Raw genomic sequence first — 57,671 nt, 5'->3', positions numbered from 1 at the left:
TAAACGCGAACTATCACGCTTTTCTAGAGGGGTTTGGGCAATTAATTCTTCTGGCAAATCGAAATCAAAATCTTCTGTAGTTAACATAGCTTCTCCTCTTTTCCTCGGCTATTCTATCATGGGAAGCATACAAAGAAAAGTCTGTTGCTGTTCATTCAAGCTTGCCATCAAATTAAAAAAGTTCTCATTTTTAGGAAAATTTTCCTGTGAATCTATAAAATCGTTTTTTTAATTCTTCTATTTCTACCACTACATGTAAAATTAGGTGATAAAAGATTAATATAAAAGTTATTTTATCCTCCTTAAAAAGGAGCATACTTTTTTTGAAAATGACTACAAACGAGCGACTCATTTGCTTTTTAAACTCTTCTTGTAGCATACTAAAATTATAAGTCTGTTAAATTTTTTACATTTAAGATACCAAAATCCCACTTAAATGATGAATTTCGTGAATTCATACTATGGATATCGACTTTTTTGAGTGAATGACCGTCCGTCCAGCTTTCGCGTTAGTAAAATTTGACAGACAAAACAGGAATAGGAGTGCAAAAAATGATTGAGTTTGACCACGTTTCTAAGATTTATAATGGAAACAAAGTAGCAGTTGAAGACATCAACCTCTCTTTTGATAAAGGAGAATTCATTTGTTTGATTGGTACCAGCGGCAGCGGAAAAACAACGACCATGCGAATGATCAATCGAATGATCGATCCGACAAAGGGAACGATCAAGATCAACGGTGAAGACATCCAAAAGAAAAATCCCGTTGAATTACGTCGTCAGATTGGTTACGTCATTCAAAATATCGGACTAATGCCACATATGACGATCCGCGATAACATTACTCTTGTACAGCGTTTGCTAAAAATAGACAAAGAAGAACAAAACAAAACGGCAGAAAAAATGATCGATTTAGTCGAGCTGCCGCGCGATATGCTGGATCGTTATCCTCATGAATTATCAGGTGGACAACAGCAGCGAATCGGTGTCGTTCGTGCACTTGCTGCTGACCAAGATGTCATTTTGATGGATGAACCTTTTGGTGCTCTTGATCCAATCACCCGTGACTCTTTGCAGGATCTTGTGAAAGACTTACAAGAACGTTTAGGCAAAACCATCGTTTTCGTTACTCATGACATGGACGAAGCGCTGAAATTAGCTAACCGAATCGCTATCATGGACAATGGGAAAGTGATTCAATTTGATACACCAGAAAATATCTTACAGCATCCAGCAAATGAGTTTGTAGAAGAACTTTTAGGCGAAGATCGTTTGCTGCAGGCAAAACCGGATACAACAACGGTTGGCGAAATCATGATGCATACTGCCGTTTCAATTACACCGGAAAAGAGCTTGCAAAACGCAATTCGCTTGATGCGGGAAAAACGGGTAGATACATTATTAGTAGTAGATGAGGACAATGTCTTAAAAGGCTTTGTAGATGTTGAAACGATTGATCGTGAGCGTCGGCGTGGGAAAGCTACCAGCATCGGTGATATTATCAATCCGAAAGTCTTCTATGTAAAAGAGGCTGCTTTAGTACGTGATAGTTTGCAGCGGATTCTAAAACGCGGAGTAAAATATGTCCCTGTAGTAGATGACAGCAATCATCTTGTCGGTATCTTAACGAGAGTGTCACTAGTGGATATCATCTATGATGTGCTTTGGGGCGAGGAAGATACTTTCGGAGATGCAGCTGAGAGCATAACCAGTGAGGAGGCGTAATCATGCAAGCATTCATCAATGAATATGGTGGGCAAATGCTGACAAAGAGCGCTGAACATTTATATATATCTGCCATTGCTTTAGGTCTTGGGATTTTAGTCGCCGTTCCTTTAGGCATCGTCCTAACGCGACTGCCGAAAATCGCAAACTTCGTGATTGGAATTGCCAGCGTTTTACAAACAGTTCCTTCACTAGCATTATTGGCCTTAATGATCCCTTTCTTTGGAGTAGGAAAATTTCCTGCGATTATTGCCCTGTTCATTTATTCACTATTACCAATTCTGCGAAATACTTTTATCGGAATGAAGAATGTCGATCGGAATTATCGTGACGTCGCTAAAGGAATGGGAATGACTAATCTGCAATCAATCTTTACTGTCGAATTGCCAATCGCCATTCCAACGATCATGGCTGGGATTCGTTTGGCTGCTGTATATGTTATCGCATGGGCAACTCTAGCTTCCTACATTGGAGCAGGCGGCCTAGGTGATTTAATTTTCAGTGGATTAAACAACTTCCAACCGCCTTTGATTCTTGCTGGAACTGTGCCTGTCATCTTAATGGCGTTGATTGTTGACCTATTATTAGGTTTCTTAGAAGACCGTATGACTCCAGCAGCACTAAGGGGGGAGGAGTAAAGCATGAAAAAAATAAAAATGCTCGCCTTACTCGGCCTGTCGCTTCTATTTTTGAGCAGCTGTTCTTTTCCTGGTCTAGCTTCTAACGATAGTGAAAATACAATCGGGATCACCGGAGGAATTACTTCTGAGACACAAATTTTGGCAAACATTGTTTCAGGAATGGTCAAGCATTACACAGACCTAGATACGACAATTATCAATAATCTGGCAACTACGACCATCAATCATCAAGCTATGATGAACCAGGATGCGTCAATTTCGGCTGCCCGTTATACCGGAACGGATTTAACGACTACTTTGGGGCTGCCAGCAGAAAAAGACCCTAAAAAGGCTTTTGATACAGTTAAAACAGAATTTGAAAAACGATATCATCAAACCTGGTTTTCTTCCTATGGCTTTGATAACACCTATGTTTTTCTAGTTCGTAAAGACACTGCTGAAAAATACAACTTGAAAAAGGTCAGTGATTTGAAAAAGCATGCCGGCGAATTAAAAGCAGGTGTTGATACTGCTTGGATCACGCGCGAAGGTGATGGCTATGATGGGTTTAAAGAGACCTATGGATTTGAATTCTCATCGATCCTACCAATGCAGATCGGCCTGGTATATGATGCCGTTGATGCGGGAAAAATGGATATTGTTCTAGGGTATTCGACCGATGGACGGATTGCCAGCTATGATCTTGTCATGTTAGAAGATGATCTACATTTCTTTCCGCCTTATGATGCCGCAGCCATTGCCTCTGATGAGGTCTTGAAGAAGAATCCTAAGATCCGTACAGCTTTGAAACGGTTAGAAGGAACCATTACTACGAAAGAAATGCAGAAACTGAACTATCGTGCCGATAATGATTTAGTAGAGCCTTCTGTTATTGCCGAAGAATTTCTAAAACAACACAATTATTTCGAAAAGGAGTGAGCCGAAAATGGAAAACATGAATACGTTCCAACAATTTATTGATTATTTCCAAACAAATGGTGCCTATGTTTTCAGTCAATTTGTGCGTCACTTCCTGATTTCGATCTATGGGGTGCTGTTTGCAGCAATCGTGGGGATTCCAATCGGTATCTTCATTTCAAAACATTATAAATTGGCTAACTGGGTGATTCGAATTGCTAACGTTATTCAAACAATTCCTTCCCTAGCTATGATCTCGATTTTAATGATCGGTTTGGGATTAGGTGTCAATGTTGTCATTTTAACAGTCTTTCTGTATTCATTATTGCCAATCATCAAAAATACCTATACTGGGATGCGTCAGGTTGACAAAAATGCCTTAGACGTTGGTACCGGAATGGGAATGACGTCATGGCAGCGCCTATATATGATTGAGCTGCCACTTTCCGTATCAGTCATCATGGCTGGTATTCGAAATGCCTTAGTAGTTGCTATTGGTATTACAGCAATTGGGGCATTTGTTGGTGCAGGCGGTTTAGGCGATATCATTATCCGCGGAACCAACGCAACAGACGGCACTTCCTTGATTTTAGCTGGAGCATTACCTACAGCTTTAATGGCGATTATGACTGACTGGATTTTAGGAATCGTAGAACGTAAATTAGATCCAGCTACTAAAACAAGTAAATAAAAAAAATCTTCAAATCATCTAACCATGATTTGAAGATTTTTTCGTTTATTTAAACACGGCTATATCATCAATGAACAATTTCCGTTCATCAATTAACGAGCGATACCAAAATGCTGATTTTTTTAACGATCGTGTTCGCTGCTTATCTAATTCAATCCGAACTAATCCATAGCGATTTTTAAAAGCGTTCATTGGGGAAACGCAATCGGTAAACGCCCACAGCATGTATCCTTCACATGTCGAGCCATCTTCAATGCCTCGCAGCAAATGATAAAGATGCTGTGAAATGAAGTCGATCCGATAATCGTCCTGTACGATACCTTCCTTATTTTTGTATAATTCCTCCTGCTCTCGTCCCATTCCATTTTCCGTAATCAGCCACGGTATTGCCCGATAATTATTTTTTAGATACATCGACATATCGTACATAATCTCCGGATAAATTTCCCAGCCACGTGAGTTATTCATTCGCTTTCCAGGTAGATCGAATGATTCATAATATTTTTCTGGATGGAACGGAGTTTGATCATTCCATTTATATCTAGGCGCTCGCACTCGTTTAGGATAATATTGATTGATCCCAAGGAAATCAACAGGATTGTTCTTAATGACCGCAAGTTCCTCAGCGGTCGGATCAAAATAAATTCCATGCTCTTTACAGATATCAATCAATTCTTCAGAATATTCTCCATTGATCATTGGATCAAAAAAAATTCGATTAAAAAATAAATCATACATTTTTGCCGCATTCTGATCTTCTGGGGAACTGGAGCGTGGATAAACCATTTCCGGATTCAAGATACACCCGATCCGTCCGTCGTTTTGTTTTTTATGATAAAGGTCAACTGCTCTAGCAGTCGCCAAAGCTTTATGATAATTCCACAGCATCCATTTTTTGGTATTCTGCTCATGCGGCCAGCGAACAGCATCTAAGTAGCATCTCGTCTGTACAACGATTGGTTCATTAAATGTAAACCAATTTTTTACTCGATTACCATAGCGCTCAAAAGCGATTTGTGCGTATTGGACATAAAGCTCTAAAACATGCTTAGAAGACCAGCCGTCATATTTATCCATCAAGTATTTTGGCACTTCATAATGTTCCAAACAGATCATTGGCTCAACTCCTGCTTCAATCTGTTGATCAATAACCGTGTCAATGTGTTTTGCATATTCCTCATCTACGATTAAATTCTCGTAATCCGTAAAAAATCGTGACCAGTTAATTGACGTTCTGTAATGGGTTAAGTGAATTTCTTTCATCAAGGCAATATCTTTATCATAATTTTCTATGAAATTTGTCGCTACCCCCGGACCGTACCCTTCATGCCATACAAATCGTTCATTTTTATACCAGCTATCAATAAAGGAATCTTGCCCTTCCCTCTTGCCTTTCCAGCCTTCTGTTTGCCATGCAGATGATGCTGCTCCAATCACAAAATCTTTCGGTATTGAAATTTCCATTATTTTCCCTCCTGCTATTAGGCGGCCTCTGAAGCTGCTCTATTTGATATTTTTACAAATGGTAAATAGATCAAAATCGATACGATAATACAAATAATTTGCGTTATTACGGCCCCAATATCACCAGCGGTTGCAAGGTAGGCGTTCACGATCGGCGGCATGGGCCAAGGAACCATGACTACTGCCTTCGCAGCAAACCCCAATGATGTCGCAATATAGCCGATTGTTCCCGTTATTAAAGGCGTCGCAATAAAAGGAATTGCTAAAATAGGATTTAACATAATAGGCATGCCGAATATAACTGGCTCATTTATATTGAAAAGCCCTGGAGCGAAGGACAGCTTCGTGATTTCTCGCATGTCATCACGTTTGCCTACAAGAAAAATCGCAATCAAGAGACCGATCGTTACTCCTGATCCTCCCATACTCATGTACATGTCCCAGAATGGCATGGTAATAATATTGGGAATCTCCTTACCTGCTTCAAAAGCCTCTGTATTCACAGCAATCGCGGCCAGCAGCAAAGGTTCTCGGACTGGTTTCACCATTTGATTTCCGTGTATTCCGATTACCCAAAATACTTGAGCGATAAACATCAACAGCAGGATTCCCGGTAATCCTTGGACGATTCCTTCTAACGGTCGCTGAACGATATTATAAATAATGTCATAGGCATACATGCCCGTCACAGCTTTTATGGCAAATCCTATTGTCGCAATACCTGATACCGTTAATATTGTAGGAAACAACGCTGAAAAACTTTCCGACACATTTCCCGGTACCGTATCCGGCATCTTTAATTTAAGACGTTCCTGTCGACCTAACCAGCAATACAGCTCTATCGAAGCAATGGCTACAAACATTCCCAGAAAAAGACCTTTAGTATCTGTATATTGTTTTGCCAGAACATTCTCTGCTATAACATTGATATTATCTGCATTTACAAATTCATATACGAAAGGATTGACGGATAGATAACTCATTACCGCAATCACTCCTGGAAAAACACCTCTCACATTGTTTAGCTTAGCTAATTCAATGCCGATAAGAAAAACTGCATAAATTGTTAAAAAACTTAATGTAACATAGCTAACAGCGGATGATATGGGCTTTAATTCTGCTAAAAAGCCCAATGCGCTGATTTTTGCCAATCCATTCTCATTATCAAAAATCATTGCTGAAAATAAGGTGCCGAATGCCCCAGTTATGATGACAGGAATCAATGAAGCAAAAGCATTCTTGATTACCATGATGTAGCGAAGCGAATTTACTTTCGTTGCAAAATTTCCAAGGACCTCAGTCAGTTTCCCCATAAAACCATTTTCCATAATACTCCTCCTCGCGAATGTCGCTCTCTTTCCTTAGTGGTTTTCAACTATGATATACTCTTCTTACAACTTACGATAAAAGTTGTGGATCAGAGCAATTTAATGCATTTGCAATCGATTACATTGCTAATCTAATACAGCTTTATAGATTTGTAAACTCAAACTCATTTTTTCGAAAAAGTTGTAAACCTCTATCTTTTCAAATCATATTTTTATCTTTTTAAGGAGAAGAAAATGGCATTTTATCAAGATATCGCGGTTGATTTACGGAAAAAAATTATTGATGGTGTTTATCCAAAAGAATCCAGACTGCCGAATCAAGCAGAATTGGCAAAACTTTATCAGACGAGCCGAGTAACGATTCAAAAATCCTTGAAAATTTTGCAACTAGAAGGGTTGATAGAAGGTAAACAAGGTTCTGGTTCTTTTGTAAAAGGTCCTGAATCTGTTTATGATTATGACGCTAGTATTTATGGCGGCATGACAAAAAAGCTCGGCCATTTAGGTCAGCTAGACAGCAAAATTATCTCATTCGATGTGACCTTTCCAAGTGAAAAGGAACAAGAAAAATTGAAGATCAGTAAAAATGATCCAGTCTATGATATTATTCGTCTACGCATGCTTGATGGTGAACCCTTAGCCATTGAATACACCGTTATGCCGGTACTGCTGATTCCCGGGATAACCGAAGAAATCTTAAAAAAATCGATCTACCAATACATTCAAGAAAACTTGCATTTAACATTCGGTCAATCTCATCGCAGGATCAAAGCAGACAAACCGGATCACTATGACATTGAGTATCTTCATTGCCAAAGCGATGATCCAGTTCTAGAAATCGAACAAACCGTCTACTTAGCAAACGACACCCCCTTTGAATATTCACAGACAAGACATCGGTATGACAAAGGAGACATCACCATCGTAAACCAATCAAGCAGACACAATTATCAGTTGTAAAGTTTTTATTTAACAAATTTATCTCAATAAATAAAACCCTTTTTCTTCAATTTAAAGAAAAAGGGTTTTAACTATTCTGGATATTTTATGAAACAATATAGCGGTCATTTTCCCACGATTACGGACACACTCTAATTAATACTAGCTGCTCAGCAATTCATAGCCAACTTCTTCATCACAGATCAGAACATTAATCAATTTTCCATTAATCGCCCCTAATGTTGCCGTTGCTCGTTTCTTCGAACAAACTGCTCCGATACTGATTGGCGCTAAGCGTAACGAGTCCAAGCCGCTAGAAATCGGAAATTGATTGCGGTATTGGATTTCTTTTCCTTCAATATCAAAGGCCCGGCCAATCATCGTTCCTACAGCACCTTCAGCAACCAAATCGTTGAGATCGCGGTTATCTAAAATGCCTGAGGAAACTAAAGTATTGCGTGTTGTTTCAATATTTCCAATTCCGCTAAATGCTACATCGATTTTTCGACCAAGCGAAATATTCAAATCAATTTGCGGCTGTGCCAATAATTCTTCTTGCAGTTTCCGCGAATTAACAAAAGCAGGTGCATTAAAAAATTCATGCCGACCATCTAACTTCTGCGCCAATCGAAAAACCAATTCATTTCCATCCATGACAGTCCGGTTGGGTCCCAAGCTTCCAGTCAATTGGACCACATGAACATTTTTTAACTCATGATCCGGGAAATTCTTCACCATTTTTTCAACGGTTGCTCCCCATGAGATCCCAAGTATTTTCTCATTGGCCAATACACCGTTGATATAATCTGCAGAAGCCTTTCCCACGTTGTCTAAATCATAGTCATATTCGCCTAATCCTTTCACAACGATGACTTCCAACAGATCAAACTTTTCTTTTAACTGCATCATCAGTGTGTTATTGCGCTCGAAAGGTGCTTCGATCGAGATTTTGACAATCTGTTTTTCTCGTGCTTCCTCCAGCATTCTGGAAATGGATGGACGTGATACCCCAATTATTTTCGCAATATCATTTTGGTTCATCCTATCTAAATAATACAGTTCTGCTACTTTTAATAATGTAGAAATATCATTCGCCATTTTTTCCTCCTAGTTCAAATACTGGTCAGACATCCTATAGTCATGTAATAAAATTATCGATAATCTCCAACGCCTTTACTACGCCGTCTTCATCATTCGTTGGGCAGTGCCACCGAGCCGCCTGCTTTAATTCGGTTGTGGCATTTCCCATAGCGATCGATTGTGAAAATCGTTTAAACGACGAGAGATCATTTCCATTATCGCCAACAACAAACACCTGTTTATCAGAAATACCATAATAGTTAGCCAGTTCAGCTAAAGCATTCCCCTTGCTAACATTTTTCTTAGCAAATTCAATCATGGTCGGGTATCCTTGAACACATGAATAATGCTGAGAAAAACGCTGCTCTATCTTCCTTTTATTCTGTTTAATTATATCGGGGTTATCACAAATAAGCAATTTGGAATATTTATCTATTGGATCAAGTTCGCTAATTGGACAAACTCGCAGTTGATTATTGGTTAAAAAACAAAATTCCAATGTGCCAAGATTTATAACTGGAAATGCAGTGGTCGCTCCGCAGTCATTCACCGCAATGCAGGTTAATCCATTTTTACGGCAATAATCTGTCAGCTCTCGATACACTTCAACATCAAGCAGTTCCTCCGTAAGCTTCTGTCCGCGGCCATTTTGAATAACCGCACCATTCGACGTAATATGATAATCATCCGCGATACCTGTGCTTTGAGCATGGGGCAATACCCCTGACATTGGACGGCCAGAACAAAAAGCAAATCGATACCCTGCACATTCTGTTCTTTGTCGAATCGCCTCCATAACCTTTTCCGTTAGCTTTCCGTTAGAATCGAGTGCTGTACCATCAAGATCTAAAGCAATTAAAATCATCAGGATTTCCTTTCAAAAAAAGACTGGACATTCCTATCCAGCCTTCCAAAATATTATTTTCCCATCTCTTTTAAGGCCTTCAGTGCTGCTTCTAAAAATGTCTCTTCGTCTAAACCTGTCAGTAACCCAACAGAATTTATTTGTGGTATCCCTTCAGCATCTGCCGGATCAATCGGACTAGTAAAAGCGACTAAATCAATATCTCCATTCGCAACTGCTCCTTTAACCATTCCAGGATTCACCTCTTGAATCTCTACCTCATACCCATGCTCCTCGAGCAATTCTACAATCCGCTCGCCAACCATGGCAGAACTAACCGTGCCAGAGCCGCACACAGATAAAACTTTAATCTCTGTCATCTCTAAACCTCCTATTTTCAGTTATTACTTTCTATTATAGTATAACGCTTACATCAAATACTGCTTTTTAAAATTTAATTTTGCTCGTTACCGCTAAGACCTCATCTGGTGTCTTAGCCAAGCTGATCGCATCCAAGTCTTCTCTAGTTTTAAAGACACTCATTAATTGACGCAACAAAGCCAACTGCTTCTTCGGGTGCTCCATCGCTAATGGGAAAAAGATCCTACTTTGTAGTTTGATATCTGGGCTTCCCATCATAGAAACTTCAATCGGTTCTTTCGTAATAACCACTCCCATCCCCGGTCGTAAAACATGTTCAGGATCGGTATGAGGAATTGCGATGTTATGACCATCCGCAGCTAAGCCCGTCGGAAACGTTTTTTCTCTGGCTATCACTGCGTCAACATATGATGGTTTGACAATCTGTGCTTTTTCGAACTCCACACCAATCAATTGAATGACTTCTTCAAATGAATGGACATCTTGATCGAGTAAAATACAATTTCTTTCAACGAGATTTTTTTCTTCCATCGCTATCCCTCACCTTATTGTTTGTTCGGCTGTAAAACTACCTTGATTTCATTACCTGCCATCACTTGCTCTATCGCTTCTTCCCATTTGTCTAATGGATAGATTTTCGTGATCAAGCGCTCAGCATCTATTTTGCCTTCTCTCATCAACTCTAACGTTAAATGCCAAGTAGACGGTTTTTGCGATCGAGACCCAATCACATTCATCTCTCTTTGCACAATTGAATTCATGTCCAATTCATTTAAATTTTTAGAAAAGACACCCATTTGCACTAATGTTCCTTTTTGTTTTAAATAATCAAAAACGTTCTTGATCGCCGGTGCTGCACCGGAGCATTCAAAGCAGTAATCTGCTCCCTTTCCACCAGTGACCTCTTTAATGACTGCTGCTGCATCTTCTTTCAACGAATCAATCACACGATCTGCACCTAGTTCCTTCGCTGTTTTCAAACGCTCTGTATCTTGAGTGATTCCTATGACGATCACTTTTGCTCCCACACTCTTTAGTACCTGACTTAAGCATAACCCAATTGGACCAGGTCCTACAATAACTGCTACGTCATTTTTTTCAACCTGAGCTTTTTCTAGACTGGCATGAACCCCACAGGCAATTGGTTCAGTGATTGACGCCGCCAATAAACTGATTCTTTCATCTAATATATGAACACTTTCCTCACGCGTCAGCACGTATTCAGCAAAACTGCCGTTCACTTGACTGCCCAGTCCTTTTCGATTCAAACAAAGATTGTATTCCTTATTTGCACATGATTCACATTCCCCACAAGTATCAAAAGTCGTTTCGCTGGTAACCAAATCACCAACCTGTACGTTTGTCACCTCTTCACCAATCGCGTCGACTATACCTGAAAACTCATGACCTAATACCAAAGGAGTTTTCAATCGGTCATATTCTCCTTTGAACCCATGGATATCTGTTCCGCAGATTCCGGTGTAGCTTACTTTGATTAAAACTTCTTTTCCTTTAGGGACAGGCTTTTCGATCTCTAACAACTGCATTTTGTTGTAGCCCGGCTCCGTTTTGACTAACGCCTTCATGCAACCACCTTTTCTTTAGGAGTGTCGTTCTTTTCACCTTCCAAGAAGCTCCAAACAGCTTGTTTGTTTTTCTTGAACAATACGTACATTGCTAAATAAAGGACAATAACGATTCCCATCCATAAAAAGTTTCCTGACAAGAACGCTAAGAAAATCAAAGCCATCACTGGATTATATAAAATCCCAAAACTAGTAATCATCATCGCCCCTTCTGGAATGTTGACTCCAACTTGAGCTGCAACCTCCGTAAAATAAGGAGCTGTTAGGGTACAAACATAAAGTCCAATTGTAAACCAGATAATCCCTGAAATAACGCCCTTAAAAATATTTCCTTTCGAAATACAAATAATCATTTCCACCATGTATGGCAAAGCAATCAAATCAACTAACGGCAATGCTTCATTGCCAGGTAAAACCATAGCCAGCAAGACCATGATAGGGATCAAAATCAACCCCGTCATCAATGTTGCCGGTTCGCCATATCCTACGGCATCATTCACTGACAGCATCCATTCGCGGTTCTTCCCGCTGCCTTTTGCCGTTTTCTTACTAGCATTTGTCAAGCTGGTAAATGCTGAGGCGAAGATACTCGCAACCCGTGGGAAGACTGCCATCACAGCTGATACCGCTAATCCCATGGTAAAAACACTGCCCCAACCATCTAAAGTATTTAGCGTGTTCAAATTCCCCATGATCCCGATCAACAGCCCAAGAAACAGTCCTAAAGTGATGGGTTCCCCTAGAAATCCTAATTTTTTCTTCAATGTTGCCGGATCCCAATTGATTTTACCAGCACCTAGTTTATCCAATATCCAGTTCATTACAATCGCATATGGCACGGAAGTCACATGATGCGGTGCAGTTAAGGTCGTCCCTGGCAAATTGTAATAATTCGCCCATCGTTTCGCGATGACTTCCCCGAGCAGCATCACATACAAGTTCTGAACGATCATGCAGGCCATTGCCAGTGCCATGTTGTCAGTAATCAGATAAATCATTGAACCCCAAACCATGAAAGAATAATTATTCCACATATCACTCGGCATAAATACATCGGTCCATTTTACTAAGAATAATGCCACTTGCAAGACCAATCCTACTACTAAGAAGATCACACCCACTTGAGTAGAGTAAGCAATAACGGAAGTCGCTTGCCAGCCTGTATCAAACACTGGCAATTTAACACCTGTTTGCTCAACCATATTATTGATAACGGGCGTAACAATTGGAACAAATGAATTGACGATCAAATTGAATCCTGTCAATCCAATACCAGCATTCAAAGCCGACTGAAAGGCCTTCTTAGGTTTGACCTTTAAAAATAAGGCCACAATGAACAACATCACTGGTACAACAACCGCCGCACCAAATGAACTTAAGATATTTTGTAACAACTCCACAATAATTCCTCCTTTATTGAACTTTTTTTCACTTGTTAGAACTTATGAAAAGTATCGCATGGGTTTTTATATCTGTCAATACTTTTTTGGAAACGATTACACCAGTTAAAAACTAACTTATTCAGTTACATTGAAAAAAATAGGGTTATTGGTATATTGACAATTGTTCTTATAGATGAAATAATGTAAAAAACAATATTGGAGGTATCGTTATGCTTGAACAATTGAAAGAGTCTGTTTGCAAAGATAATAAAGCGCTTCCTAAAAATGGATTGGTTTTATGGACGAGCGGGAATGTCAGCGCAAAAGATCCAGAAACTGAATATGTGGTCATCAAACCAAGCGGTATTCATTTTGATGATTTAACTCCGAATGACATGATTGTTGTAGATTTAGCCGGCAATGTGATTGAAGGTGAGTTGGCACCGTCAGTCGATACTGAATCTCATTTGTATGTATACAATCATTGTCCGGAAATTTTGGGGATTACTCATACACATTCCCCATATGCTACTGCTTTTTCAATCGCTGGAGAACCACTGCCAATCTATACAACAACTTCTGCCGCTGTTTTCGGCAGAGAAATTCCTTTGTCTGAAATCGCCGCTGTTGGCGAGAAAGCCATTGGTGCTGAAATCGTACGATGCTACAAAGAAACAAAATGCCCAGCGATTCTATTAAGAAACCATGGCGTCTTTACCGTGGGAAAATCTGCTACGAACTCACTTAAAAATGCTGTCATCCTTGAAGAAACCGCTCAAAGCGTCTATTACGCACGAACACTAAATGCAGCACTTAAACCATTAGAACCCTCATATACTTCAGAGGTATATGATTTTTATCAAAATAATTACGGTCAAAAATAACTATATTAATATGAAAAAGGAGTTTTATTATGGCAAACAATTATACGATCGCTGATGTAGAAAAAGCCGCAAAGAACATTCGTAAACACGTATTAAAACTGACGATTGAAAGAAATGGCTGTTATCTATCACAGGCATGTTCTTCGGCAGAACTTTTCGCTACTCTTTACTTGCGTGTGCTTAATTTAAGCGAGAGCAAAGCACCTCGCCTACCGGAAAAATTTCCAGGGACCCCTTCCAAGGAGAATATGGATTATATTCAAGGGGCAGAATACCATGGCTCATTAAAAGCACCCTATGACCGTTTCTTTATTTCACCTGCACATTATGCGGCACCTGTCTATGCGGCTTTGATCGAAGCGAACCGTTTAGACGAAAAAGCCTTAGAAATGTTTAATCGGGACGGCTATTCAATGGAGATGATCGGAGCCAATCACACCCCAGGCTTTGAAAACGCAGCGGGAACATTGGATCAAGCAATCAGTGTCGCTGGCGGAACGGCACATGCACGAAAACTGCGCGGCGAAGAAGGACGCGTATTCGTTATGATGTCCGATGGTGAGATGCAAGAGGGCCAATTATGGGAAGCCATTCAAGCTGCTGCTTTTTATGAATTGGACAATCTAGTTTTATTGGTTGATATCAACGGTCAGCAAGTCGAAGGAGAAACCAAGAAGGTCATGAACATCGAGCCTTTAGAAAATCGCTTCACTGCTTTTGGTGCAAAAGCGGTCTCTGTAAACGGCCACGACATCCAGGCTATCGAGGAAGCCGCCAAACAAGGAGAAAAGAACAAGCCTTTAGTGATTCTTTGCTACACTGACCCGACTCAAGGTATCCCATACTTAAATGAAAGAAAACCAATCCTGCATTTTGTTCGTTTAAAACAAGGGGAAGAAATCGATAAATATACCAAGTTCTACAATGAAATGTAGGCAAAACTAGAAAGGAGTTTTATTATGAAAATCGAATCAGATGTTCATTCAAAAAATATGATTAAATTCGCTCAAGAAAACGAGGATGTTTTAGTTTTATCTGCCGATCTAGGGACCTCCTGCGAGGTAAAGGAATTTCCAAAAGTTTTCCCTGAAAAATATCTATCTATGGGGATTGCTGAACAAAATATGCTGAGCTGGGCTGCTGGATTAGCTAGAGAAGGTTTTCGACCATTTTTACACACTTTCGCGGTGTTTCTTTATCGCAGACCGTTAGATCAATTAGAAATGTCGATCGCTTATCCTAATCTCCCTGTTTCACTTTTAGGCTTTGTACCTGGTATCACTACTCCTGGTGGTGTTACCCATCAATCCATTGAAGATGTAGGTATTTTGCGAACTATTCCAAATATGACCATTTTTGATTGTGGGGACGCGACTGATGTTGAATCCGCATTGAATATCTGTAAAGAGGTCAATGGACCGATTTATGTCAGAATGCTTCGCGGACAAATGCCGCGTCTGTTCTCTCCTGACAAACCCACTGAGTTCAATAAAGGCCGCGTCATTTCAGAGGGTGAAGATATCGCCTTGTTCTCAAGCAGTATCTGTACTGAAGAAGCGATGCGAGCAACGCAATGGCTGGAAAAACATGGCGTTTCTGTTCAACATGTTCATATCACAACACTGAAACCATTTACTGACCCCTTAGTAGTGGAATCCATTGAAAAAGTAAAACATGGAGTAGTTACCATGGAAAACCATGTGACTATCGGCGGTCTTGGCACTGCAGTCGGTGAAGTAATGCTAGAGCATCAGCTCCATAAACAATTAATAAAAGTTGGAATCAATGACGAGTGGACTCATGGTGCGTCAAAACCATACCTACTGAAAAAATATGGACTAGATGCCGCTTCTCTAATCAGAGCAGTAGAAAAAATCTTAGACAAAGACCTTGGCTTCAACGAAGAAGAATTGGAAGAAATTCGCTTAGAAGATTACGACCGTGTGTAAGAAAAGCATGTTGCCGATAAAACGAATTCACTAAAGCGTCATTTTGCAAAAATGATATACTTTTAATGAAGCAATCCAAAAAAGCGCCCCTGAGAACTAATTTCTCAGGAGCGCTTTTTTAGATGATAAATTCACTTTTCCCCGTTTTTAAATACTCTTTTACCGTTCGTGCCAACAAAAAAGGGGAGTTGGGAATCGCGTCTACAGTATCTCCAGCAATATGTGAGGTAATAACTAAATTATCCAACTCGAGTAAAGGATCATCCGGATGAATCGGTTCCTCCCACACCACATCGATCGCCGCCCCAGTAATTTCTCGTTTCCGCAACGCTGCAACAAAGGCCTCTTTATCAAGAATCCCTGGCCGGGCAGTATTGATTAAATAAGCACTGGGCTTCATCAGTGCCAACAATTCTTTATTCACCAAATTCTCCGTCGCTGGCGTTACCCGCATATGCAAAGAAACAATATCTGCTTCTGCAAACAGTTCATTTAAAGAAACAAATTGCACATTCAGTCCCGATTCCAAAAGCGTTTCTTGATCAATAAACGGATCATAGGCAAGTACTTTAACACCAAGTTTTATCAAACGCTGTGCAACCATTTTCCCGATATGCCCCAAGCCTACCAGCCCCACTGTTTGTGCAGAAAGCGTTGTTCGAGAGGCATCATTGGGAAAACTTTTAGGCCACTTTCCTTGCATGACTGCCGCATGAGAAAGAGCAATATTTCTAGTCACCGTGTACATCAATCCAATCGCATAGTCTGCAACTGGTTCGGCGTTTCGAATAACATGAATAATCGGAATGTTTTTATCCTTCGCCAAGCTTACATTGATATGTTCTACCCCACCGCGACATGTCCCTATCATTTTTAACTTCTTTGCCATATTCAGCAGCTCACCTGATATGGGTGCTACATGGACAAATAAGTACTCCGCGTCTGGCAGTTCCTCCATCATTCCTTCTGGAAGTTCAACTCCTTCCGGACCGTTCTCCTCAATCAGCTTTAACTTTCTTTGGAATTCCTCTGGTGAATCCGTTGTATGCCATTCTAAGGCAACGATCTCTAACGGCTCTGGCAATCCCATCGTCTCAACCGCCCTTTTCAATGTGTCTGACGAAACAAATGTATCACCAACAACAATTATTTTGCTCATTTTTCTGCTCCTCTCTCACTATCAAAATCAACTCATTGCCCATAATTTGGAAATTGCTCATGTACCCTTGCCATGTCTGCTTTATCTAATATCACTGGTTTTCCTAATAATGAAGCTCCTACGTGCAGCCCTGCCAACCGTTCAATCTCAGTCGCCACCGAAAAAGCCTCCTTTAGTGTGGGCCCACAAGTCAACAAACCATGATTTGCTAAAAAGCACGCATAACGATCCTGCATCGCTTCAAATGCATACTCAGCCAACTTCTCCGTTCCAAAAGTTGCATATTTGGAACAACGTACATCATCGCCTCCTGCAACCGCTATCATATAATTGCTTGCCGGTAAATCTCTACGACAAGTTGCAAGGATCGAACTAAAAGTTGAATGGGCATGTACAACTGCACGAATCTCATCTCCACGCATTTGATAATTAATCAAATGCATCTGCCATTCACTTGAAGGCTTGCGATTTCCTTCAATGACTTCTCCTTCAAGATTCAGTAAAACAATATCTGCCTCAGTCATCTCAAAATAATCGATCCCACTTGGTGTAATAGCAATCAGCTGTTTTTTGGGATCATATAAACTGAGATTCCCACCAGTGCCAGCTGTTAAACCTGTTGAAATCAGCTTCTTTCCGTATTCAACTAGCAGCTTCTTTTCTTCCTCTAGCATGTAACACAACTCCTTTTTGAAATTTTGTTCTAAAACAAGAAATTATTCTCTATTAAAAACCTATCATTTTATCTATAAATAGTCAATCTAGAACAAACTTAACTATAACAGAAATTATGTTCCGAACATCCAGCTGCTCAGCTCATAATCTTCCAGTCAATAATTCAATCTCTCCCTTTCTCCTAGGTTTGCCCCATGGTATCATTTATTAAAGTTATTCAATGGATAACTTGTGCGAAATAAAAACTTAGGGTAGGGAGAAAAATGAAGGGGTTAGTTTGTAAGTATTGCGGAGGAAACCGCTTTAACAAAGCCAGAGAAGGCTATGAATGCACGTATTGTCATACTGTTTATGAACTTGAAAGTGAGGATGAGCTTGGGCAGAATACTGCTCTTCGTAAGAAACCGCCTATCATACGGATTACTTTGCTGGTTATTTTCATTCTTTTTTTAACCAGCAGCATTCTCATATCTGCCTCAAGGGAGAAAGCGTCAGTAAAAAAGAATCCTTCTTTCAACATTACCAAAAACAATAGCTCAAAAAAAGCTGGTTATTCAGCTGGCCAATTGAGCAATCCAGAAAGAAATATTCGAATTGCGGAACTTTCTTTAAATCAGAAAGCAATCGAACAGGCCAAAGCATCTATCAAAGAGTATGGTGGAGAAAATACAAAAGAATTCGAGGCGCGATTGATCAAGGCCCAAACAGAACACGATTCTGCAAAAAACAATAGAACTAAAACACCGCCTAAAGCGGATATGATTATCGAAAATCCCAATTCAGAATTCGCGGTAACAACCTATTACCGCGAGGCAGGGTTTCTAACTGCTTTCGGACCAGATTTCAATCAATACTCCGCTTCAGATATTATACGGATTTGGGGACAACCAGATGAAATCATTACTGACTCTGAACAAATCCGGAAAAATCTGGCACTTGAATTTGATAAAGAGGATAATCCAGTAAACCATGAGGCCAAGATGCTGAGGGAACAATGGCTGCAGGGGCAGCTAACTTGGAGGGAAGTCAGAACTTTTATTGCGATAAATCAAGATAGCACCTATGGAGATTACTCGAAGCAATTCGTCTACGAGAAACAGGGAAAACCGAACGTCTATTTCTCAAATAATCAAATAGAATATGTAACACCAATCGTGCGCTATGTTTCCTTTACGCGACTGCCTGAAAAATACCCGCGGGCAGGTTTAGGAAAGTACCCAGATGACTTCCCTGAAAACTATGGATCGGATGGACTTTATCATGAAAAATAAAGAGTGTATAAATTGTGGAAGTACTAAATTCCATCAAGTTGAAAATGACTGGAAATGTGATTATTGCGGCACGCTTTATCTGACTCCGAAGAAAAATACCGTACCACCATCAAACAAGGAACAGTCTGGAACTCAAAAAAATAGAAGGCGGCTCCTACTGGGTATGGTGCTTGCAGTCATCTTCTTTGCTGCACCATTAGGTTATCTAAAAGTCAAACTTACCCGTGCGGTTAAAACTTCCTACGAACCAATCAAACCCGGCACGGTGAGTTCGTCAGCGGAAAATGCGTTTCCTGGCGAATGGACCCAAAGTGTGTATGAATCAGTAAAAGTCGCAACAAAAAATTATGACGATGACAATGAAAGCTATTCTTTCACAGGCGGCTCGAGCTATGAAGAATTAGAAAAACTTGTCGGCGTTCCCGATACAGTAATTAGTTGGGAAAAAGAAAATTATGGCATGCCACCAAGAGCGATGGCGACTTGGAATAGAACTAAGGATGGGGACTACATGCCACATTCGGTCACTGTTACTTACGAAAAGAAAAGCAAGATGATCACTGATAAAGATCATCACTAACAAAAAGAAGAGGATCGGACATCTTAAAAAGATGCCTGATCCTCTTCTTTTTATTCTGGTAGTTCTTCAAATTGTGAGTTATACAGTGCCGCGTAAAGTCCATTTTGAGCCAATAATTCTTCGTGGCTTCCTTGCTCTTTGATATCTCCGCCTTGCATATAAAGAATCTTATCTGCGTCTTTGATTGTTGATAATCGGTGAGCGATAACAAAGGATGTCCGTCCAGCCATCAAATTGTTCATAGCTTCTTGAATCAAACCTTCCGTCCGCGTATCAACAGATGACGTTGCTTCATCTAGAATCAAAATTGGTTTGTCCGCTAAAATCGCACGAGCGATCGTCAACAATTGTTTTTGTCCTTGTGAGATATTAGAAGACTCTTCATTTAATTCCATATCATAGCCGCCAGGCAATGTTTTAATGAAGTGATCTACATGGGCGGCTTTCGCAGCTGCGTAAACTTCTTCATCTGTAGCATCTAAACGTCCATAGCGCAAGTTATCCATAATCGAGCCTTTAAATAGCCATGTATCTTGCAAGACCATCCCAATATTTTTACGCAAATCAGCACGATTGAAGTCTTTGATATTATGACCATCAATCTTGATCGCACCGGAATTAACATCGTAAAAACGCATCAACAATTTAACCATTGTCGTTTTCCCTGCACCAGTTGGTCCAACAATCGCAACGGTCTGACCCGGATCAACATGAGAGGTAAAGTCTTGAATGACGATCTTGTCTGGTGTGTAGCCAAATTGAACGTGATCAAAATCAACCATCCCTTTAGCTTTATCGATTTGAACAGGATTTTCAGCCATTTGGTCTTCTTCGTCTTCCGCTAAGAATTCAAAGACCCGTTCAGCCGCTGCAGCCATTGATTGCAGCATATTTGATACTTGGGCAAGTTGGGCGATTGGTTGGGTTAAGTTACGAACGTATTGGATGAACGCTTGAATATCCCCAACAGTGATCGCGCCATTATATGCCATGACCCCACCAGCAATTGCTACTCCAACGTAGCCTAAGTTACCAACAAAGTTCATAATCGGCTGCATCAATCCAGATAAAAATTGTGATTTCCAAGCTGATTTAAAGAGAACATCATTTTGTTCTTTGAAGTCCTTCAATGAGTTTTCTTCATCATTGAATAAGCGAACGATCGTATAACCACCGATCGTTTCCTCCACTTTACCATTGATCACCCCAAGATATTCTTGTTGTGTCTTGAAGTATTTTTGTGAGTTCTTCACAACGATCATAATCAGCAGTAATGAGATCGGCACGATCAAAATCGCGATTCCCGTCATTTTCACTGAGATCGAAAGCATCATGACGATAACACCAATAATTGTAAAGGTTGAAGTGATCAATTGAGTCAAACTTTGATTCAAGGATTGTCCTAAAGTATCCACGTCATTAGTGATTCGTGACAAGACCTCACCAGTCGTGCGGCTTTCAAAATAGTTCATCGGCATGCGATCGATTTTTTCAGAAATCTCTTTACGCATCCGATAAGTGATTTTTTGTGAAATCGTCGACATGATCCAGCCCTGGATGATCCCGAATAAGGAAGCAACCACATAAAGACCTAACATGAAGAGCAGGATACCGCCGATTTTTTCAAAATTGATATCGCCAGTTCCTTGATACTTCTTAATCAATCCATTAAATAATTCAGTAATCGCTTTTGATAGAATTTTTGGTCCCCAAATATTGAAAATCGTTGAGGCCATCGCAAAAATCATTACAAAGAAAACCGCGATTTTATATGCGCCAAGATACGATACTAACTTTTTGATCGTACCTTTAAAGTCTTTGGCTTTTTCTACTGGCGCAGCCATATGTCCAGGTCCGCCACCACGAGGGCGATTTTGTTTTTGTTCTGCCATTCTTCTCGCTCCTCCTTAATCCGCTTCTTCTATGCCTAATTCAGCATTGCTTAATTGTGACTGAGCAATTTCTTGATAGACAGCTGATGATTCCATCAATTCCTCATGGCGTCCTTGAGCAACGACCCGACCTTCATCCAACACGATGATATTATCCGCGTGCAGAATCGTTGAGATCTTTTGTGCCACGATGATTTGGGTTACATCCTTGACATTTTCTGCTAAGGCTTTCCGCAAGGCCACATCCGTCTTGTTATCCAACGCTGAGAAGGAATCATCAAAAATCAAGATCTTCGGATTTTTCGCTAATGCTCGGGCGATTGATAATCGTTGCTTTTGTCCGCCAGAGACATTCGTCCCCCCTTGGGAAATTGTACGTTCAAAGCCTTTTTCATTCGCATTGATGAACTCATTCGCTTGTGCGATCTCAGCAGCTTTTTTCATTTGTTCATCCGAGATATTTGCATCACCAAACTTAATATTTGAAGCAATATCACCTGAGAACAGGACTCCTTTTTGTGGTACAAAGCCCATGATTTCATGGAGTTTATGCATGCTCATCTCACGTATGTCGATACCGTCGATCGTGATTCGTCCACCAGTCACATCGAATAACCGTGGAATCAGGTTGACGATCGTCGACTTACCAGAACCGGTCGAACCAATCAAGGCCGTCGTTTCACCTGGCTTAGCTACAAAATTGATATGGTGTAAAACATCTGCATCCGCATCGCCATAACGGAATTGGACACCCTCAAATTTTACTTCGCCTTTAAAGTTATGGTCGTCTTTTGGCTGCTCTGGATCTTTGATCGAAGGTTCCGTGTTCAATACTTCATCCACACGTCCAGCAGCGACATTTGCTCGCGGTAAAATAATTGATACCATCGACAACATCATAAAGGCCATAACAATTTGCATCGTGTACGTAATGAAGGCCATCATGTCCCCGACTTGCAATTGACCATTATCCATATTATGTCCGCCGACCCAAACGATCAAGACAGAGATACCATTCATCAACAGCATCATGATCGGCATCATCAGAGACATCGCACGGTTCACAAACATTTGTGTTTTCATCAAGTTCGTATTGGCCACATCGAAACGTTCTTCTTCATATTTTTCACGAGAGAACGCACGAATAACTGGCAGCCCCGTGATGATTTCACGAGAAACCAAGTTCACACGGTCAACTAAGTTTTGTAGAGCTTTAAATTTCGGCATTGTTGTAACCAGCAAGGTCAAGACTAAAACTAAAACGGCGGCTACAGCTACACCGACGATCCAGCCCATCCCTGTGCCTGTTTTATATACTCTATAAACACCGCCAATACCTAGGATCGGAGCGTATAAAACGATTCGCATGATCATAACGATCCCCATTTGGATTTGTTGGATGTCATTTGTATTCCGAGTAATCAATGAAGCCGGTGAGAATTTCTCCATTTCATTGTTTGAAAATTCCAAGGTCCGTTCATACTGTCCGACCCGCAAGTTCTTACCAACTGTCGCAGCAACTAACGAAGCAATCAAGCCAACGATGATGGCAGCTACTGCAGATAGTAGTGTCAAACCGATCATTTTCGCTCCTGTTTGGATCATATAATCTGTTTGGATCTTCTTTGTATTCACATTTAGTGCTTTGTATTCAGCTAAGGTCAATTGAATTCCCACTGTTTTCAATGAGTCTTCACCGAGATCGCCTAAGCTTTCCTTCGTAGCCTTCCGAGCTGCTTTAACTTTTTCCGGCATGGCATCGTTCTTAGCCTTAATCGAATCCCCGATTTTTTGAGCTTCCGCACCTTTGGCCTGTGCCTCTGCAGCTAATCTTTGGGCTTCTGCCCCTTTGGCCGCAGCAGTAGCTCCATCCGTTGCGGTCGCCGCCTCTTGTCCAGCTGCTTGAGCCTGCTCGCCTAATGTTTTCGCTTCTTGTCCCAAGGCTTGAGCTCTGGCAGCATCCTTCGAGATTGCTGTATAATCATTGATAACCTCTTTTGCTTCTTTCGCATTATTAGAATCTTTTGAGCGAGTAGAAGCAATCATCATCATTGGCAGATTGAAGATTTTTGCTAGCTCATCTTTCGTCATGCCTTCTTGAAGATCTAATTTATAAATATCAACTTTTTTACCATCAACGGTTTGAGTTGCTTCCTTATAGTTATCTTTGATGGTTTGCTTCTCTTTGTCGGTCATGAATATTTCAATTCCTTGAAGCGTTGATTTTCTGATTTTATCTGGAGTCGACTGTTCAAGCCCTCCTTGTTGAATACCGATATCAACGATATCCGATGTTAAACTCGGCAAGCTCAGGTCACTAGACGCTTGCACAAATAAAAGTAAAAATACGGCGATGATCGCATACCAGTATTTACCAAGATATTTAAAAATCTTCACTATTGATCACCTTCCCCTTCCATGGATAATTTTTGAGAATAGTCGACAAACTTAGCAGTTAATTCGAGGTATTTTTTGGTGTCTTCTTCTCCCATAAGTTCAAATACTCGAATAATTTTATTTCGCATCTCCAGCTTTTCAGCCTTCGCTGCTTTTTTTCCGCATTCTGTTAAACTGACATTAATTCGGCGTCGATCATCAGGGTCCATTGTCCGGCTAATTAATCCACGTTTTTCTAAATTCCCTAAAACAGCGGCAATTCGAGCGGTTGATAAATTTAGAGTATCGGCCAAATGCTTTGGATTAGTAGGCTCACCTAAGCGATCAAGTACCTTAATAACGATATTAGCTCCCTTACTGCTTTTTTCCATCCTGCTGAATGCCCCGTGGCGATTTTGAACCATCAGCTGCATCAGTTCACGTTCAGCCTCTTCTGCAAATGTCATCAGACTTCTCCTCCTTTCAAAAAATAACTTCCGTTTCATTAATACCTAATAGTGTTAGTAATTAATGCTGTTTGATATTACCTCTAATAGGAATGAAAATCAACCCTTTTTGCTCAAAAAACAAATGAATACGTTTTAACTATTACTTCCTTTGACTTTTTTTAAAAAAAGTCCCAAAGACATAAAAAAGAGCGTACCTGACTAGCAGTACACTCCTATAAAAAAACTTATTTTTTCAAATGATAATTGTAAGTACTAATGATAATATCATCGCGATAGGATAACCGGAAACGCAATCGCAAAGCTGTCTGGTTATGCAAGGATCGTTTCCATGTTCTGTTAGGAACAAATTCCGGAATCAGAACCGTCGTCGTATAGTTATGCTGTTTAGCATTTTTACTTACACGATCCACATACCGACTGACCGGGTTAACGATTGAGCGATATGGCGAGCGAACGACTGAAAAGCGCACATCTGGAAATTTTTCACGAAACTCATGCCTAATCTCCCGTTCCTTCTCTTCATTTTCCTCTAAAGAAACATGCATCGCAATCACGTAATCGCCAATCGAACGCGCATAATTGATCGCCCCGATATTTACTTGCGTCACATTTCCCACTAGTACAATAACTGTATTTCCAGCATAATCATGTAATTCCACATCATCCGCCAAACGTAGCTGCTCTGCAACGTTTTTATAATGAGTGTGGACTTTATAGAAAGCAAAGATCAAAATCGGCATAATAATGAAGAAGGGCCAAATATCCGGCAAACGATAAATAAACAGGATTAAAACAATGGAGAAGGAAATCAATGCACCAATAATATTTGCAATAGATTTTCTGATCCAATGGTGCCCCTCTTTGTGCCATTTCAAAACCATACCTGTTTGCGATAAGGTAAATGGGATGAAGACACCAACTGAATATAATGGAATCAAACGTTCTGTTGAACCCTGAAAGATCAATAGTAAGACAATCGAGCCCAAAGCTAAGGTGATAATCCCGTTAGAGTAACCTAAACGATCCCCGCGATCTTGATAACGATGAGGCAAGAATTTATCTTTAGCCAAGTTATACGCCAAAACAGGAAAGGCTGAAAAACCTGTATTAGCCGCTACTGCTAAAATCAGAGCCGTTACGAACTGCAGGAGATAATACATGATTCCTTTACCAAAAACTGCTTCGCCAACCTGTGACAAGACAGTCACTTCCGCTGTTGGAACGATTCCGAACCAATAGTTTAAGAATGTGATTCCTGTAAAGAAGAAACCGAGAATCAAGCCCATCATCGCTAATGTACCAGCCGCATTTTTTGCTCGCGGTTTTTTAAAGAAAGGCACAGCATTACTTATAGCTTCTACCCCCGTCAACGAAGAGGAGCCCGATGAAAATGCACGTAGCAGCAATGCAATGGAAATGCCAGGTACTACTGCTCCCACTTGAGCTGTTGCATGCATAGGGACTGCTCCGGAGATGATTTTCACCAAACCAACAATAATTAAGATCGTGATAACAGCAATAAAACTGTAGACCGGTACCATCAATAATCCAGCACTTTCACGCAGGCCGCGTAAATTCATCAGCATCAATAATAAAACAATAATGACAGAAATCAGGACGCGATGATGATACAGGGCCGGAATCGCTGATGCAATAGCCTCAGCTCCAGCTGATACAGACACAGCAACAGTCAGCATATAATCCACCAGAAGCGAGCCTCCAGCGACCAAGCCAGCATTCTTCCCTAAATTCTCACTGCTGACGACATAGGCGCCGCCTCCATGAGGGTAGGCATGAATAATTTGACGATAAGATAAAATCAATGACGCTAATAAAATCAATACTACGAATGCGATTGGCAACGAATACCAAATCGCTGCTGCCGATAAGGTGACCAAAACGACTACGATCTGTTCTGTTCCATAGGCAACAGAGGATAACGCATCTGAAGAAAGCATCGCCAAAGCCGCAAAGCGTGACAAGTTTTGATCATCATTTTCAGACGATTTCAACGGCCGACCAACCAGCAAGCGTTTAAGATAATCCACTAGACTCACTCCTTGTTCTTATTAATAAGTAGCCTTTAAAAAATACAAACAAGCGAAATATTACTCGCACTCCATGCAAATGTCAATGATTTTTTCAACGACTTTTTACCTCCTCAGTAAAACACGAAAACAGGCAAAACAACAGTAATACGCTGTTGTCTTGCCTGTCCTATTTTACAAATTTTGCATTTAGCAATTAATTGGCGTTGAGCCCAATTTTAAAGTCTATCAGATTTACGTTGCAAAGTGGCTGGAAAAATCGTATGGAGACTAACGCTCAAAACCATTCTCACACTTTTCGAAAAATGACTCCTTAACAAACGAGGTAGCTTAATGGAAAATTTTGCTTTCGTGAGCAACTTTTGTAAGTTTCGTCAAATGAGGCTGTAAAACTGGATATGCCCAAGTACCTAAGATCCCAAATACAACAAAAAGTACGATCATAATAATGATATCCCCTGTTGCGTTTGGCCAATAAATTCCACCAGCACTTTCACGCAGTAAGTTAACCGCATGGGTAAATGGCAGCCATGGATTCACTGCTTGGAAGAATTTCCCAGAAACTTGGATCGGATAGTTCCCACCACCGCCGGAGATAGACAGTACGAGAATAATAATCGCTATCCCTTTTCCGACAGTTCCAAACAGCGCTACAAGCGTGTAAACGATCATCATAAAGGCTAATGCCACCAAGACAGCGAAAAGTACGCTGTAGACTGGATTTTTCACATAAACACCTAATAAAAAGATATTTCCAAGCGTTACAATCAATGCTTGACCAATACTTACGACTAGGTAAGTAAGCATCCGTGCACCGAATTGTTCACGTTTAGTGTATTTACCGCGATCTTTCTTATCCAAGAAAAATTCTGTCGTTGTAACACTCGAGAATAATACGGCCCCTACCCACAGACACAAGGCTGTATAGAATGGCGTGCTAGCTGAGCCATTATTGGCTATTGGATACATCGTATTGGTTTGCAAGTCAACTGGGGTTGTGAAGAAATCACTTTCCTTTTGCGCGTCCAGCTTCAATAATTTCAGGACTTGACCGAAGTCAATCGTCTTATCACCTTGCTGAATAGCATTCGCTGCTTTTTGAATCCCGCTGCGCAATGACGGATAATCATTTTGAATTAAATCAGTCGCAAGATCCAATGCCTTTTCAACTTCTGGCATTTTATCGTTCGCCATTTTCAGACTGCCTGTCAAATCTTTTTTCACACCAGGCCAATCATTTTGCATAAAGTCTGCAGCTAAACCCAACTTTTGTTCAACAACGGGCAGCTCATTATTGTAAAGATCAGCACCCGTATTGATACCATTGACAATGTCATTCATGTGACCATTTAATAGGACATTGGCATCATGAACTTCTTGACCGATCGCCGGCATTTGTTTTTGATATTTTTCTAAGAAGGTGATCGCGGTACTGACAGTCCCTTCTGTCGAGTTTAATAATGAAGCAAAATCAATTTGCTGTGCTTGATTCAAGACACCCTGAGCAGTAGTAATCGTATTGATCAATTGATCGAGGATTGTGCTGACGGTTTGACTAATTTGCTGTGTATTAATGTTTTCAATAATTGAAGAAACATTTGTTGCAGCAGCTTGAACTTCGGACAACAACCTTTTTATTGCATCAACATTACCATCTCTAACTAAATCATCTAAATTTGTTAAACGTTCATTTAAAACATCCAAAGCACTTCTTGCATTAGATAGTACTTGTAAGATATTAGCTAATCTTTGACTAGCATCAGCATCACCATTTTTATCTGCCAAATCTTTCATATTTTGAATTAGTTTAGATACTGAATCAATTGCAGTCTGTTGATCTTTATTTCCCTGTATGAAGCTATTAATTACTTTGCTTAAGGTAGCTCTTTCTTCAGGTGATAACTCATTATCTTCTATGGCTGTTTCAATCGAATCAGCTAAGGAATTGGTCGTATTCGCCACTTGCCCAATTGATTCCAACGTAATTTGAACACTATTTGAAATACTTGGTACAGCGGATTTCAATTGTTCAGCGCCGTTTTTAGTCGTCGCAGCAAAATCAGACGCTTGATTTCCAAGCTTTTGAATATCTGGTAAGATCGTTTGGACTTGATGAATAATATTCAGACCTTGCTTAGCTTCAGCAATACCATCATTCATAGTTTTCTCAATTTGAGCAAAATCGCTGTCGACTTGTGCAATTTGATTTCCTGCTTGCTGGATTTCTGGGATTTTTTGCTGCAAGGTCAAAATGACGCTCGCTTGTTTTTTGATCTCCGGCATTTTCTGATTTAAGGTGATCAACTTTTGACCCATTTCATCAACTTGCGGCAGGTAGGCTTGTATTTCATTTGCCTTCGCCAATTTTTCCTTCAGCTCAGGCAATTTCCCGTGAACTTCTACGACCTCTTGTGTGTACTTATCAATATCATCTAAATGATCATTCGTCGTTAAAATAAGATTTTTGACCTTATTAATGCTGACTAAATTCTCATCAATGTTGTAACCAATCTCGTTAAATATCTTCAATAATGTCGAGCTGGCCGTTTTAATGAATTCTTGGCTGATCTCCTGTTGGATCGACCCAGCACCTTTATCCGTTATTTTCGGTGCGATTGCATTAATTTTTTGATTCAAATAATATTCGATCTTTGGCTTTTGAATATCACCAGAAGTAAAACTCAATAGATCCTTTGAGAATTCTTTCGGTAAATAGATCCCTGCATAATATTTACCTGACTTCACCCCTTCGACAACTTGCTTCTTTGAATCAACAAAACGCCAGCCTAGCTGTTTATTCTTATGCAGATTTTTGATTACTTCATTTCCGATTTCAACATCCTTATCTTGAAATTTCGCACCTGTATCGGCACTGTATACAGCAATCGGCAATTCACCTGTATTTGAATATGGATCCCACAATGCCTTGATATTGAACCAAGCATAAAGGGATGGGATGATGACTAATGCTGCCATCAGAAAAATGGCGATCGGATTTTTGAAAATTCGACGCCAATCTAATTTGAAAAGACTCCATGTGTGTTTAAGAGATTGAAAAACTTTCATTGATTTCACCTACTATTTTTTCTCGCTGAACTACTGTAGCACGGAATTTCGGCCAATTTCAATTCTTGCGAGTGTCTGAAATCACCTTTTTTGACATTCCTAGCAATTTGTCACAATTGTATCCCTTTTCACCTATGAAATACTAAAGAAATGCTTAAAGACTAAGGTTTTTTATCCTTATAAAGCGATCCAAGAGCTGATCTGTCAACTCCTCAAGTTTATCGGGGGCATCGTCTTTCGATAAATTTAAAATAGGCGTTACTTCTAAATCTCGCAGGCGAAGCGGCTGAACTTGTTGCTTTTCTTGCCTAAGAGTCACTTCCGGGTGCGGATTTTTATCACCGCACGGTCCAGCTACTAAATAGGCAATTTGATAGCCGCCCTCAATTTCACGCAAACGATAGTACCCATCCGCTAAGTCTTCAGTTCCATCAAAATTCTTCTTTACTAATAACCATTTTTGCTGATCCATTCTATCGCTCCTTTTTAATAATGATTTTTCCAGCAGCAGGGTGTCCCTCTAATTTTTCGTGTCCGGCAATGACACTGGCTAACGTAAATGGCAATACCTCTGCAATCGTTAAGTGAATAGTATCTGCCAATTCCGTCAAAGCAGTCAATGCATCAAAATCAGAGTAATCTTTTGACGGCCCGAAAGATAGATAATTGCCTGGCTTTTTTTGTTCACTCGGCAAATCATTCAACGCTACAAAGTTACCGCCTGCTTTCATAATTTCCATCCCTGCTTCACCAGCACGACCGCCCTTGGTCGCATCAATCACTGAGTCTGCCTGATCAGCGAATATTTTCCCCGCATCTTCTTCATCGTAAGCAACGAACTGATCCGCACCGAGTTGTCGAACCAATGTTTCATTGCGTTTAGAGGCAGAAGCTAAGACTGTTTTCCCTTGTTTCTTTAGAAATTGAACGAGCAGCGAACCAACTGCCCCTGAAGCACCTTGAACCATAACTGTGCCTCCAATCGTATCACCTAACAAATGTGTCACCAAGTTATATGCTGTCAGCCAAGGTGTCACTGCGCCTGCCGCAACCTCCCATGACATAGATACTGGTTTTCTTACGATTTTCTTTCCAGGAACAACAACTTCTTCTCCATAAGTACCGCCAACTGCATGAACGATTACTTCATCGCCAACTTTTACATGCGTGATTTTACTGCCAACTTCTGTAACGATTCCTGCACCGTCGTTACCTAATACATAAGGAAATTTTAGTGTCCGAAAATCACGCATCGCTCCTTGACGCAAAGCGACATCATATGGATTGATCGCAAACGCGGTGAGCTCCACTCTTACATGTGTATCATCCATCAAACGCGGCTCTGCCTCAATTTCGATCAATACATCACTGGCTGGTCCATAATCCTTTATTGCAAATCGTTTCATCTTTATTCATCCTCTCTGCTAAATATCATTGGCTGAAACCGGATCCCCGAGACCGTCTCTTCTTTTCCATTAAGCTGAAACCCTAATTTTTCATACACTGATACAGCATAAGGAGAAGAATTGACTGTCACTTGCTTCAGTGATAACTCTGACAGCATCTCTTGGTACATTTTCTTTGCGATGCCCTGACGATGATAAGCCGAATCGACAAAAAGCAGCGCGACATGGTCAGGCAGACGAACAGCTAATATACCTACGATTTGCTGATCCTGTTTTCCACACCAAAGCTGTACCTGTTTCGCTGAAAGCTCCTTTTCAAGTTCCTCATTCAAATAGGTCAAAAAATGGGCAACGCCTTCATCAGAATAATCGGGTGCCTCAAACGTCATAAAAACTTTTTTGATCATTTTTTTAGCTTGGGGTAATTCTGATAAATTCAGCCGTGAAATTTTAATCGTCATAGCTTTTCACCCTCTCCAAAAGTCTTTATTTTATTGTAGCGATTATCTTGAACTTGTTCCAATTAAACGGCTGAAACTTCAACTAAAAGATGATTTTCTCAAATCGTTCCTTTTATTTTTATAAAAAAATAGTTGATTTTTTGTTTCAGAACGGTTTTCAACTGGTAGTTGATTCTTTGCAAGGCAGTAAAAAAGGTGTGCCACGACATCGGGCACACCTTCAATACGTTTATTAATCTAACTCAACTTTTCCAGTATATAGTTGATAGTACATTCCATGTTCAGCTAGTAGGCTTTCGTGGTCTCCTCGTTCAATGATTCGACCATGATCCATCACCATAATGACATCAGAATTTTGAATCGTTGACAATCGATGGGCAATCACAAATACTGTACGTCCTTCCATCAAACGATCCATCCCTGTTTGCACGATACTTTCAGTTCGAGTATCGATACTCGAGGTTGCTTCATCCATGATCATAACAGGAGGATCAGCGATCGCTGCCCGAGCAATCGCAAGCAACTGGCGCTGTCCCTGTGACAAGCCTTCACCATCACCAGTAATTACTGTATCGTATTTTTCTGGTAGATGCTGAATAAAAGTATCCGCATTTGATAATTTTGCGGCTTGATAAACCTCTTCATCCGTTGCACTTAAGTTGCCGTAACGAATATTCTCTTTGACCGTTCCCGTAAATAAATGCGTGTCTTGCAAAACAATCCCTAAAGACGAACGAAGAGAAGCCTTTTTAATTTTTTTGACATTGACTCCATCATAACGAATCTTGCCTTCTTGAATATCATAGAAGCGATTGATTAAATTTGTAATCGTTGTTTTCCCGGCACCAGTTGCACCAACAAATGCTACTTTTTGGCCTGGCTCAGCATATAAGTTAATATCATGCAGGACTAGTTGCTCATCGTTGTAGCCAAAATTGACGTCTTCAAAACGAACATCTCCAGTTAATTGAACATAGGAGGTAGTTCCATCTTCATGAGGATGTTTCCATGCCCAGATGCCCGTCCGCTCTTTAGTTTCAATCAGTTTTCCATCCACTTCTTTGACATTCACTAAAGTCACGTAGCCATCATCCACTTCAGATTCTTCATCCAATAGTTGGAAGATACGATCAGCACCAGCTAATGCCATAATAACAAAATTGATTTGTTGGGAAATTTGACTGATAGGTCCATTCAAGGAACGACTCAATTGCAAGAAGGATGCGATCATCCCTACTGTCAAAGCGGAAACACCGTAAACAGCAAATAACCCTCCAATAATCGCTACTAGAACGTATTGAATATTTAACAGATTCATCATGATCGGCATCAAGGTATTTGCCGTAGCATTGGCTTTCGTAGCACTTTCCTGCAGCTGATCATTGATTACATCGAATTCCTTCATTGCTGTTTCTTCATGGTTGAAGACCTTCACTACTTTCTGGCCATGCATCATTTCTTCGATGTAGCCATTGACCTTCCCGAGAGAACGCTGCTGCTCCCCAAAATAGCGCCCGCTGCGGTTAGTAATAAAGCGGAGCATCACGAGCATCAATGAGACCGAAACGATGACGAAGCAAGTCAAAGGGACGCTCAATGAGAACATCGCGATAAAAACTGAGACAAAAGTCACCAATGCCATCATCAAGTTTGGTATACTCTGTGAAATCATTTGACGCAGCGTATCCGTGTCATTCGTAAAATGACTCATGATGTCCCCGTCTGCATTTGAATCAAAATAACGAAGCGGCAATGTCTCTAAATGATTAAACATCTGATCGCGAATTTTCTTCTGTGTCCCCTCAGATACCTTCACCATGATCAAATTATAAGAAAGTGTCCCAATAATTCCGACAACATAGATCAATGCCATCGTTACGATCGCTTTTAACAAACCAGTAAAATTCGGATTGCTTTGTCCAATCAGCGGTGTGATGTAATCATCGATCACAACTTGCAAGAACAGCGATCCTCGTACATTTGCAAAAGCACTAATCAGGATCATGAAAAAGACGATTACCAATTGAACTTTATGTTCTTTCGCCATGATTTTCAATAAGCGCTTGATGGTTTTCATTGGGTTGGATTTGGCTGCAGGCATTTTATTCATCATGATCACCAAATCCTTTCTGTTGAGAATCAAAAACTTCTTGATAAATCAAATTATTTGCTAACAACTCATCATGTGTTCCGATTCCATTTATTTTTCCGTCATCTAATACAATAATACGGTCCGCATCTTGGATGGAACTGATCCGCTGCGAGATGATAAAGGTCGTTGTTCCAGGAATCTCATTAGTCAGCCCTTCGCGGATTGCTCGATCTGTTTTCGTATCCACAGCACTAGTCGAATCATCCAAAATCAAAATCTTCGGCTTCTTCAATAACGCACGAGCAATCGTCAATCGTTGTTTCTGTCCGCCAGAAACATTATTCCCGCCTTCAGAAATCATCGTGTCATATTTATTAGGGAACTCTTGAATAAAGGAATCTGCCTGTGCAATCGTTGCAGCATGAATAACTTCTTCTTCCGTTGCTTTTTCATCGCCCCACCGAAGATTTTCTGTGATTGTTCCACTGAATAAAACATTATTTTGTAAAACCATCCCAACTTGATCACGTAATGCTTCCAAGTCATAGCTTCGCACATCGTGACCGCCAACTTTGATTTCGCCATGAGTCACATCATACAATCTAGGAATCAGCTGCACCAGACTAGATTTTGAACTTCCGGTCCCACCGACGATTCCAATCACTTCGCCTGAAGCAATTTTCAAATCGATATTTTCCAGTACTAATTTGTCCATATCATCTTTGTAGCTGAAGCAGACATTTTGAAATTCTACCGAACCATCTGGTACTTCCGTCAATGGATTCTCGCCATTTTTCAAATCACTTTCTTCATTAAGCACTTCTGTGATTCGCTCAGCGGATGTACGAGCGATCATCAATTGGACAAAGGTCATCGACATCATCATCAAGCTCATCAAAATCTGCATCGTATAATTGAACATACTGACTAGTTCACCCGTCGTCAGATTTCCTTTATTTACGATCAACTCTGCGCCTAACCAAGAAAGCAGCAGCATACACGCATAAACTGCGACCTGCAGAAGCGGCATATTGAAAGCAACAATTCTCTGCGCTTTCGTAAAATTATCAAAAACCATTTTTGATACGCGGCTGAATTTTTCTTCTTCATGCTCTTCCCGCACATAGGATTTCACCACACGAATTCCCTGCAGGTTTTCGTGTACAACATTGTTCAGACGATCATATGTCCGGAATACTTTTTCGAACAATGGGTGGGCAAACCGAATGATCAGGCCAAGACCCACGATCATAATCGGTACGATCACTAAATAAATCATTGATAGTTCCCGATTGATATGAAATGTCATCACTAAAGAAAAGATCAAGATCAATGGCGACCGCACCAAAATCCGGATCACCATTTGATAAGCATTCTGCACGTTCGTCACATCTGTTGTTAAACGGGTAATCAGACTCGAACTTGAAAAGCGGTCAATATTCGAGAAAGAAAAACTCTGAATCCGTTCAAATAGGTTATGACGTAAATTTTTTGCAAAGCCTGCCGAAGCAATTGCTGCCGTCCGTCCCCCTAAAGTTCCCATAGCAAGTGCAAACAATGCACACAAAAATAGTAGGCCGCCATAACGCAAAATCGTATTCGTATCACTTTTTTCGATCCCTTGGTCGATCAAGCCTGCCATGATTAAGGGCATGATCACATCCATTAGTACCTCTCCCATTGTAAATAACGGGGTCTGTAAACTCTGCTTCTTATATTCACCGACATTTGCCAGTAATTGTTTTAACATGTACTCACGTCCTTCCATTCTTTCATTAATGATTGCTTACTATAGTATAGAGATTTTTTCGCAAAAGTTCTAATAAATTCACCCCTTTTTCATAAAAAAGAAGACTCAGAGCGAGTCTTCTAATGAATATTTTTGATAAAGGAGCCGATCGATGATAAATCACTCTCCGTCAAAAAATCATCGACAATTTTTAAATTCCCATAAGAATAATCTTTTATCGGATAGTTAGCAATCACCAGATCGTACTTTTTAAAACTCTCGTCAGGAGAAAAATCCAATATCGATCCCTGATGCGCCTCGATCCCCACAAGATAATAAAAACGGTTTCTAATCAATTCCGCGAGCATCTCTGCATGACTTATCCCCGAATCACTCACTACTAAAATCTGTACCTTAGCAGAATGAACATCCAGTGAATGTGCCAGCCCTTCCCATTCTTTAAATAAAATCGTCAAAACAGCAAAATAAAACTGACTAAACCAAGGATCACTATGCGTTCGTTCCATACGTAATAGTAATTGATGAACATACTTCGTAAAGTGGGGATATTGTTGTTTTGCATTTCTTGAAAAATATGCTGCCGAATCGAATAGAATTGAGCGTGGATACGGACATACTTGGTAAGCGGCCTGAAGCTGCAGTAATTTTTGTAGAATCTTTTTCCTTCGTTCCTCTGTCAATGTCAGCTCATGAACCAGTTCCAACTCCCTTAAAAAACTTTCTAAATATCTCAAAGTGATCTGACAGCTAGGTTCAAAGCGTGTAATGAAACAAGAACAAAATAAACTATTCGCCACTTCGTAATACCATTGATTTGTCACATTATATTGGGTACCGTAAACTATTCGATCTGCTGCTGGCCGCAGAGTCAAAATTTTATCAATCAACGCTTGATTTAGATTCATTTTCTCATTTTCAGTTAAAACAAACCCTTGAGAGGTCCGAACAATAATCACTGCCAGTAAATAGCTGCTTTCCAAAATTTCCCGATCATTATAAACAATGTCAAAAGAGCGATTCGCATTTCTTATAAAATCGATCACTCGTTCATGTTCGAGATCAAAAGGCCATTCATTTAAGCCATATTTCTCTAGCAATAATTGAACATAAAAGACACGCACCCAGCGTTCATTTTTAGCGGTAATCCGAAAAGGCCTGCGTTCTAAAACCAAACCTTTTTCTTTTAAGACCTTATCAATCTGCTTAATCATTCGATAAAAAGTAGCCTCGCTAATATACAACTCATTGATCCAATAATCCATGTCTTCATTCGGTTGAAAGAAAATCCGCTCTAAAAATGTAAATGCTTCAGATTCTTCCATTAAATTCCGTGCCAATTGCCGTGTTTTGTTGTGAAGCGCATCGTTCAACCGCAAACCATTTGTACGGGAATACTCTACACCGACGTGCTCGCCCCAATGTTCATTGATTGCTTCTACATCAGATAGGATTGTTTTCATCGAACAATCTAACAGATCTGCAATCATTTCTGGATTCTGCCATCCAATCAAATCTCGTAAAACGCCAATAATGGCTAATCGTCGTTGTGTTGTATTTTTTAATAGTCTCCGCACAAAAGTATCCTCCTAAGCCAGTTGTCACTAATCTTCAAATCCGATAATAAATTTTAAGTTTTTGGATTATAACATTACTTGGTCATTATATCATAAAATAACTCTATGAAAACGGAAAAATATTGATATTTATTTAACTAAAATTCACAAATAACATTCGCATTTAACAATTACGTTATTTTTATTCCCCATTATTGTTTCCTACTTTATCCTTTAGACAAATAAGAAAAAGGAGGGATTTTCTTGAAACCATCAAGAAGAAAAAAAATCTTACTTTCCCTTGTTATTGTAAGTCTCCTATTATTATTTGGTCCGCTCATTTTTTCTTCTATCTCTAATGCCCAAGCTGAAAAGGAGGAAAGCTACGAAAAACAAGTAAAAATCTATGGTGATGACGAAATCACGATTACCGCGAATGATTCATTTCATCCAAAACAGTATTACAAAGCTGTGGCTGATGATTTTCAACCTGTTCAGATGAACTACACTACTATCAATACAAGTAAGCCAGGTCGCCACTCCTTGGTTTTGACCGCCAAAAATAAAAAAGATCATGACAAACGAACCGTTTGGATTATCGTTGAAAAAGAAAAAAAGAATAAAGTTGCAAAAGCAGAAAGTAAAACTTCTCTCAACCAGCCACCTGTCTCCTCGACTTCAGAAGAAACTCTAGCAGAACAACCTAAGCAATCAGCTACTCAAGAATCCATTTCCTCCACAGAAGCACAACAAGCACCAATAGAAAATACACAAGAATCCATGACACAACAAGAAACCCCACAACCTGTTCCAGAAGAACCACAACCCGCAGCTGCTCCTCCTATTCAGCAACAGCCAGCATTACAACCCAATCAGATTTCTTTCCATGGCCAATCTTTACCTTACCAAAATGCTGGGCAAGGTAGTGGGCAAGGAATCATCAATAGCGGCGCAATTGCTGCAACTTGGGGAGGTAATCCGACACAATCCGGCACAGACAATCAAAATACCCATTTCATTGGGCACAACCCCGGGATTTTTTCACCAATCTTATCGCTTAGCGGAGGCGATGCCATTACAGTTACTGATAGCGCAGGTAATGCAACAACCTATATAGTGACTGGCTTGACTCAAGTTGACGACAGCGGGAGAGATATTGCTTCTGGCTTAGATAATTGGGACCAAATTACATCTGCTGGCGGCGGAGAACGAATCACTTTGCAAACTTGTCTTGGCGATACAGTCAATCTAATCGTTTATGCTCAGGCATAAAAATAGGCTGGCACCTTTTGTGTCAGCCTATTTTGTGTTTAACCGCTTCAAACCATAGCGAATAATATGAGCGATGATCATTGTGGAGAAAATAATACCGGTACTGATTTTCAACCACATTGGAATATATCCTGGAGGTGCCCCTATACCAACCAATCCGCTAATTGCCAGTAAACAAACTCCACCTAAATTATACGTAATCAAAAGCAGCTTATTGATCTTATGGATTCTTTCCATAACTCTTTTCTCCTTTCGTAGTAGGCACTCCATATTGATTTCTAAAATTCTGCGAGTCTGCTAGATAATCTAAAAGACTAGGTTTGGCCTGACCCAAAAGAGCATCAATACTTTTTCGATATATTTTACTAAGAGCGATCAGCTGATCATAATCAGGCGCGCTCTTATTCAGTTCCCACTTGGAAATAGTTTGTGGGGTAATGTGCAGAAGTTCGGCAATTTGTTTTTGACTCATTCCTTTTCTTTGTCGAAAATATCTAAGCTGTTCACCAATCTCAACCATCGTTCCCCCACCTTCATCTTGCTGTTTTTCTTTATCTATATTATACAATAGAAAAATTCTGGTTTACTACGGATTGTAGATGGACAATTCGTTGAAGTGAAAAAAAAAGGACGCAACGAATCGTTGCGTCCTTGATAACTCGCTAAATTTTATTTCTAGTAAAAAACCAACAAAACAAATTGCTTGATAGTATCTTTCAACTTTCTACGTTTCCTCTTATGACGAAAAATATTAAAAAAACCTCTAATGAGCGATGCTGTTTTATGAAACTGATAAATCAACAGTACTGATTTTTATGTAAGATTCGATGTGACAGCAGACATCGTTTCGATTCCGACACTGATTCGTAAAGCAGCATCAACTTCTGCCATCAAACAGCGATCTAAGTGGCAGACTTTTTCCTTCAAACGTGATTTGTCGATCGTACGAATCTGCTCTAATAAAATGACTGAATCCCGCTCGATTCCGGTACCATTTGACTTGATCCCTATATGTGTGGGTAATTTGGGCTTAGCCATTTTTGCTGTGATCGCAGCAATAATGATTGTTGGACTAAAATGATTGCCCAAATTATTTTGGATCACCAATACCGGACGAATCCCTCCCTGTTCAGAACCAATGACTGGCGATAAATCCGCGAAATAGATATCACCACGTTTAACCATAATAATCTCCTTACTCCTTTTAATGTAGTCATTTCTCCATTGAAAAATGCCCCGATGTTCATGCCATATATCACTTCTCTAAACACTTCTTGCCTTGATTCAAAATATCTCATGATGTTTGTTCAATAAAAATCTATTTCAAAAGAGACTAAACGCCTTGTAAAAATCCAGAAATCTCTTTATTCATAGTTACTCTTGATAAATTCTTGGCACACGTTCCGAAAGCATACAACAAACTTCATAATGAATCGTTCCTAAATGATCCGCCACATCTTGCATCGTAATCTCTTGTCCATTATTCTTACCAATCAATGTGACTTTTGTTCCAACCTTAAATTCACGCGGCAGACGAATCATCAATTGATCCATACAGACACGACCGACAATTTCACAGAACTCCCCTTCGACTAACAATGAAAAACCCTGCATCTTCCGCAACCAGCCATCTGCATAACCGATTGGAATAGTACCAATCCATTCTTTTTCTGGCGTATCATAGGTTTTCCCGTAACCTACACCTTCACCAGCTGCCAGTTCTTTGACTTGAATCAACTCAGAAACTAACTCCATTGCCGGTTTTAATGGGTACACTTCTGGCAATTCATGACCTGAAGGGTTCAATCCATACATTCCAACTCCGTAACGAATCATATTGCCCGGCATTTCTTTATCATGCCACAATGCTGTTGCGCTATTGCTTGAATGAATATAACGAGGCAAACGATCCAACACAGCGATCATCTCGTTGAATCGATCCGCTTGCTTAGACCAGTAAGAAGCATCCTTTTCATCTGCCGTTGCAAAATGAGTAAATAAACCTTCCCAAATCATATTTGGAGAAGCTTCAATAATCTCCGCTGCTTCTTTGACCTCTTCTGGAGTTAGAAAACCAATGCGTCCCATGCCAGTATCTGCTTTAATGTGTACTTTTATCGGCGCTGTTGTCTCTTCTAAATCCCTCAGTACTTCCTGCGCTTCTATTAGCCATTCTTTTGTGGCTACAGTGATAGATAGATCATAATCTACCACAAGTGACAGATAGCTCGGGAAGACCACACTCAGTACCAATATCGGTTCGGTGATTCCTGCCTCTCGCAATTCAATCGCTTCGTCTAATGTTGCTACACAAAAACCAGCAGCCCCCACAGATAAAGCCATTTGTGCAGCAGCAATCGCCCCATGACCATAACCATCTGCTTTAACTACAGCAAATAATTCAGTTCCTTCCGGCAATCGTTCAATTTCATTTTTAATATTCTCTCTCAATGCTTTCCTATGTATAATCGCGCGCGTAGGTCGATGATAAGTTACAACCATAAACTAAGTGTCCTTCTTTCTATTCCTCTAGCAAGACCTGTGCGATCGCTAGTTCCTCTGTGTGGGTCAAGCTAACAAAAACTTTTCCCTGATGAGGTGATTTTGTAAAGGCGGGTGCACCATTATCATCTCGTAAAATCTCTAAATCCTGAAAACTGACTTTTCCGATACCGGTTCCCCAGGCCTTAGAAAAAGCTTCTTTGCATGCATACCGTCCTGCTAGAAATTCTACCTGACGATGAGGAGAATGGCTAGCAAAAAGGGTCTGTTCCGCCGGAGTCAGTATTCGTTCCACAAAATGCGGACGACGCTCAATGATTTTTGCGACTCGTTCAAGCTCAGTCGCATCGATCCCGATTCCTTTTATCATCCTCTCAACCCTTTCAAGTAACATCTTTATTTTACCAAAGACTTATTTAAATGCTACGATTTTTTTTTAATAATCGAAGCAAACTTCTTTATATCAAGAAAAAAGCCATCAATCAAAAAGATCAATGGCCTTGATAGTTATGCGCGAACTAGTCGTTTGTATTTGTGCGAATGACAAATCCGCGTTTTTTGTCGTTATTCCGATTGGTATTTTTGTTGTTACTGCGTTGTTTGTTGCCGCCGTAATTTTTGTTTTTATTATTGTTGCGATCACGATCTTTACGGTAGTTATCTTTACCACGACCGCCGCCACGGTTGTTTCCACCGCCGCGTTTACCGCCGCCACGATTGAAGCCGCCTTTTTTATTTGAAGGCAATGGACGTTCTGGTGTGATTTTCACAGGAACAGCATCTGAAGGGTCTTTAGCTGTTGTCTTCAACAACAACGCCGCAAGCTCCTCTGGTGAATAGGCAGCTAATAATTCTTGAGCTGCTTCCTTGTATTTTTCCAAGCTATCAGAATTCTCTTCCATTTCGCTTTGGATTTGTTCCATCGCCGCACCTAATTGACCTTTGAAAGCTTCCTTTTCGGTTGGCGGACGCATTGGATTCATACGTTTTTTCGTCAAGTTTTCGATGACATGTAAATAGCCCATTTCGTTTGGAGTAACGAAGGTCACTGACATACCACCTTTACCAGCACGGCCAGTACGACCGATACGGTGAACATAGCTTTCTGGATCTTGCGGAATATCGTAGTTGTAAACGTGCGTAACACCTGAAATATCTAATCCACGAGCAGCAACGTCTGTCGCTACCAAGATGTCAAGATCACCTTTTTTGAATGAACGTAATACGCTCATCCGTTTTTGTTGTGAGAGATCGCCATGGATGCCTTCAGCTTTGTAGCCGCGAGCTTCTAATCCACGCGCTAATTCATCAACACGACGTTTTGTACGTCCAAAGACAATCGCCAAATCTGGTGTTTGTACATCGAATAGACGTGTCATCACATCAAATTTTTCGTAATCTTTTGCCCGTACATAGTATTGATCAATCAAATCAGCCGTCATTTCTTTGGCTTTGATCTTCACATGTTCAGGTTCTTTCATAAATTTCACGCCGATTTTTTTGATTGCATCGGGCATCGTTGCTGAGAACAACAATGTCTGGCGTTCTGCAGGGACTTTACTGATGATTTTTTCGATATCTTCCAAGAATCCCATGTTCAACATTTCGTCTGCTTCATCTAAGACAAGTGTCTCCACAGTTTCTAATTTCAATGTGTGGCGGTTGATATGATCCAGCATCCGTCCTGGTGTTCCTACGACGATATGCGGACGATCTTTCAAACCACGAATTTGACGGCCAATATCTGCGCCCCCATATACGGCCTGCACACGAATTTTCTTGTCGCGGCCTAAGCGGTATAATTCTTCCTGCGTTTGGATCGCCAGTTCACGTGTTGGCGCAATGACTAGTCCTTGTAAAACATTTTTCGTTGTATCGATCTTATTTAGCATCGGTAAGCCGAATGCGGCAGTTTTACCAGTACCCGTTTGTGCTTGTCCAATTACGTCTTTTCCGGCTAATGCCAAAGGAATAGTTTGTTCTTGGATCGGTGTTGCTTCTTCAAAACCTGAGCGTTCGATCGCTACTAATAGTTCTGGTGATAATTTTAACTCTTTGAATTTCAAATGATATCCTCCTAATGTCTGTTGACCTTATCATTTAGAGCGTATGGTTTGGTATCGGCGTTCGGACTGCAACTGTCCCTCTAGTTGCCATCCTTGGCGATACTACCGAAAAACCGCTCCGCGAAGTCAGGCGGAAGGATCATCTCTCACAAAGAGTGGTTGAGACATTGTTCAACTGAAAAATGCCCCAACCGCTTCTCAAAAATAATTGGTAAGCCAGCGAGTATTCACTAGCGAATCTTTAATTTATTGGATGACTCATTCAATCATTACTTCATTTCTCGGCAATGGCTCATTTTAGCACATCATTTCATTTTCTGCAAGTTTTCACTATTTCTGCAATCCTTCAACGACATCAATCAACCCCATACCGTTGCTGCCTTTCAAAACAATGCTGTCATTTGCTTGCAAACTATTCTTGACTGCCTCTATCATTTGCTGCTTATCATTTTTACTAAAATAATGAACCGCCAATGACGGGTAACGATCGGCTAAAGCAACCTTCAGACCTTTTATTTCATCGCCATATAAATAAATTTCTTGAAAGTCATGATCATTAATATGTTCTACCATATTCGCATGAAGAGCGTATGACTCCGCCCCCAATTCCAGCATATCTGCCAAAACTGCCACACGACGTCCTTCTGTCGGTAATTTTGCAAAAGTATCTAATACCAAACCCATCGCCGTGGGATTAGCATTGTAGACATCACTCAAAATATCCGCACCATTTCCAGCCTTCAACCATTGTGTCCGATTTTGTGTGACCTGGACATAAGCCAAACCTTGAAAAATTTCATCAATACTTACATCGAACCACCGACCGATTGCCATCGCAATCAGTGCGTTTTGCACATTGTAGCTGCCAGGCAGAGGGATTTGGTAGCCATTATCATCAACAGAGAAAACTGTCGCCCCTTTATTCTCGTTTAAAATGGTAGCAGACAGATCACCTTGTTTAATGCCAAATGTTTCCACAGTTTGTGATAATGAGTTTGTACGTTCTTCTAGTAGAGGTTCATCCGCAGGGATAATCAGCAAGCCATCCGACGCTAAACCAGTCGTAATTTCCATCTTAGCGTCCGCGATTTTTTCTCGTGAACCTAAGTTTTCAATGTGCGCTTCTCCGATGATCGTGATCGCTGCGACGTCAGGTTCGGCCAGCTCTGATAAAATACTGATTTCTCCTGCATGGTCCATCCCCATTTCCAGAATCAATTTTTCCGTTCCTTCTGGCATGTGTAAAATTGTATAAGGCAAACCAATATCATTATTATAGTTGCCTTGTGTTTTATACGTCCGAAACTTTTGGCTAAGGACCGATTCAGTCATATCCTTTGTCGTGGTTTTCCCATTCGAGCCTGTAATAGCTATCACATCTGGATTTTCCTCTAATAGGTAGTAGCTTGCTAGCGCTTGAAAAGCTAACAATGTGTTTTTAACTAAAATCACTGCAATACCTTCTGGCGCAGTCGCTGGATCATTACTCCAAAGCGTTGCAGTTGCTCCATTTTCGATTGCTTTCGCTACAAACTCATGGCCATCATTTGTTCCTTGTAATGGGACAAACAAATCGCCGGCTTCAATTTTTCGTGAATCGAATTCGACACCAGTAACGGTCACCTCATTTTCCGCCAATACTTCACCTTGAACGGCCTTGCTGATGATTGTCGTTGTAAAATTCATGGTGTTCCTCCCAAATTTTTGTTTCTGACTACAGTAAAATACACTCATCCATCGTCTGATTGATGATCATTTGATATGCCGGACGTTAAAAGGAACTTGAGACATCCTCCGTAGAGAATCATGTCTCAAGCCCTGCTGCTCGTTTGCTAAACAGAGGCCCTCTATTTAAAAGCCGCTTGCTGTTCGTAACGCTTCGTACCTAATTGAATCAATTCTTCAATTAAATCACCATACTTCAAGCCCATATTTTCCCATAATAAAGGATACATACTAAACTCAGTGAAGCCAGGCATCGTATTCAATTCATTCAAGAACAATTCATTTTTATTCGTCAAGAAAAAGTCGATTCGACTAAGTCCTGAACCGCCCAACATCGTATATGCAGACTTAGCGTAGTCTCGAGCTTTTTGCATCACTTCTTCAGGAATGTCTGCTGGGATCGCCATCTGAATCGTATTGTCGATATACTTAGCATTGTAATCATAGAAAGCCTCTTCTTTTACGATTTCACCAGGCAGAGTTGTCCGCACATCATCGTTACCTAAAACAGCAACTTCAATTTCACGAGCATCGATTCCTTGTTCAACCAAAGCGCGTGAATCATAACGATACGCTTCTTGAAGGGCATTTTGTAATTCTTCCCGATTTTCTGCTCGTGTGATTCCGACACTTGAGCCCATATTAGCTGGCTTGATAAACATCGGATACAATAATGTACCTTCGCATTTATCAAAGATTTGCTTTGGATTTTCTTTCCATTGGTTCTTTAAAACTGGAACATATGGAACTTGCGGAATTCCGGCTGCCTGCAGGATGTATTTAGTCATAATTTTGTCCATCGCGCATGCACTTGTCATTACGCCTGCACCCACATATGGCATATCCAATGTTTCTAAAAAGCCTTGGATCGTTCCGTCTTCTCCATTTGGTCCGTGCAGGACTGGAAATACAATCGCATTGTCTTCTTTGATATCGCCAGGAGCAATCACTTTTCCGCTGAACCCTTCAACTTCATGTCCAGCCGTATCCCAAGTTAGACGCAACGTTTCATCTGTTTCTGGTGCTTCCGTTAACAATGGACCTTTTACCCATTGACCGGTTTTATCAATGTAAATAAGTTGTACTTGATAATAGTCAAAATATACCGCAGAAATAACTGAAAAAGCCGATAAAATTGCTACATCGTGTTCTGGACTTTTCCCACCATAAAGTAAAATAATTTTCAACTGAGTATCCTCCATTACTTTCTGATCCCTAACATTTTAGCACAAAAATCAAAATCCCCAAAAAGAAATTTTACAATTATTACAATGCATGTTGTTTCAGATTACATCAAAGACTATGGAATCAGGCTTTCCAACACGTCCTTAAAATGTGCACGATCTTCATTCGTAAAAGGCTTCGGGCCTTTCGTACGCTGTTTTGCCTGACGCATCTTACTACCGATAAAACGTTGAGTCAACAACGCGTCAATATTCATCTGTGTATATTCCATACCCGTTTGATGTAAAACATGTGCCGCTTTGGCTAATGTCAAAGAAGCCAAACCATAATCCTGTGTGATCAAAATATCCTCTGATTGAATGACTGAAACAATTTTAAAATCAGCTGAATCTGCACCACGATCAACATAGATAAATTCCACAAAATCCGGGTACTCCTTTTTTGAATAATGATCGATACTCGTTACGATTACCACTGGTATCCCATGTTCTTCTGCGACTGCAATCGCTGTGTCCTTTACCGGCGAGCCATCGCCATCAATGATTAAACGCATGTTTTCCTATCCTTCCAATCAACCAAAGCCCAATTAATAGAATAATGATTGAGATAAATTTAACTATGTCCATTGTTGCAAGGATTTCTGCTGTGTGCAAGCTGCGCAATAAAAAAATATCTTTGACTGGTAAATTTTTTAACTGTAATGTGACGAGCAGCAAAAACATCAAAATAAATTGATGCGTGATACTTCCCTTATTGGATGTCGAATACTTTGCAGTGAGACGCTGCTGCGCTTCGATGCTCTCTGTTTGATAATACAAACGGTTCAGCCATGCACTGGTTCCTTTTTGGAAGAAAGTCAAAACAAAAATCGCAAATGGGAACAGTGGTCGGATACTTAACAATAATAACCCGACAGCTAATCCAACAAGTTGAACAATCAAATCATTCTTAAAGGATTGACGAAGCTTGCCCGCTAAAACTAACGAACTAATTACTCCCAATAGGTAAGGCAAAAATAAATACATTCCTTGAGAAGCAGCACCTTTATAGACTGCAACATAAAAAGCACCAAAAAGGAAAATAAAATTTCCCAGCATTCCATTAAGGAAGGTCAAAGCATTTTGCCAAGCAGGCAGCTTCCAATGATTTTTTACTTGGTTAACCACAACGATAGCCGCCATGAAAATACCTGTGAATAAGAGAATCGCGTTATTCAGCAAAGATTCACTGAACAGTAGTCGCCCGCTTCGCAATAAAAAGAGTGCGATAAAAAACAAAATAAACCAAACCAATTCCGAGATAGAAAAAACATGCTTCGTTAACTCCTTGAAGTCCATTTCGTAATGCGGATAATGCTTGACGGTATGATACCCACAAACAAAATAAAGTGTGATGATGCTTGGCACAATCACGACTTGAACTGGAAAAGTCAGTGTCGTTCCAAAAAATAGTGGAAATAAAACGAGTAAGGCCACTAAATATTGCCGACTGCTCATCGTTTGAAAGCCTTTAGACTTTTCAAAAAAGTTCACGCTCGTATTTGCTGGAGGCAGCCAAGCAGCACTTAGTCCTAAAAAGATACTGCCGAATAAATAAAATGTAAAATGTAAAGCTCCGATCAAGGTCAGAAATGAACCGATGCCACCAACTAATAATGAAACCATCAACAACGTATATTGATCGATGGAGCGATACAATCCACGAATCAAAAAAATCCCAGTCACCCGAAACGTATAAAATAAAACAAAAGGCAACACTGTGACAGACTGTCGCGGATCTATCAAATGCATAAATAATAAATAAGGAATGACAATCATCGTATTCGCTAAAACAAACGGTGTTGTCTGAGTAAACTGTCGTAAAAATTTTTTTATCGCTTCAATCAAAATGGTCTCCTCCACTAATAAGAAATCAAAGTCATTGCTTGTCGAAATTCTTCAAGCAAATGTTCCTCTTTATAAGCGGCAAATTCTGCTTGATGCTTACTCAATAAACTACGCATTTTCATTGGAATAAAAACTTCGGCTAATTGATTATCTAAAACAAACTTCCGAGTGATGCCCCATTCATAATAATATCCTAAAGGACGGCAGCTATAAATCGTATCACCGATTATTTGATCTTCAAATCGTCGATGAGTGTGACCAAACACCACATGCTTAACGTTAGGATATTGATCCAATAATTCACCAAATGCTCTCGACCCTAAAAAGGCATTCAGCTTATTCCAGATTTGATATTTACCACTTAAATGAACGATAAATTCTTCTTTTGGCACAAAGTGTGTCACTAAAATGACTTGATAATTTTTGCGCGCCAAATCATCCAATATATTGCGTAATTGTCGTAAAATTTCTTGATCAACCGTTTGATCATCCGAAAAACGTTCGATGATCCGGTCAAACCAATATATATTTTTAATCGAGCGAATTTGCTGCGGGTCTTTTAATTCAGAAAACCCATAATCATACCATCCATTAAAGCCCAATAACACAGTTTCTTGATTAAGTGGCAAATAGCGAAGATTCAAAAAATGGCTGTCAGGATAGTGTTCAATCATCTGCTCTCCTTTAACATTACCCATCTCATGGTTTCCAAGATTGAATGTCGTCGGCACCCCGCGCTGACGAAAGAAACGATTGACTGTCAACGCTTGGTCGATCTTATTAGCCGTATCACCAGCAAAATGCAGTCGTGTCACCTCTTGTTCACGCAGCAAAGATAAAAGTTTAGTTAATTCTTTTTCGCCGAAGTGATTGATATCTGCATGCAGATCTGTAATCACAGCTAATTTTCCCATCTCACCGCCTCCTTCCCGTCTACTTTACACAAATCATCACAATAATGCGAGTCAAATGCTGAATCCATTCGTAGGATTTTTTACGTCTGTGCTATACTTATTTTAAAAGAAGGAATTTTAAGGAGGAGTTTATAATGGTCACCTATCAAAATCTCCAAACCGATTTATTGCAAGCGCTTGATTTGCATATTGATATCTTAAAAGAAGTCGATGATATCAAAACAGAAGAGATCCCTGCGTTTTTATTTATGATGCGCAGCCTTGGCTTCATGTTGGACCGCGCTGCCTTAGTTTTAGCTAGCGCTGATGACGAAGAGATGTACTATATGATGTTCCAATACTATAGTCTATTGAAGGAATTAAAATTAAATTTGGCCATGAACCATCCTTATGCCAAACTTCAAGAAGAGCCCCTAATCGAGACTGTAAACAATTTCCCCGACACCTACGAAAAAGAAATGAAGATTTGGTGGGAAGAAAAAACCGGTTTGACCGTTGAATCAACGAAACAGACGCTCGACTTGGAAGAAATCTGATGCGAATCGCTGTATATTGCGGAGCACACCTTGGAGCTGATCCACTCTACCAGGAGACCGCAAAAAAATTAGGCCATTGGATTGTAGAAAAAAATCACGAACTTATTTATGGCGGAAGTAAACTTGGCTTGATGGGTGTTATAGCTGACAGTGTTCTGGAAAATGGCGGTGTAGTTATTGGTATCATGCCTAAATTTTTGCAAGATCGTGAACGCCTCCACACTGGTTTGACCCATATGATCACTGTGAGTGACTTGGACGAACGAAAAAAGGCCATGATGCAGCAGGCGGATGTTTGTATAGCATTACCAGGCGGTATTGGAACATTAGAAGAAATTGCTGAAGCTTACTCTTGGGCACGTGTTGGCCAAAACAATAGCCCTTGCATCTTCTTTGATGTCAAAAGCTATTATTCTCCGTTACAAAAATTCTTTGATCAGATGGTAGAGCAAAAATTTTTATCCTATGAGGATCGTCAATTGGTTCTATTTACCGAATCACTAGCTGAAATGGATACATTTATAAAAAATCACCATAAAAAATGACCTACGCGATAGCAGCGCAGGTCATTTTTTTTAGATATTCATTTCAGGATACAAGAAGCGCAGAACGTCCAATGTTAAACGACGGCTTTTTCCAATATAAGGATAAATATGCATGTGCATCATTGGATTAAAGTTGGCCTCGATAATCCCATAGTCCTCATGTACTTCATAGGGTTTGTCTTTATCCGGAATAATTAAATCAATACCGCTGATGCTGGCTCCTAAAACTTCAACTGCATCGATCGCTAATTGTTTATAGCTTTCATGAATGTCATCTGTAACGTCAATGGAATCACCGCCAGTAGATACATTTGAATTTTCTCGCAAGAAGACTTGCTGATCCTTTTCAGGAACACTGTCAATGCGCAGCCCTTGCTCCTTCAGCATCAATTGTTCTAAATCACCCAACTGGATTTTTTCCAATGGTGATCGATGATTCAGTCCACGCAGAGGGTCCGCATTCTTTTCAGCTACTAGCTCCTCAATCGTTCGTTCGCCGTCCCCTATAACATTAGCAGGGGTTCGCAGCAAGACCGCCTTGACTTGGTGATCGATTACGAAGAAGCGGTATTCAGTTCCCGGCAAAAACTCTTCAATGATAACCTCATCATCCTCCGCAAAAGCAATCGCCAGTCCAGCGTTGAAATCAGTCATTGATGTTTCACCTTTGAAGATAGTGATGCCCAAGCCGTAATTCGTTGATTTGGGCTTAATTACGAAAGCTTTTTGAGCAAAACGTGGATAGGCTTTTTTCGCTGCTTCAATCGAGCTAAATGTTTCGCCATCCGGCACACGAAAACCAGCCCGCGCTAAAACGAGTTTAGTGACTGTTTTATTCGCCATCAGCAAAGGTGCTATATAAGTATCTTTGCTAGTCATATTTCCATTCTTTACTAATTCTTGATGATCGCCATGCTGCAGCTTTACAAACTGATCCTGTCGATCCAAGACCTCGGCCTCAATTCCCTTCTGAATGGCGTCAAACAATAAGTTTTGCGTCGATAACTCCATTTCCTGAAAACCAGCCAATTGATAAGGACGGGCCCAAGCTTGGTCATAAAACTTGCGTCCTAATTTCGTTGCTGCTACGTCTTGTCCTTCGGCTTCATCTAAAGCGAGTACTCTCGCCGCTAAAGTTTCTTCTGGTCGATCTAGCCAAACTTGATATTTCTTAAGTAAATCTGCACCGTCTAATTCTAGTTCATCAGCCATTAGCTGCATTTCAGTAAAAATCCTTTGTCCTTCTGCTAAATGAGCGGTCGGTTTTGCTGGATGTTCTAATGAAACCTCATCACTAATGCGATTGCCTTCCGCTACCCACTCATCAGCCGGTAATTTCTCATCAGTCCATAGCAAATAAAGCATAAACAAATGAATAAACTCGATCTCATCAGCATCAATTCCGACACGGTCAAAGGGATTCAAATCAATATTTCGCAACTCCACATAACGGATGCCCGTATGAAAAAGATCCGCAACCTTTTTTCCACCGCGCATACGAATCGGTGCGTAAAATTCTTTTTCTTCCGATAATCGCCCCTGTGCAACATTTTCTGCTAAATCCTCGCTGTAGCGGGTCAGTGTTTCATAAGACACTTGTACATCCGGTTTATTAACATACCCATAATGACTAGTACGAATGCTCCGTACAGGTTCCTTGGGACGATCCTCGCTATCAAAGTAGCGGTCCTCACTTAGCGGGCTAGCTCCAAACAAGTATGTTAACAGCCAACGATAGCGTAAAAAATTACGCGCGATCTTCATGTATAAACGGGTCTTGAAATCCTCCATAGATGCTTCTTCTGTTTGTGTTAAAAACAGCTGCCTTACTAAGTCTAATCCATATTCAAAATTGAAATGAATCCCGCTCACCATTTGTTTCCGCTTCCCGTACTCACGTGCTAAGTAACGCCGATATAAGACATCTGCATGTCGTTCTAACTTCGCGATCTGAATAGCTTCTTCTTTTTCAGGAAGTATTGGCGGCATGGATAAAGGCCACATCATTTCATCCTTCGGCATACTTCGTTGTGCAACATCATGAATCGCCTCTAAATAAGCCAACACTTCATTGACTGATTCAGCGACTGGGGTAATCAATTCTAATTGTGTTTCAGAAAAATCTGTTTGAATATAAGGATGAAAATTCCGATTTCCCACAAGGGTTGGATGATCCGTCTGTACAAGATCCCCATTGAGGGTAACCCGTTGACTTTCTTTTTCGATCCCATAGCGTGCTTGCAGCAAAAAAGGTTTAACCTTTTCTTGTGCCATCATTTTTTTTGTATTCATTTGTCCATAGTCCTCCCAGCTACATTATATAGAAGAATATCCAGAAACAGAACGGAAATGCTTGAAAAAGGGATAGCGTTTTTAATGGCATTATGATTAAATAATGGTAATAACATTTTTAATTTAAATATAGCTTTAAATTGCTAGTCTATTAAGAGAATGGAGGCCTCGCCTATGGTGAAAAACGATCATCAATTGATAAGCAATACGTCTCATTTGCTTCAAGAAACAGAGTTAGAAGAATTCGTTGTATTACGTCCTCATCACCAGCACCAGTTTCATTGCGACGAGGTTCACCGAATAATGGATGCTAATGCTCGACAAAACAATGTCAGCCTGCATGTCCCACCTTATTTTCAAAATAAGCAAAAGAACTGTTGAGAAAAAAACTCAACAGTTCTTTTTTTACTCTTCTTTCAGCAATCCTTTAAATAATCCCACAGCAAAATCATTTGGATCGAATGCCTCAAGGTCATTAAGCCCTTCACCCAAACCAACAAGTTTTACTGGCAGATGCAGCTCGTTTCTGATCGCCAGAACAATTCCACCTTTTGCAGTTCCATCTAGTTTCGTTAGGACTAACCCTGTGACGTCCGTTGTCTCTTTAAATTGACGCGCTTGTACTAATGCATTTTGCCCTGTTGTCGCATCAACAACTAATAATACCTCATGTGGTGCCGTTGGAAACTCGCGCTTAATTACTCGTTTGATTTTTTCCAACTCATTCATCAAATTCACTTTATTTTGCAAGCGTCCTGCTGTATCGATCAGTAAAATGTCATAGTTTTCTTTTTTGGCTTTATCTACTGCATCGAAAACCACAGCCGCCGGATCCCCGCCAGCATTGCCGCGAACAACCTCTACACCAGAGCGTTGTCCCCAAACGACTAATTGGTCAATTGCTCCCGCGCGGAACGTATCAGCTGCTGCTAATAAAACTTTCTTTCCTTCGTTTTTATACTGATTTGCCAACTTTCCGATACTGGTCGTTTTTCCAGTACCGTTAACACCAACAAATAGAATTACACTTAAACCATCAGTTTGCAGGTTGATTTTATTATTTTCATTAATACCTTCTGCCTCATAGATTTCTACCAGTTTTTCAATGATAACATTTTGGACTTGGGCAGGCTTCTTAGCATTTTTTAATTTGACCTCTTGTCGTAGAGAATCCGTCAGTTTAATAGCGGTATCAAAGCCGACATCAGCTCCTATCAACGTTTCTTCCAGTTCCTCGAAGAACTCTTCATCTACTCGACGGAAACGAGCAAATAATTCATTCATCCGTTCTCCAAAAGACTTGCGTGTCTTTTCTAAACCTTTGTCATACTTTTCTTGAACCGTCTCTTCCGTTTGTGCAGATTCTGCTGGAATACTGACTTCTGGTTCAACTACAGTCGAATCAGCTTCGTCTTCGGTTGCTTCTTTGCTGTCTTCCGTCTGCTCATCTGATAGTTCTTCGCTGGTCGTTAACAAATCATCCGCTTGTTCGACATTCTCTGTGTTATCCGCTTCATCCGCAGATAGCTCCTGTGACTGACTATCCAGCTCCTCCGTTGCTCGCTCCTGTGATTCTTCAACCACCTCTTCGTCTTCAGCAGCCTCATCCTCAACGGGCGTTTCGACTAATTCTTTCGTTTCCGTCTCGTCTCCGGCATCAGAAGCTACTTTATCTTCAACGACCTCTTCTTGTTTTTCAGTTTCTTCGTTTTGTTCACCGGTAAAGGCCTTTTTTATGCGGTCAAATAATCCCATTTAAAATCCCCCCTTATTTAGTTCAATTCATCAAACACGAATTTTTGGATAGCATGGGCAACGCCGTCAGCTTGATTGGTTCTAGTCACAAAATTAGCGGCAGATTTAACACACTCAGTAGCATTTTCCATCGCTACCCCCATACCTGCGTAAGTGATCATTGATAAATCATTTGCTTCATCACCTAAAGCCATCATTTCATGTGCTTCAATTCCAAGGTGCTCTCCTAGCACTGAAAGACCAAATGCTTTTGTCACACCTCGAGGCATAAATTCTAATAAATTTGGTCTAGTTTTAAAAATTTCAAAGTGTTCGTATTCTTCCGGAGAAATCAAGGCAATCTGCTGATCTAAATATTCCGCGTCAACAGCTGAAACAACCTTGTTATATAACGTATCCTCCTTTAATGTCTCTACGGTCTTAGGCACATAGGTCAGTGCTTTGTTCAAAGTCGGATAAATTGAAGGATGATTCTCCGAAGTTTCAAATTGGAAACATAAGGCATCTGACAACACATCCATTGGCAAGTCAAGTTTCTTCAATAATTGATAGATATGCTTCACCTCTGACAATTTCATTGCTGTCTTACCTAAAATTTCTCCTGTATTCGTTTGAATCAATCCACCATTGAACGTGATCGAGTAATCATCTGCATCAAGCAGGTTCAACTCAGATAGATAATCTTTAATCGCAATCAATGGACGACCTGTGCAGATTACAATTTTAACCCCTCTAGCTTTTGCTTCTGCTAGTATTTTTTTATTTGCATCGGAGATCGTCTTTGCGTCAGTTAATAATGTACCATCTAAATCAATCGCCACTAATTTTATCATTCCAGAGATTCCCCTTCCTTCACTTGAAATTTCCCGTCATCTTTTACTTCCTCAAGTCGCACTGAAATAATTTTTGAAACACCGGATTCTTGCATCGTAACACCATAGAGTACGTCTGCAGCTTCCATCGTCCCTTTTCTGTGTGTAACTACAATGAACTGCGTATCGTTTTGGAAAGCACTCAAATAACGACCAAAACGAGCGACATTCGCTTCATCTAAAGCAGCTTCAACTTCATCTAAAACACAAAATGGTACTGGACGAACCTGAATGATTGAGAACAATAATGCGATAGCCGTTAATGCGCGTTCTCCACCAGAAAGAAGCGATAAACTTTGCAATTTTTTCCCTGGCGGTTGTGCCTCGATTTCAATTCCTGTGTTTAATAAATCATCTGGATCTGTTAACACCAGCTCTGCTCTACCTCCGCCAAACATGTTGGGAAATACCAGATTAAATTTCTCGCGAATTGCTTGGAATGTCGTGTAGAAACGAGTTTTAACTTCATCGTCCATCTCATCCATTGTCTCAAACAACTGCTCTTTAGCTGATAATAGATCGTCACGTTGTGTGGTAAGAAAGTCATAGCGTTCTTCGACTTGTTGATATTGCTCAATCGCATTTAGATTCACTGGCCCTAGTTTTTCGATTGCCTGTTTCAATCGACTAACTTCATTTTGGGCAGCCAGCTGATCAATTTCAGGATTTGCTTGAGCTTCAGCACCTTCAAAGGTTAGGCTGTATTCTTCCTGCAGATAAGCTAAAGCGTTGTCTAATTTCAGCTCATAACGATTTTTTTGAACATCCGCCTGCGATTGCCGCGCCAATAAATGTTTTTGCTCACGATTGGCTTCAGTCAATGCATTATCTGCCTGATCAACTTGACGTTGCAAGTTCTGACGTGTTTCTTTCCATAAGTTCAATTGCTCTTGCAAGTGTTCGCGAGCAACAGCCAGTTCTGTCAATCGTTGATTTAGACTTTCCTCAGATTCCTCATGATCCGATGAGTCACTAGAAAGTGCTAGTATTTGGTTCTCTAGCTTCGTTATCTGACTAATCAGCTCATTGATTTGCTCCTCAAAACTTAATGCTTGTCGTTCTAAGTAGAGCAAACGTTCATCTAATACTGCATAATCAGCTTGTAATCGGCTAAGTTCAGCATTGATGTTAGCTCGTTTTTCTTCTAGCTGATCGCTTTCTTCATTCATCTGTTGAATTTCTTGATTGATTTTTTCTTGCTGTGTCTTTAATTCAACTTGTTGAACTTCCAATACTTCTTTTTGCGACTGATAATCTGTTAAGAAGCTTTCCAGTTCCTTCGCCTCATAAGAAAATAGCGTCTGCTCTTTTTGCAAGCGGACCAGTTCAGCGCTGACACGTTCTTCATTACTTTGTGCTTCTTGATATGCAAAACGCGTTTGTTCACCTTGCGTACGTAAATTATCTAAGGTCTCCGTTTGTTCAGCCACTTTGGTTTGCAGCTCACGAACGAAGTTTTCCTTTGTTTGTAATGCTTGATTGATTTCTTCGTAGCGTTTTGTCCATTCGGCTAATTCATGGCCTTGATTGAACAAATTCCCTCGATTGCCTTGCTTGGTGGCTCCGCCGGTCATTGATCCTCCAGCGTTCATCACATCACCATCTAAAGAGACTACCCGAACTTGATAGCGCAACTGACGAGCAAGCCGATTCGCACTATCTAGATCTTTGGCGATTACGATTGCTCCTAATAGATTCTGCATGACAGGAGCAACCTTTTCTGAAAATGACACAAGCTCACTGGCAACTCCTAAAAAACCAACCTCTTCTTTAAGCGCTTGATACTGCTGGACTCCTAAACTGCGCGGTTTGATTGTCGTTAATGGAAGAAATGTCCCTCGACCACTGCGCTGCTTTTTCAAGAAGGTAATCCCTTGCCGCGCATCTTTTTCATTTTCTACGATGATGTGCTGAGCTGACGCCCCTAAAGCAGTCTCGATTGCCAACGTGTATTCTTGCGGTACTTGAATCAGCTCCGCCACTGCACCAACAATTCCGTTCAATTGATCTTTGTGCTGCAGGACACTGCGGACTCCTTGATAAAAACCGCTATAGTTCTCTTGGATTTCCTGAAGACTTTTTTGTCGTGCTCGCGCCTGCTGAACCTGACTCATCAAATCGTACATCAGCTGCTGTTCTTTTTGCAATTGCTGCTGTGCACTATCCTTTTCTTCTGCTAAGCGAAGATAATTTTCTTGCTCTTTTGCCAACCACTTCTCTAAGGACTGACTCTTAGCCTCAGCAGCTTCTTGTTGTGTCGTCAACTCTTTCAGCTGTTCCCGTAAAGCTTCAAAGCGTGTCATACTCTGTTGGTTTTTAGCCGTTTCTTGGGTATACTGACGCTCTAAATACTTCAACTCATTGCTGACATTCGCAGACTCCTGCATTAATTCAACATATGTACCACGCAGATCTTCCAATAATTCTTTTGGAGATTTTTTATATTTTTCTGCTTCTACCATCAATTGCTGAATTTTTTCTTCCAGTGCGAGTTTTTCCGCTTGTTTCTCAGCTTGCTGCGTTTGAATTCCCTGCAAATTTAACTGTGTCTCTGTTTTTTTCTTGCGTTGTTCGGTTAATGCAGCTTGATATTCTGTGCTGGTCTTTTGGGTATTTTTGGAGCGTTCGCTTAGCAGTTCTTTCTGTCCTTCAGCCTGTTTTAATGCTTCCGATAAATGCAATAACTGCTGCTGACCTGTTTCTAACTGTTCATCCAATGAGCCGCGTTTTTCTCGCAATATTCCTAACTGCATTTCCGTCTGTTGAATAAAACAGCTTTTTTCTTCAACTGTTTTGGATAGCTCTTCAAAATCAGCCTTAGCCGATTGCCATGAGTCGCGAGTCTGCTTGATTTTAGCCACCGTTAAGCTGACATCAGTTGCTGTTAACTCTTTTTTAAGCGCCAAAAACTCCTTAGCTGCTTCACTTTGAGCAGCTAAAGGAGTCAGCTGATCTTCTAATTCATAAATAATGTCCTGAACCCGACTAAGATTATCCTCTGTCTCAAAAAGCTTTTGCTCTGCTTTGCGTTTTCGTTGCTTATATTTCAGAACACCGGCAGCCTCTTCAAAAATACCACGACGATCTTCAGGTTTGCTGGCAAAAATTGCTTCGACTTTCCCTTGAGAAATAATTGAGAAAGACTCTTTTCCTAAACCAGAATCCATGAACAAGTCCTGGATATCTTTCAAACGACAGGCCTTCTTATTAATGAAAAAATCACTCTCACCTGTTCGGCGATAACGTCTCGTTACACTAACTTCACTAAAGGCCAATGGCAAATAATGATCCGTGTTGTCTAATACAACCGTTACTTCCGAAATATTTAACTGTTTTCGTGATTCCGAACCAGCAAAAATAATATCCGGCATCTTCCCCCCACGCAGACTTTTCGCAGACTGTTCTCCCAAGACCCAGCGAATTGCTTCAGTGATGTTGCTTTTGCCGCTGCCGTTTGGTCCAATGACTGCTGTCACACCTGGTTCAAATTCAATTTTAGTCCGATCGGCAAAAGATTTAAAGCCGGCGATT

At 40.4% G+C, this 57,671-nt stretch carries 51 protein-coding genes (2 of these 51 only partly in view); 14 read left to right on the top strand and 37 right to left on the bottom strand.

The genetic code is table 11. The features are described 5' to 3' along the window. Positions 1-87: the beginning of a tRNA preQ1(34) S-adenosylmethionine ribosyltransferase-isomerase QueA gene (gene queA, locus JZO85_RS05715; RefSeq protein ID WP_207107534.1), read on the bottom strand. 945 nt of this gene lie to the left of the window's left edge; only the first 87 of its 1,032 coding nucleotides appear in the window; it begins with the start codon at positions 85-87; its stop codon lies off the left edge, out of view. 465 nt (positions 88-552) lie between these two features. Here queA and JZO85_RS05710 point away from each other — a divergent pair, with 465 nt between their 5' ends. From JZO85_RS05710 to JZO85_RS05695, 4 genes are read left to right on the top strand one after another with little or no spacing between them, the layout of a single operon-like run. Further along, positions 553-1,725 (top strand): betaine/proline/choline family ABC transporter ATP-binding protein, encoded by a 1,173-nt coding sequence (locus tag JZO85_RS05710; RefSeq protein ID WP_207107533.1) that lies wholly within the window; start codon positions 553-555, stop codon positions 1,723-1,725. A gap of 2 nt (positions 1,726-1,727) precedes the next feature. Further along, on the top strand, positions 1,728-2,363 hold the full coding sequence (locus tag JZO85_RS05705) for an ABC transporter permease (RefSeq protein ID WP_207107532.1): 636 nt from the start codon (positions 1,728-1,730) through the stop codon (positions 2,361-2,363). A gap of 3 nt (positions 2,364-2,366) precedes the next feature. After that, positions 2,367-3,284 (top strand): osmoprotectant ABC transporter substrate-binding protein, encoded by a 918-nt coding sequence (locus JZO85_RS05700; protein WP_207107531.1) that lies wholly within the window; start codon positions 2,367-2,369, stop codon positions 3,282-3,284. Between the two features lie 7 nt (positions 3,285-3,291). Continuing rightward, positions 3,292-3,954, top strand: coding sequence for an ABC transporter permease (locus tag JZO85_RS05695; RefSeq protein WP_207107530.1), 663 nt, complete (start codon positions 3,292-3,294; stop codon positions 3,952-3,954). Between the two features lie 45 nt (positions 3,955-3,999). On the opposite strand, the gene JZO85_RS05690 is transcribed toward JZO85_RS05695, so the two are convergent. Next, entirely contained in the window at positions 4,000-5,418 is a 1,419-nt protein-coding gene (locus tag JZO85_RS05690) for a glycoside hydrolase family 1 protein (RefSeq protein ID WP_207107529.1), read from the bottom strand. A 17-nt stretch (positions 5,419-5,435) separates the two neighbouring features. Beyond that, positions 5,436-6,746, bottom strand: a complete 1,311-nt coding sequence (locus JZO85_RS05685; protein ID WP_207107528.1) for a PTS sugar transporter subunit IIC — start codon at positions 6,744-6,746, stop codon at positions 5,436-5,438. A gap of 234 nt (positions 6,747-6,980) precedes the next feature. On the opposite strand from JZO85_RS05685, the gene JZO85_RS05680 reads away from it, so the two are divergent. Continuing rightward, positions 6,981-7,706, top strand: coding sequence for a GntR family transcriptional regulator (locus JZO85_RS05680; protein WP_207107527.1), 726 nt, complete (start codon positions 6,981-6,983; stop codon positions 7,704-7,706). Between the two features lie 141 nt (positions 7,707-7,847). Here the strand turns inward: JZO85_RS05680 and JZO85_RS05675 are convergent, their stop codons facing one another. The 6 genes from JZO85_RS05675 to JZO85_RS05650 all read right to left on the bottom strand — a co-directional run bounded on the left by JZO85_RS05675 (position 7,848) and on the right by JZO85_RS05650 (position 12,976). Beyond that, positions 7,848-8,783: a sugar-binding transcriptional regulator gene (locus JZO85_RS05675; RefSeq protein WP_207107526.1), complete on the bottom strand. Its 936-nt coding sequence runs from the start codon at positions 8,781-8,783 to the stop codon at positions 7,848-7,850. 40 nt (positions 8,784-8,823) lie between these two features. Beyond that, positions 8,824-9,630, bottom strand: coding sequence for a Cof-type HAD-IIB family hydrolase (locus JZO85_RS05670; protein WP_207107525.1), 807 nt, complete (start codon positions 9,628-9,630; stop codon positions 8,824-8,826). A gap of 53 nt (positions 9,631-9,683) precedes the next feature. Beyond that, positions 9,684-9,989, bottom strand: a complete 306-nt coding sequence (locus JZO85_RS05665) for a PTS sugar transporter subunit IIB (protein ID WP_207107524.1) — start codon at positions 9,987-9,989, stop codon at positions 9,684-9,686. A 67-nt stretch (positions 9,990-10,056) separates the two neighbouring features. Then, positions 10,057-10,521 carry a PTS sugar transporter subunit IIA gene (locus tag JZO85_RS05660; protein WP_207107523.1) on the bottom strand — a complete coding sequence of 155 codons (465 nt, stop codon included), beginning with the start codon at positions 10,519-10,521 and terminating at the stop codon, positions 10,057-10,059. Between the two features lie 14 nt (positions 10,522-10,535). Beyond that, on the bottom strand, positions 10,536-11,576 hold the full coding sequence (locus JZO85_RS05655; protein WP_207107522.1) for a zinc-dependent alcohol dehydrogenase: 1,041 nt from the start codon (positions 11,574-11,576) through the stop codon (positions 10,536-10,538). Beyond that, on the bottom strand, positions 11,573-12,976 hold the full coding sequence (locus JZO85_RS05650; RefSeq protein WP_207107521.1) for a PTS transporter subunit IIC: 1,404 nt from the start codon (positions 12,974-12,976) through the stop codon (positions 11,573-11,575). Before JZO85_RS05650 ends, JZO85_RS05655 begins: the two co-directional genes overlap by 4 nt. A 212-nt stretch (positions 12,977-13,188) precedes the next feature. Here JZO85_RS05650 and JZO85_RS05645 point away from each other — a divergent pair, with 212 nt between their 5' ends. Genes JZO85_RS05645 through JZO85_RS05635 form a run of 3 tightly spaced genes read left to right on the top strand, consistent with a single transcriptional unit; the run spans position 13,189 to position 15,791 of the window. Next, positions 13,189-13,842 (top strand): L-ribulose-5-phosphate 4-epimerase, encoded by a 654-nt coding sequence (locus JZO85_RS05645; RefSeq protein ID WP_207107520.1) that lies wholly within the window; start codon positions 13,189-13,191, stop codon positions 13,840-13,842. Between the two features lie 29 nt (positions 13,843-13,871). Continuing rightward, positions 13,872-14,777, top strand: coding sequence for a transketolase (locus JZO85_RS05640; RefSeq protein WP_207107519.1), 906 nt, complete (start codon positions 13,872-13,874; stop codon positions 14,775-14,777). Between the two features lie 24 nt (positions 14,778-14,801). Then, positions 14,802-15,791: a transketolase family protein gene (locus JZO85_RS05635; protein ID WP_207107518.1), complete on the top strand. Its 990-nt coding sequence runs from the start codon at positions 14,802-14,804 to the stop codon at positions 15,789-15,791. Positions 15,792-15,909: 118 nt separating this feature from the next. On the opposite strand, the gene JZO85_RS05630 is transcribed toward JZO85_RS05635, so the two are convergent. Then, positions 15,910-16,950, bottom strand: a complete 1,041-nt coding sequence (locus JZO85_RS05630; RefSeq protein WP_207107517.1) for a 2-hydroxyacid dehydrogenase — start codon at positions 16,948-16,950, stop codon at positions 15,910-15,912. A gap of 32 nt (positions 16,951-16,982) precedes the next feature. Further along, the gene (locus tag JZO85_RS05625; protein WP_207107516.1) at positions 16,983-17,624 is read right to left on the bottom strand and encodes an L-fuculose-phosphate aldolase; all 642 of its coding nucleotides are present in this window, start codon (positions 17,622-17,624) and stop codon (positions 16,983-16,985) included. Between the two features lie 264 nt (positions 17,625-17,888). Here JZO85_RS05625 and JZO85_RS05620 point away from each other — a divergent pair, with 264 nt between their 5' ends. Both JZO85_RS05620 and JZO85_RS05615 read left to right on the top strand, forming a co-directional pair. Next, positions 17,889-18,896 carry a DUF4947 domain-containing protein gene (locus JZO85_RS05620; protein WP_207107515.1) on the top strand — a complete coding sequence of 336 codons (1,008 nt, stop codon included), beginning with the start codon at positions 17,889-17,891 and terminating at the stop codon, positions 18,894-18,896. Beyond that, positions 18,847-19,476: a hypothetical protein gene (locus JZO85_RS05615; protein WP_207107514.1), complete on the top strand. Its 630-nt coding sequence runs from the start codon at positions 18,847-18,849 to the stop codon at positions 19,474-19,476. The genes JZO85_RS05620 and JZO85_RS05615 overlap by 50 nt, the downstream gene beginning before the upstream one ends. A 50-nt stretch (positions 19,477-19,526) precedes the next feature. Here JZO85_RS05615 and JZO85_RS05610 read toward each other — a convergent pair whose 3' ends face one another. The 11 genes from JZO85_RS05610 to JZO85_RS05560 all read right to left on the bottom strand — a co-directional run bounded on the left by JZO85_RS05610 (position 19,527) and on the right by JZO85_RS05560 (position 36,611). Beyond that, positions 19,527-21,368: an ABC transporter ATP-binding protein gene (locus JZO85_RS05610; RefSeq protein WP_207107513.1), complete on the bottom strand. Its 1,842-nt coding sequence runs from the start codon at positions 21,366-21,368 to the stop codon at positions 19,527-19,529. 15 nt (positions 21,369-21,383) lie between these two features. Further along, complete coding sequence (locus tag JZO85_RS05605; protein ID WP_207107512.1) at positions 21,384-23,765, bottom strand: ATP-binding cassette domain-containing protein; 2,382 nt, start codon at positions 23,763-23,765, stop codon at positions 21,384-21,386. Beyond that, the gene (locus tag JZO85_RS05600) at positions 23,765-24,211 is read right to left on the bottom strand and encodes a MarR family winged helix-turn-helix transcriptional regulator (RefSeq protein ID WP_207107511.1); all 447 of its coding nucleotides are present in this window, start codon (positions 24,209-24,211) and stop codon (positions 23,765-23,767) included. The genes JZO85_RS05605 and JZO85_RS05600 overlap by 1 nt, the downstream gene beginning before the upstream one ends. 227 nt (positions 24,212-24,438) lie before the next feature. Beyond that, positions 24,439-26,262 carry an amino acid permease gene (locus JZO85_RS05595; RefSeq protein ID WP_207107510.1) on the bottom strand — a complete coding sequence of 608 codons (1,824 nt, stop codon included), beginning with the start codon at positions 26,260-26,262 and terminating at the stop codon, positions 24,439-24,441. 330 nt (positions 26,263-26,592) lie between these two features. Further along, positions 26,593-29,328: a YhgE/Pip domain-containing protein gene (locus JZO85_RS05590; protein WP_207107509.1), complete on the bottom strand. Its 2,736-nt coding sequence runs from the start codon at positions 29,326-29,328 to the stop codon at positions 26,593-26,595. A 154-nt stretch (positions 29,329-29,482) separates the two neighbouring features. Beyond that, positions 29,483-29,800, bottom strand: coding sequence for a hypothetical protein (locus tag JZO85_RS05585; RefSeq protein WP_207107508.1), 318 nt, complete (start codon positions 29,798-29,800; stop codon positions 29,483-29,485). A gap of 1 nt (position 29,801) precedes the next feature. Further along, positions 29,802-30,734, bottom strand: coding sequence for an NADP-dependent oxidoreductase (locus tag JZO85_RS05580; protein ID WP_207107507.1), 933 nt, complete (start codon positions 30,732-30,734; stop codon positions 29,802-29,804). 2 nt (positions 30,735-30,736) lie between these two features. Further along, a complete protein-coding gene (locus JZO85_RS05575; RefSeq protein ID WP_207107506.1) occupies positions 30,737-31,195 on the bottom strand; it encodes a GNAT family N-acetyltransferase in 459 nt (152 codons plus the stop codon). A 232-nt stretch (positions 31,196-31,427) separates the two neighbouring features. Continuing rightward, positions 31,428-33,308 (bottom strand): ABC transporter ATP-binding protein, encoded by a 1,881-nt coding sequence (locus JZO85_RS05570; RefSeq protein WP_207107505.1) that lies wholly within the window; start codon positions 33,306-33,308, stop codon positions 31,428-31,430. Continuing rightward, entirely contained in the window at positions 33,298-35,037 is a 1,740-nt protein-coding gene (locus JZO85_RS05565) for an ABC transporter ATP-binding protein (protein WP_207107504.1), read from the bottom strand. Before JZO85_RS05565 ends, JZO85_RS05570 begins: the two co-directional genes overlap by 11 nt. Positions 35,038-35,156: 119 nt before the next feature. Beyond that, complete coding sequence (locus JZO85_RS05560) at positions 35,157-36,611, bottom strand: AcpB/EbpR/MafR family transcriptional regulator (RefSeq protein WP_207107503.1); 1,455 nt, start codon at positions 36,609-36,611, stop codon at positions 35,157-35,159. A 243-nt stretch (positions 36,612-36,854) separates the two neighbouring features. Here JZO85_RS05560 and JZO85_RS05555 point away from each other — a divergent pair, with 243 nt between their 5' ends. Then, positions 36,855-37,862: a class F sortase gene (locus tag JZO85_RS05555; RefSeq protein WP_207107502.1), complete on the top strand. Its 1,008-nt coding sequence runs from the start codon at positions 36,855-36,857 to the stop codon at positions 37,860-37,862. A gap of 27 nt (positions 37,863-37,889) precedes the next feature. On the opposite strand, the gene JZO85_RS05550 is transcribed toward JZO85_RS05555, so the two are convergent. The 11 genes from JZO85_RS05550 to JZO85_RS05500 all read right to left on the bottom strand — a co-directional run bounded on the left by JZO85_RS05550 (position 37,890) and on the right by JZO85_RS05500 (position 48,140). Beyond that, the gene (locus JZO85_RS05550) at positions 37,890-38,099 is read right to left on the bottom strand and encodes a hypothetical protein (RefSeq protein WP_207107501.1); all 210 of its coding nucleotides are present in this window, start codon (positions 38,097-38,099) and stop codon (positions 37,890-37,892) included. Further along, positions 38,083-38,382 (bottom strand): helix-turn-helix domain-containing protein, encoded by a 300-nt coding sequence (locus JZO85_RS05545; RefSeq protein ID WP_207107500.1) that lies wholly within the window; start codon positions 38,380-38,382, stop codon positions 38,083-38,085. Before JZO85_RS05545 ends, JZO85_RS05550 begins: the two co-directional genes overlap by 17 nt. A 293-nt stretch (positions 38,383-38,675) precedes the next feature. Further along, on the bottom strand, positions 38,676-39,047 hold the full coding sequence (locus tag JZO85_RS05540) for a type II toxin-antitoxin system PemK/MazF family toxin (protein ID WP_010747167.1): 372 nt from the start codon (positions 39,045-39,047) through the stop codon (positions 38,676-38,678). Positions 39,048-39,236: 189 nt separating this feature from the next. Further along, complete coding sequence (alr, locus tag JZO85_RS05535) at positions 39,237-40,364, bottom strand: alanine racemase (RefSeq protein WP_207107499.1); 1,128 nt, start codon at positions 40,362-40,364, stop codon at positions 39,237-39,239. Positions 40,365-40,383: 19 nt separating this feature from the next. Continuing rightward, the gene (gene acpS, locus JZO85_RS05530; RefSeq protein WP_016179518.1) at positions 40,384-40,734 is read right to left on the bottom strand and encodes a holo-ACP synthase; all 351 of its coding nucleotides are present in this window, start codon (positions 40,732-40,734) and stop codon (positions 40,384-40,386) included. Between the two features lie 148 nt (positions 40,735-40,882). Further along, positions 40,883-42,430 (bottom strand): degradosome RNA helicase CshA, encoded by a 1,548-nt coding sequence (gene cshA / locus JZO85_RS05525; protein ID WP_207107498.1) that lies wholly within the window; start codon positions 42,428-42,430, stop codon positions 40,883-40,885. A gap of 330 nt (positions 42,431-42,760) precedes the next feature. Then, positions 42,761-44,116 carry a UDP-N-acetylmuramoyl-tripeptide--D-alanyl-D-alanine ligase gene (locus JZO85_RS05520; protein ID WP_207107497.1) on the bottom strand — a complete coding sequence of 452 codons (1,356 nt, stop codon included), beginning with the start codon at positions 44,114-44,116 and terminating at the stop codon, positions 42,761-42,763. Between the two features lie 161 nt (positions 44,117-44,277). Further along, positions 44,278-45,342: a D-alanine--D-alanine ligase gene (locus JZO85_RS05515; RefSeq protein WP_207107496.1), complete on the bottom strand. Its 1,065-nt coding sequence runs from the start codon at positions 45,340-45,342 to the stop codon at positions 44,278-44,280. 113 nt (positions 45,343-45,455) lie between these two features. Continuing rightward, positions 45,456-45,893, bottom strand: coding sequence for a YaiI/YqxD family protein (locus JZO85_RS05510; protein ID WP_207107495.1), 438 nt, complete (start codon positions 45,891-45,893; stop codon positions 45,456-45,458). Continuing rightward, a complete protein-coding gene (locus tag JZO85_RS05505) occupies positions 45,877-47,226 on the bottom strand; it encodes a hypothetical protein (RefSeq protein WP_242550220.1) in 1,350 nt (449 codons plus the stop codon). Before JZO85_RS05505 ends, JZO85_RS05510 begins: the two co-directional genes overlap by 17 nt. A gap of 14 nt (positions 47,227-47,240) precedes the next feature. Continuing rightward, positions 47,241-48,140 carry a metallophosphoesterase gene (locus tag JZO85_RS05500; protein ID WP_207107494.1) on the bottom strand — a complete coding sequence of 300 codons (900 nt, stop codon included), beginning with the start codon at positions 48,138-48,140 and terminating at the stop codon, positions 47,241-47,243. Positions 48,141-48,274: 134 nt separating this feature from the next. Between JZO85_RS05500 and JZO85_RS05495 the strand changes: the two genes are divergently transcribed. Both JZO85_RS05495 and JZO85_RS05490 read left to right on the top strand, forming a co-directional pair. Continuing rightward, positions 48,275-48,676 (top strand): hypothetical protein, encoded by a 402-nt coding sequence (locus tag JZO85_RS05495; RefSeq protein ID WP_207107493.1) that lies wholly within the window; start codon positions 48,275-48,277, stop codon positions 48,674-48,676. After that, positions 48,676-49,221, top strand: coding sequence for an LOG family protein (locus JZO85_RS05490; RefSeq protein WP_207107492.1), 546 nt, complete (start codon positions 48,676-48,678; stop codon positions 49,219-49,221). Before JZO85_RS05495 ends, JZO85_RS05490 begins: the two co-directional genes overlap by 1 nt. A gap of 30 nt (positions 49,222-49,251) precedes the next feature. Here the strand turns inward: JZO85_RS05490 and gshAB are convergent, their stop codons facing one another. Then, a complete protein-coding gene (gene gshAB, locus JZO85_RS05485) occupies positions 49,252-51,513 on the bottom strand; it encodes a bifunctional glutamate--cysteine ligase GshA/glutathione synthetase GshB (protein WP_207107491.1) in 2,262 nt (753 codons plus the stop codon). Positions 51,514-51,687: 174 nt separating this feature from the next. On the opposite strand from gshAB, the gene JZO85_RS05480 reads away from it, so the two are divergent. Continuing rightward, positions 51,688-51,894, top strand: coding sequence for a hypothetical protein (locus tag JZO85_RS05480; RefSeq protein WP_207107490.1), 207 nt, complete (start codon positions 51,688-51,690; stop codon positions 51,892-51,894). Positions 51,895-51,918: 24 nt separating this feature from the next. Here the strand turns inward: JZO85_RS05480 and ftsY are convergent, their stop codons facing one another. The 3 genes in view from ftsY to smc are tightly spaced (at most 17 nt apart) and all read right to left on the bottom strand, a layout consistent with a single transcriptional unit that may run on beyond the window. Beyond that, positions 51,919-53,268 carry a signal recognition particle-docking protein FtsY gene (gene ftsY, locus JZO85_RS05475; RefSeq protein ID WP_207107489.1) on the bottom strand — a complete coding sequence of 450 codons (1,350 nt, stop codon included), beginning with the start codon at positions 53,266-53,268 and terminating at the stop codon, positions 51,919-51,921. 17 nt (positions 53,269-53,285) lie between these two features. Beyond that, positions 53,286-54,101: a Cof-type HAD-IIB family hydrolase gene (locus JZO85_RS05470; RefSeq protein ID WP_207107488.1), complete on the bottom strand. Its 816-nt coding sequence runs from the start codon at positions 54,099-54,101 to the stop codon at positions 53,286-53,288. After that, positions 54,098-57,671: the 3' portion of a chromosome segregation protein SMC gene (gene smc, locus JZO85_RS05465; RefSeq protein ID WP_207107487.1), read on the bottom strand. It continues 20 nt past the right edge of the window; 3,574 of the gene's 3,594 nt are visible here — the last part of the coding sequence; the start codon falls outside the window, past its right edge — the gene reads right to left on this strand; the stop codon is at positions 54,098-54,100. Before smc ends, JZO85_RS05470 begins: the two co-directional genes overlap by 4 nt.

Origin of the sequence: Candidatus Enterococcus murrayae, from assembly GCF_017315985.1 — a bacterium.
Taxonomy (GTDB): Bacteria; Bacillota; Bacilli; order Lactobacillales; family Enterococcaceae; genus Enterococcus_A; species Enterococcus_A murrayae.
This window is presented reverse-complemented; position numbering and strand designations above follow the sequence as displayed.

Excerpts from the sequence above, each read along its gene's own strand:
- JZO85_RS05685 (WP_207107528.1), bottom strand. The coding sequence starts at position 6,746 with ATGGAAAATGGTTTTATGGGGAAACTGACTGAGGTCCTTGGAAATTTT.
- JZO85_RS05540 (WP_010747167.1), bottom strand. The coding sequence starts at position 39,047 with ATGGTTAAACGTGGTGATATCTATTTCGCGGATTTATCGCCAGTCATT.
- JZO85_RS05490 (WP_207107492.1), top strand. The coding sequence starts at position 48,676 with ATGCGAATCGCTGTATATTGCGGAGCACACCTTGGAGCTGATCCACTC.
- JZO85_RS05550 (WP_207107501.1), bottom strand. The coding sequence starts at position 38,099 with ATGGAAAGAATCCATAAGATCAATAAGCTGCTTTTGATTACGTATAAT.
- JZO85_RS05480 (WP_207107490.1), top strand. The coding sequence starts at position 51,688 with ATGGTGAAAAACGATCATCAATTGATAAGCAATACGTCTCATTTGCTT.
- JZO85_RS05645 (WP_207107520.1), top strand. The coding sequence starts at position 13,189 with ATGCTTGAACAATTGAAAGAGTCTGTTTGCAAAGATAATAAAGCGCTT.
- JZO85_RS05620 (WP_207107515.1), top strand. The coding sequence starts at position 17,889 with ATGAAGGGGTTAGTTTGTAAGTATTGCGGAGGAAACCGCTTTAACAAA.
- JZO85_RS05680 (WP_207107527.1), top strand. The coding sequence starts at position 6,981 with ATGGCATTTTATCAAGATATCGCGGTTGATTTACGGAAAAAAATTATT.
- JZO85_RS05580 (WP_207107507.1), bottom strand. The coding sequence starts at position 30,734 with ATGAAACGATTTGCAATAAAGGATTATGGACCAGCCAGTGATGTATTG.
- JZO85_RS05610 (WP_207107513.1), bottom strand. The coding sequence starts at position 21,368 with ATGGCAGAACAAAAACAAAATCGCCCTCGTGGTGGCGGACCTGGACAT.
- JZO85_RS05675 (WP_207107526.1), bottom strand. The coding sequence starts at position 8,783 with ATGGCGAATGATATTTCTACATTATTAAAAGTAGCAGAACTGTATTAT.
- gshAB (WP_207107491.1), bottom strand. The coding sequence starts at position 51,513 with ATGAATACAAAAAAAATGATGGCACAAGAAAAGGTTAAACCTTTTTTG.
- JZO85_RS05630 (WP_207107517.1), bottom strand. The coding sequence starts at position 16,950 with ATGAGCAAAATAATTGTTGTTGGTGATACATTTGTTTCGTCAGACACA.
- JZO85_RS05495 (WP_207107493.1), top strand. The coding sequence starts at position 48,275 with ATGGTCACCTATCAAAATCTCCAAACCGATTTATTGCAAGCGCTTGAT.
- alr (WP_207107499.1), bottom strand. The coding sequence starts at position 40,364 with ATGGTTGTAACTTATCATCGACCTACGCGCGCGATTATACATAGGAAA.
- ftsY (WP_207107489.1), bottom strand. The coding sequence starts at position 53,268 with ATGGGATTATTTGACCGCATAAAAAAGGCCTTTACCGGTGAACAAAAC.
- JZO85_RS05625 (WP_207107516.1), bottom strand. The coding sequence starts at position 17,624 with ATGCTAGAGGAAGAAAAGAAGCTGCTAGTTGAATACGGAAAGAAGCTG.
- JZO85_RS05640 (WP_207107519.1), top strand. The coding sequence starts at position 13,872 with ATGGCAAACAATTATACGATCGCTGATGTAGAAAAAGCCGCAAAGAAC.
- JZO85_RS05470 (WP_207107488.1), bottom strand. The coding sequence starts at position 54,101 with ATGATAAAATTAGTGGCGATTGATTTAGATGGTACATTATTAACTGAC.
- JZO85_RS05545 (WP_207107500.1), bottom strand. The coding sequence starts at position 38,382 with ATGGTTGAGATTGGTGAACAGCTTAGATATTTTCGACAAAGAAAAGGA.
- JZO85_RS05570 (WP_207107505.1), bottom strand. The coding sequence starts at position 33,308 with ATGATGAATAAAATGCCTGCAGCCAAATCCAACCCAATGAAAACCATC.
- JZO85_RS05695 (WP_207107530.1), top strand. The coding sequence starts at position 3,292 with ATGGAAAACATGAATACGTTCCAACAATTTATTGATTATTTCCAAACA.
- JZO85_RS05590 (WP_207107509.1), bottom strand. The coding sequence starts at position 29,328 with ATGAAAGTTTTTCAATCTCTTAAACACACATGGAGTCTTTTCAAATTA.
- JZO85_RS05565 (WP_207107504.1), bottom strand. The coding sequence starts at position 35,037 with ATGTTAAAACAATTACTGGCAAATGTCGGTGAATATAAGAAGCAGAGT.
- JZO85_RS05575 (WP_207107506.1), bottom strand. The coding sequence starts at position 31,195 with ATGACGATTAAAATTTCACGGCTGAATTTATCAGAATTACCCCAAGCT.
- JZO85_RS05665 (WP_207107524.1), bottom strand. The coding sequence starts at position 9,989 with ATGACAGAGATTAAAGTTTTATCTGTGTGCGGCTCTGGCACGGTTAGT.
- JZO85_RS05510 (WP_207107495.1), bottom strand. The coding sequence starts at position 45,893 with ATGCGTTTAATCATTGATGGCGATGGCTCGCCGGTAAAGGACACAGCG.
- JZO85_RS05585 (WP_207107508.1), bottom strand. The coding sequence starts at position 29,800 with ATGGATCAGCAAAAATGGTTATTAGTAAAGAAGAATTTTGATGGAACT.
- JZO85_RS05660 (WP_207107523.1), bottom strand. The coding sequence starts at position 10,521 with ATGGAAGAAAAAAATCTCGTTGAAAGAAATTGTATTTTACTCGATCAA.
- acpS (WP_016179518.1), bottom strand. The coding sequence starts at position 40,734 with ATGATAAAAGGAATCGGGATCGATGCGACTGAGCTTGAACGAGTCGCA.
- JZO85_RS05635 (WP_207107518.1), top strand. The coding sequence starts at position 14,802 with ATGAAAATCGAATCAGATGTTCATTCAAAAAATATGATTAAATTCGCT.
- JZO85_RS05600 (WP_207107511.1), bottom strand. The coding sequence starts at position 24,211 with ATGACATTTGCAGAAGAGGCTGAACGTGAACTGATGCAGCTGATGGTT.
- JZO85_RS05705 (WP_207107532.1), top strand. The coding sequence starts at position 1,728 with ATGCAAGCATTCATCAATGAATATGGTGGGCAAATGCTGACAAAGAGC.
- JZO85_RS05690 (WP_207107529.1), bottom strand. The coding sequence starts at position 5,418 with ATGGAAATTTCAATACCGAAAGATTTTGTGATTGGAGCAGCATCATCT.
- JZO85_RS05710 (WP_207107533.1), top strand. The coding sequence starts at position 553 with ATGATTGAGTTTGACCACGTTTCTAAGATTTATAATGGAAACAAAGTA.
- JZO85_RS05500 (WP_207107494.1), bottom strand. The coding sequence starts at position 48,140 with ATGGGAAAATTAGCTGTGATTACAGATCTGCATGCAGATATCAATCAC.
- JZO85_RS05655 (WP_207107522.1), bottom strand. The coding sequence starts at position 11,576 with ATGAAGGCGTTAGTCAAAACGGAGCCGGGCTACAACAAAATGCAGTTG.
- JZO85_RS05670 (WP_207107525.1), bottom strand. The coding sequence starts at position 9,630 with ATGATTTTAATTGCTTTAGATCTTGATGGTACAGCACTCGATTCTAAC.
- JZO85_RS05520 (WP_207107497.1), bottom strand. The coding sequence starts at position 44,116 with ATGAATTTTACAACGACAATCATCAGCAAGGCCGTTCAAGGTGAAGTA.
- JZO85_RS05615 (WP_207107514.1), top strand. The coding sequence starts at position 18,847 with ATGACTTCCCTGAAAACTATGGATCGGATGGACTTTATCATGAAAAAT.
- JZO85_RS05700 (WP_207107531.1), top strand. The coding sequence starts at position 2,367 with ATGAAAAAAATAAAAATGCTCGCCTTACTCGGCCTGTCGCTTCTATTT.